Source organism: Falsibacillus pallidus (genome assembly GCF_003350505.1).
In the GTDB taxonomy this organism is placed as follows: domain Bacteria; phylum Bacillota; class Bacilli; order Bacillales; family DSM-25281; genus Falsibacillus; species Falsibacillus pallidus.
In genome coordinates this window covers 421,619-479,289 of the sequence record NZ_QQAY01000002.1, presented here as the reverse complement: position 1 = coordinate 479,289, position 57,671 = coordinate 421,619, and the positions used below count along the sequence as shown (strand labels likewise).

Genomic DNA, 57,671 nt, shown 5'->3' with positions numbered 1-57,671 from the left:
TTGCAAGATAAATGATTCCCGCAATGATGCAGCCGATTCCAAGTCCTGTAAACAGTGCATTCCCCAAGGAGTGATCCAGCAAATATCCAGATATCAACGGTCCTATGGCGCCGCCCAGGATCCATTGAAGTCCTGATGCCCCCATATAGGTTCCTCTTAAATGTTCAGGTGCAATATTGGAAATGAAAGTCATTTGAACCGGAGACATCAGCATCTCTCCAAGGGTATACACCGCATAAACGATTAGAAGCACAATCAATATCACGGAAAAACTGGAATGATGTTGATAAAAGTATCTTGGCAGCCATGCAAGTGCAACCATTCCAAGTCCAAAAAATATGGTGCCGGAAAGCATGACAGATCCAATTTTCTTCTTGCCTGCCCATGATGCAATCGGCAGCTGGAACAGGACAACGAGTAAACCATTCATTGCCATTAAGTAAGGGAACGGATTTTGTGATTCTGTCAGGTGCTTTAGTTCCAGATCGAAATGAAGTGGAAGCATCCCCTCTGTCTGGGAGAAACTCATGGAAATGACAATCCCGGTCAGAATGAAGGCCAAAAGCAGTTTGTCATCCAAAAGTACTTTAAAAGGGGAAGGCAAGGAATCTTTTTTGCCCCCTTGCTTTGTTTTTCCTGATTGCTGGGATTGTGACGACGGCAGACTTTCATGAATCCAGACAGCGACGATTATGGCATAGAGAAAAACGGATGAAGCTGTAATGAAAAAGATGATTGATTTTGAAACGAGAATGATCGATGCCCCAATCAATGGTCCTGTTGCAGCGCCTATATTGTGTCCAAGCCTTAATAGACCAAATGCTTCAGTCCGCTGCTCAGGCGGCGTGACATCTGCTACCATGGCTGATGCAGCAGGATGGAATAATGAATTTAAAAATCCCATGAAAGCAGAAAGGATGACAAATGCGATAAAACTGTCAAAATAGATAAATCCCAGCATGACAAACCCATTCCCTGCCATTGAAGCAATCATGACGGGTTTGCGCCCATATTGATCCGCAAGCCTTCCGCCAAGCATCGTTCCGACAACAGAAGTTACGGGACCAACTGCCATAACAACTCCTACAAGCCATAAAGAATCGATTTTATCTTTTAAATAGAGAGCGAGGAAAGGCATCAGCATCATAAAGGCAATGCCGTTCATGGCTTCTCCCGCAAAGCGGATCCAGACATTTCGGTCAAGCCCTCTTAAATTTTTAAACGAGTTCATTTCTTCACCAACCTAATTGACAAAATATACTATCCTCATCATAACCTGAATTTTCGCTCACTTCATAAATTTAGAAATTTCAATCAATTAAAGGCCAGGGATTTTCCGAATGGATTGACGCTTGTGTCAATTTTGGGTATGTTTAGGAATAATGAGTTGGTTTGGAGGGATGGTTCGATGTCGCCAAGGACTTCTGAACAAAATGAAAAAATACGGATAGAGCGGATCGGACAGATTCAGAGGGCTGCCATGGAAGTGTATGTAGAGAAAGGACTCCTTGCCTCTGAAATCGGTGACATTGCAAAGAAAGCAGGAATCGCAAGAGGGCTCGTTTACTACTATTATAAGGATAAAATGGACCTTTACCGCGAATTGTTCTCGCTTTACTTGGATGCCGCCAGTGTGTTCATCCGCAATCAGCTGACAAAAGAGGGAGAACCGTTTGAAAGGTTGAAAAATTATACAATGTTTTACCTTGATATGGCGTATAAACAGCCTGTTTTATCCAAGTTCTATGGCAAAATGGAGAAGGATCTCGAAATAGTATTTTCCTCAGAAAAAGACAGCATCAGTGAAAAATATATTCAGCCGAGTCATGATTATTTATTAAGAGCATTTGAAAATGCAATTGAAAATGGCCATTTGAAATCATATGATCCAAAGCTGATGGTGAACCTCTATTGGGGTGCGCTGAATGGCGTGCTGGATTTATTTGCGGATGGTTATATTGCTGCTGAGGAGATGGAAGAAAAGAAAAATGAAGTAGTTGAATTGATATTTGAAGGGCTGAAATAAAAAGAGATCATCTTTTTTGATGATCTCTTCATTATTCCGCTGGCTCGAGCAGGACTTCATTTTTATCATCGTAAACACGCTCAATATGCTGCTCGCCCCAAGCACATAAGCTGTCTAAAATGCCTTTTAAGGACCATCCATACTCAGTCAGTGAGTATTCAACCTTTGGAGGAACCTGATTATAGATTTCGCGATGGATCACTCCGTCGTCTTCCAATTCACGCAGCTGCTGTGTCAGCATTTTTTGTGTGATCCCCGGCATCAGTTTCTTCAATTCGCTAGTCCTTTTTGTGCCTTTTATCAAGTGGCATAGTATGACGACCTTCCACTTACCGCCAATGACTTCCAATGCGGCTTCGACCGGTATATTATATTTTTTCATTAAGGCTGTCACTCCTTTTTAACAGTACGATTGTTACATCATAACACTTACATCCGCAGTTCACCAGTACGTTACTTAAAAGTACCTATGGATCAAAAATGACACCATAAAATAGGACACTAACTAGTTGACACTTCATCAGTTTAGTTATAAACTGATAACAAGATCAGAAAGCGAGGTGGCAGAATGGAGAAACCATTTAAGAATAAAGCAGGCAGAAAAGCAGGAGAACGCCTGGGGTTATTAATATGGTTCCGTTTATCAAGGGTTTTTAACCAGAGCGTTAAAGAATCCAACCAGCATCTGAAAGAATGGAATTTAACAACCGCCCAATTTGATGTATTGGTCCAGGTGGGAAGCCATAATCGATTATCACAGCAGGAACTGGCTGCTAAGCTGCTCGTTTCAAAAGGAAATATTACTCAGCTTTTAAGCAAAATGGAATCTCTTGGCTACATTAAACGGGAGCAGGAATGGAAAACAAAATATCTGTCTCTTACAGAAAAGGGTCAAGAGCTTTTTAACCAGGCAGTCCCGAGTCAGGAACAGTTCCAAGCTGCCCAATTCGATGTATTGACAAGGGATGAGAAAAAACAGCTGCTAAATTTACTGAAAAAGATACAAAAAGGATGAATGGAGGAATTAATGATGGAATTAAAGGGAATTCACCACGTTTCAGCTATTACAGCCAAAGCAGGAGAGAATTTTTCATTTTATACAAAAGTACTGGGGCTTCGTCTCATTAAGAAAACGGTCAATCAAGATGACACTTCCGTCTATCATTTATTTTATGGTGATGAAGTGGGAAATCCGGGCACCGAATTGACCTTTTTCGAAATCCCGATGGCTGCCCGCAATCATGATGGGAATAACAGCATCTCTTCCCTCTCTTTAAGAGTTCCAGATGACGCTGCATTGGAATACTGGAAAAAACGTTTTACAGAGTTCAATGTGGAACAAGAAGAAATCAAAGAAAGAGCCGGACGACAAACATTGGCTTTCAGAGATTTTGAGGGCCAGCGCTTCCAGTTGGTTTCTGATGAAAATGATCATGGTGTCAAAGGCGGCACTCCATGGGAGAAAAGCCCGATTCCAATGGAATATGCCATTCGCGGATTGGGTCCAGTCAAATTGACCGTTCCTTTTGGGGAACCTACTGCAGGAGTCCTCACCGAGATTATGGGGTTCCGTTTTAAAGGATCATATTCTGCTGAAGTTGAAGGACAGATGGATATTCAAGTATTTGAGACAGGAAAAGGCGAAAGCGGCGCTGAAATCCATATCGAAGTCCGCAACGATCTTCCACATGAAAGACAAGGCAGAGGCGGGGTCCACCATGTAGCATTCCGGGTTGAAGATGAAGAGGAGCTCCGTAAATGGATTGAACATATCCGCAGCTCTCGTTTCCCTAACTCTGGTTTCGTCGACCGCTTTTACTTCAAATCCCTTTATTTCAGGGAACCGAATGGCATTCTATTTGAACTGGCAACTGATGGACCGGGATTTGCAACAGATGAGGATTTGGAACATCTAGGTGAATCGTTGGCACTGCCGCCATTTTTAGAACCGCACCGTGAAAGTATTGAAGCAAAATTAAAACCGCTTGATACAATATCAGAATAGGAGGGATCTCAAGTGAAGCATCTATTTAAACAAGGTACGAATCCTGATGCTCCGGTCTTGCTGCTGCTCCATGGGACAGGAGGAACAGAGCATGATCTTCTGACGATTGGAAGTATGATTTCTGAGGGATCCTCCATTTTGAGCGTCCGAGGGAACGTGTCAGAAAATGGTATGCCCCGCTTTTTCCGACGTCTGTCGGAAGGCGTATTCGATGAGGAAGACTTGATTTTTCGTACAAAAGAGCTGAATGAATTTCTGGATGAAAGTTCAAAAACATATGCATTTGATCGGAAAAATGTGATTGCTGTTGGCTACTCCAACGGTGCCAACATTGCCGGAAGCCTGCATTTTCATTTCAAAGATGCACTTAAAGGATCCATCCTTTTTCATCCGATGGTTCCAAGAAGGGGAATTGAACTCCCGGATCTGAAGGGAACACCTATATTCATCGGGGCAGGAACGAATGATCCTTTGATCCCGGCAGCAGAAACGGAAGAACTGGCAAAGTTCTTAACAGATGCCGGAGCTAATGTGAAAACTCATTGGGAACAACAGGGTCATCAACTGACTGGCGGCGAGGTTCAAGCTGCAAAAGAATGGCTTCGATCTTTATAGAATCATCATGTTCCAGTCAATTTGAAATAAAACCTTCTCAAATGAAATACGCTTGAAAAAGGTCTATACTAAATTCATCTGATGGTGAAGGAGAGTATAGAATTGGAAAATAATATAAAAGTACGTGAAGCAATTTGGGAAACTGTAGATGGACTCGATGAGGAGCAGCTGAATACACGTCCCGAACCTGAGAGCTGGAGCATCATGGAAGTGTTGGAACATCTTTATTTAATGGAGGTAGTCCTGACGAAAGGGATGATGAAGCAGCTGGAAAGCGGGGAGGAGAAGGAAGCGGAAGATAAACCGATTCAACTGACTGTCGATCGAAGCAGAAAAGTGGATGCGCCATCACATGTCCAGCCGACAGGAGAGGTCAAATCGCTTGATGATATGAAAGAAAATTTAGCGTCTTCAAGGGAAATGCTGTTGGATTTTGCGAACAATGCCGACCAAGAAAAATTAAAGCAGAAAGCGATGCCTCATCCCGTCTTTGGCATGATGAGCCTTGACCAGTGGATTCCTTTCATTGGCTACCATGAAGAAAGACATCGTCTTCAAATAGAAGAGATTAAACAAAAATTAGTAGTAAAATAATTTAAGAAAAGACGCAGCCGGAATATTCGACTGCGTCTTTTACTATTTGCTATAAAAGTTTTCGGTGTAATATGGCTGGGATTGATCTCCGAAAGCCACTCCGACACCGAGATATTCGAAATCCTTCTGCAGGATGTTTTTCCTGTGGCCAAGGGAGTTCATCAGACCTTCATGTGCGAAGATGCTGCTGTTCTGGCCATAGGCAAGGTTCTCCCCGGCAGCAAGAAAGTAGATATCGTCTTCATGCATGCGGTCAAATGGGGACTGCCCCTTTGGATTGGTGTGGTCGAAGTATTGATTTTCTGCCATATCTTCACTATGTTTCAGTGCTGTCTTTTGAACATGTTCATCCCAGGTCAAGTATGGGAGACCATGTTCCACCCTTGCAGCATTTGTAAGGTCGAATAGCTGGTACTCAAACCCTTTTTCAAGTGAGCTGCTTGGTGTGGTATAATACTGATTTTTGTCCTGCTCCAGTTTTTGATCGATGATTTGAATAGCAGTCACGGTATTCTGTTCATGTTTATCATAAAAAATGGTTACATAGCTGTTATCCATATGGTAAACATCATATTCCCCGTTTGATTCAATTTTGTAGAATACGAGTCCTTTCCTCATTTCGGACATCGGCTTCCCTAATTTCTCCCTTACCGAATCCCTCGGACTGCCGATTTTGATTCCAGTCTTTGATGAAAGAAGGTCCTGATCGGTATAAAGTGCATTTACTTTTCCGCCAGAATCATAGGATATCATCATGAAATTCTGGTAATTTTGATGATAGGCATTCCAATGAGTGCCATATTCGTTTTCGGTGCTGCGCTTAGGTGCGCCAACTGTTTGTTCCACATTTTGTTTCGTATCGCCAAGTTCTATATTATAGACGGAGAATGTCTGATTTTCTGGTTTTGCTAAATCAGGCTTCTCTGCTTTCGCCGTATCCTGATTCTGAACATCCGCATTCATTAAATCTTTTATTTCAAGCGTCAGCTGCTTCCATTGCACCTTAGCATTTTCCAATGCTTCTGCTGTGGCCGGATCATTTTTAATGGCATCGAAACGTGAAGTGATCGGCTCTAATTCCTTTGAATGAAGAAGCTGCTCCATCTTGCCTTCCCACATGGGCTTTGTCATAAATAGTACAACAATTACTACAAGTGCTGAAAAAAATCTGCGCAAATAATCTACCTCCAATCTATCCATCATTGTAACCCAATTTTTTTTGTCAGATAAGGATACAGGAGCCTTATTCTAAAAAAGATTGCTGGGTTCTTTTCCTTTTCCCGGGAAGGGAAACTCTAAACAGCTTGTCGTTAGCAACATTCAATCAGCCAGGGAATATGATGGGAGGAAAGAAGGTGGAGGTGACGTCATGGCAGTGGTTAAAGCAAAGCCAGCTGACATCAATTTATTGGCAAGGCTGTTGAGGGCAGAAGCCGAAGGGGAAGGAAGAAAAGGAATGCTTCTCGTCGGAAATGTAGGGATCAACAGGGTAAGGGCAAATTGCTCCGATTTCAAAGGGCTGAGGACAATTCCACAGATGGTCTATCAGCCGCACGCATTTGAGGCGGTTCAAAAAGGCTATTTTTATCAAAGGGCAAGGGAAAGCGAAAAAACGTTGGCGAGACGTGTGGTGAAAGGCGAAAGTTTTTGGCCGGCTAAATACAGTCTCTGGTACTTCAGACCGCCAGGAAATTGTCCTTCGACATGGTATGATCAGCCTTACGTTTCCAGATACAAGCTTCACTGCTTCTACGAACCGACAGCAGGAACATGCCAGAATGTCTACAATACATTTTAAAATATCTTTTCAATTTCTTGGAAATGCTTTACAATTAAGGTCGAAAATCGATTAATTTGGGGGCATTGGATTGGAAGGAAAAAATACTATTCATCAAACTCCCTATTCTAATACGGGCTTTTTTTCAGCAAAAACAATGGAGCTCCTTCAAGCGAAAATGAAGCGTAAATCATTCAAAAAGGACGCTTATTTGTTTTTAGAACATGATGAATCACATGAATTGTTCTATGTTCTTGATGGAGGTGTGAAAATTACAAAAACCACTGAAGATGGAAAGGAACTGGTACTCTATACGCTGCATAAAGGAGATCTATTCGGCGAGCTTGGATTGGATGGAGAAACGAAACATCGATTCCAATCAAAAACAACAGCTGATAGTGTGATCGGCGTCATTCCTACTTCTGATATGGAACAAATCATCATCCATAATGGAGAAGCTGCCCTCGAACTTATTAAATGGATGGGGAGGATGAATCAGTTCATCCATTCGAAGCTGCGCGATTTAATGCTCTACGGTAAAAATGGCGCCCTTTCTTCCACCCTTATCAGGCTATCGCATTCTTACGGAAAAATCGTGCCTGAGGGGATCCTGATTAATAAAAAATTAAAGAATAACGAATTGGCCGAAATGATTGGTACATCGAGGGAAACCATTAACCGTATGCTGAACGGCTTGAAGAAAATCCATGTCATAGACTATTGCGGGACAGGGGAAATCATCATTCTGGATATGGAATATTTAAAGCTTCAATGCCATTGTGAAGGGTGCCCCATCGATATTTGCAGAATATAGTATTCGAAAAAACTCGCCGGTGATTACGGCGAGTTTTTTGTTCAGCCTATTAATCTTCTTCAGCAGTATTTATTTCTACCACGATTGTGGTAATGAGTACAATACCCAGTATTGAGACCAGTGTCACCGTAAACATATTCTCATCTCCTACCAAGTTTTATAGCCGATGGACCCCGGAGGTGCATGCTCGATCATATGCATGATTGGAATCGTATAGGCCACAAAAATAAGCGCGAACGAAATGCCGATCCAGATCCACCAGTTTTCGAGAAATCGGGGAGTTCCTGACTGATCGCTTTCTGCCAACGGAAACTCCACTTGATCTTCTCTGTCCAATGCTTTCGGGGAAACGAACATGGACATGGCCACAATATAAATGAGAAGCATGGCAGAAAGGAACAAAATCGATCCGCCGATGGCCATTGTTACATGGTTGGCAACAATACCGTTGAACCATTCAAGTGCTGTTTTTTTTCCATTGTAGCCTGCATAGGACGTTCTCCTTGGAGCACCCATCAGTCCAAGGATATGCTGGGAAGTTGACATGAGAAGCATACCGATCGCCCAAGTGATGATTTGTATGAATGCAAGCTTCTTCAAGGAGTTCGTGAACTTGCGGCCGGTCAGATACGGAACGAGCCAGAATGTCAATCCCATGAATGTCATTGCTACCGGGGTGCCGACCGTAATATGGAAGTGCCCCACTATCCAAAGGGTATTATGGACGACTTCATCGAGCTGGAAGCTTGCATTAATGATACCGCCTGCTCCGCCGGGGATGAAGAATACCATTGCGATGAAAATGGAAGTAAATCGGATATCCTTCCAAGGAAGTTTGGTGAACCACCCGAATAGTCCTTTTCCGCCTTTTTGCCTTCCAGCTGTTTCAAATGTGGCAAACATCGAAAACGCTGTCATCAACGAAGGGATGATAACCATGAATGTCAGGCACGTCTGAAGGAATTTCCAGAATGCCGGTATTCCCGGTTCTACCATTTGGTGGTGGAAACCGACTGGAATGGAAAACAGAATAAATAAGACAAACGCTAAGCGGGCAAGTGAATCACTGAATACTTTTCCGCCGATGATTTTTGGTACTACGGTATACCATGCCATATAGGCAGGCAGTAGCCAAAAATAAACAAGCGGATGGCCGAAGTACCAAAATAGCGTACGGCTGAGTTCGACATTAATGGTTTCGGTCCATCCGAATGCCCAGGGGATAAATTGAAAAACGACCGTTGCGACTACCCCAAGGCAGGCGATGATCCACAATATGATGGTCGATACTGTCATAAATGCAAATAAGGGACTTAAAACGCCTTTATTCCTGCGCTTCCATGAAGCATAGTGGCCCAGGATGGCAAAACCGGCTATCCATGTGCCGATAATGAAGAGGGCAAGACCTACGTAATACCAGCCGCTTGCCTTTAACGGCGCGTAAAATGTATACAGGACAGAGGCTTTGCCGGATATGATCATGACGGTGGCCATTACAGTTCCGATGGTCATGACGTAAAATCCGAGCCAGGAGACGCTGCGAACCTTTGGGCCAAAATCGCCGAGTGTTTTGCTGACGCCTGTTATAAAGAAAGCAAAGATAAAATAGGTAGTGAAAATAAGGGCAAGCAAGACACCGTGTACGGTGAGGATTTGATAATAATCAAGCCATGCAGGAAGCTTTAGGGCATTGTTCCTTATAAAAACCTGCATTAAGCCGCAAAACGTGCCGATGAGAAATGCGAAATATGCAACATTTATATATGAAAGAGCGAGTCGGCGTTCATTTTTATGAATCATGGCTGGTACACCTCGATTTCTGTCTGCATGAATTGATGGCCTGATCCGCAATACTCATTGCAAAGGATCAAATATTTTCCCGGTTTTTGAAATGTGTAGCTTTTTGTATTGATCTGGCCGGGCACTGCCATCATGTTCACTTTTGTATGAATGATTGTAAAACTGTGCGTCACATCAGCACTGGTTACTTTAAATATGATTTCTTTCCCCGCAGGAACCCTTATTTGTGACGGTTTATATCCGAAAGCCATCCCAACAATCGCGACTTGATACCTATTATCATCAAGCTTCACCACTCCTGGGTGATCGAATGGGGGTGTCTGATCGACTTTCTTCGGATCAATGGTCATCATCCCGCCTGCAGGAGTATGGTTTTGCCCGAAAGCATTGATCCCGATGATGGTCAGGAAAAGTATTAATGATAAAATTCCAAATGAGAGCCAAATTTTTTCGTATCGATGTAAATGCATGATTCCACCTGCTTCCTGAATAAATTACCTTTGAAGATAAAAGGCATATACCGAAAACCACATTAACGTGATGATGCCTCCGATCATAAGAACACTGATCAATGTACCAACTAAAGAAACTTCTTTCTCCCGCTTTTCTTTGGCCATAATTTTCACCTCGCTAAACTCTATGCATCAAGCATAATGCTGTACAATGTCTCCATACTGTGACTTTCATCACACTTTTAGAGGTTTATTGGCAGCTGTTAAAAATTTGTCAAATATATTGGATGGCAGAGAAACGCAAAAAATCCCGGATGGGAATCCATCCGGGATGATATGAACTATTATTTTTTTCGTTTTTGGATTTCTTCAGTGACTACAATGGCGAGGTCGTCATTGCCGAAAAGAGAGAGGACGTTCAGCAAGGTTTGATCAGCAATTTCTCCTGCCTCTTCTTTTGGAACAGTGAGTGCCAATGCCTCTTTTAAAGCGGGATTTGCCGCCTGATCCGGGTAGGCTTTCAAGTATAGTTCCTCAGGGGTGAGATCCTGATTGATGCACCACTGGGCAAAAACGAGAATCATCATGTTTTCTTCCCGCTGGTAATTTTGGATGATTTGTTCTTCTAGTTCTTTTTTATTCATTGAATTATTTCTCCTTTTTCGCTGCTATCGTTATCGTATCAGCAAAAAGTTGTGATGACCAGCCTTCTTTCGTTTATTATTCTTTCAGAGGTGTGTATAATAATGAAAGGTAATGTTACAGGAAAGGACGTGGGTTGCATGGAAATCAAAGACCATACAGCAGAGAAATTGAACGATCCAACAGGCATTTTAGTTGGGGATCGTTACGAATACATATTGAATATCGAAGTGGATGAAGAGGATGAACTTTATTCTGAGCACGGCTTGGGTGTAAAGCTCATTTTGGCTGTGGATGAAAATGGTTCACGCATTGCACAATACCAGCTTTATGAGCAGGTAACAAATAAGTTCTTTGATTTTGGCCTCGAAGAAGACGAGGAAAAAATGTTGAAGGAATACTGCATGGAACACTTACCAGAATGAAGAAATGAAGAAGGTGAACGGATGTTTAAGTCATTCGTTCATCTTCTTTTTTATTTTATTTTAATCCCTTCGGAGGAATAGATGGTGATCACCACTTGTCCCCCTGTAACTTTTGATCGGATGAGAATCGGTTGATTATGCGGGTTTTTGAACGTAAAATCAGGGCCATACCAACTGACGGTTGCATCCCTTTTCGGAGGTACATAAGGAACCTTCCTGCTATGAGAATAACGTTCGAGTATTGTTACGCCTGCCTTATCAACGGCATTGAAAAGTGTCGAGGAAACTTGGCAGATGCCACCTCCGACACCCTCTGAAAGTTCGCCTCGAATAATGATGGGAACCGGCAGATACCCTCTGTCTTTTGTCCGTTTCCCTACAGTTTGATTAAAGGAAAATGTTTCATTCGGAAAGATGACGGTATTGTTGATGGCTGCAGCAGCCAGTTGGATATTATTCGATCTCTCTGCGTTTCCCGGATTGAAGTAGGTAATATAGCGGCCGATCACTTTCGTTTTTATTTGTGAAAGCAGTTCACTGTCCACTTTCGGATATACGGGCTTCAAAGGAATTTCGAATTGCTTCGCACCTTTTTGAAAGTAACTCATAAAGTAGGCTTTCTTGAATTTTCCTGGATCCAAACGATGGCCATTATGTTCGCCCACAAGATTGCCGGAAGCATCAATAAATGCGTTTTGCGGCGGGGTATACACCTTCTTTTCGAGCGTATGAATGTAAAGATTTAATTCATCGTGGTTAATCACTGCGCTATCGAACGGTGCCAGCTGAAAATCTTCCCTTGTGGTTGTGCTTATCGGAAATCCGTCGTGAAGAAGGGTGATCTCTCCGTTATTAACAGGAGCGGATGCGATCGTCAGGGCAAGCGTGAACAACATTTTCATCATTTATCACTCTCCTTGTCGGACTCTTACCCTGCCACTTGTTCAAGCAATGGATCAATATTCACTTTCCATGGCGAAATGGGGGAAGTCCTGATAAGAGTAAAGGAAATGACAGTTGAAGATGATCCGTTTTCTTCACTCAAAATTTTCACTTTCACCGGGACGGATGCATAGAGGGCAGTCTCACTGGCTTTCGCATGGGATAGAACCTCCCATTGAATGTTTTCAAGCTTTTTGAATTCATTCAATTTCTTATTTAAATCCTTTTTATTAGATACAGCGATTTTCCTGGTCAATCCTTTGTCTGCATTTTTGATTGCCACCATGAAGACATTCATCAACTCAGATGGTGGGAGAGATGCGATAAATTCATCGAATCTTCCTGCAGCCTTTAAAATCATCACTTGATGGGCGAGATCAGAACGTTCAGTACTATGCGTTGTACTTCCGGTAAAGTGGATGCAGAAGTGGCCGGGGAAATTATTGGGCAAAGCACCTGCTCCGTGCGGCATTCCGTGCATGGAACCGGCAATCAAGCGGCTAGGAGTCATGATCAGGATGGCCCGTCTTCTCCAGCTCCACTTTCCGCCATAAATGTCCTTCATAATAGCTGTATCCTTGACGGTCAACGGCTGTACATCTGCATGATGAGAACCCGCTCTCCTCTGAACGACAAAACTTTTCCCGCTCTCAATATCAATGACGGTAAAGATGGATTTCCGCGGGAGTGCCTTTTCAACTTCCTCCCAGTGGGGAGCCTCAACTTGAAAGTCGATGGGAGGCGCCTCAGATGCATTTACAGCTTGCGGTATTGTAATGGAAATAAAAATGCAAAAAGCTAAGAACGTATTTTTCATTGATTCATTCAACTCCAACTCATATTCACAAGGATTAGTTTTTACTAAAAATGAAACGGGATAGCATTAAATATTTGGAAAAATCATTCATGAGTATTTGATTGGGAAAAGGAATCATGTTGACTCCCGTCGAATAGGTACATTAACACAGCATTTATCTATCTATCAGGGGGACTCCATGAAAAATAAACCTAACTTTTTAATTGTCATATCATTTGATTGTTTATCAGGTCTGGATTTTCCCGTCTTGGAACAACTGCCGAATTTTAAGGAATTTCTACATAAAGCTTCTTATTCCAAAAATGTTGAATCCATTTATCCTTCTGTCACTTATCCATGCCACGCAACGATAGTGACAGGCAAGCTTCCTAAGAATCATGGGATCATCAATAATACGTTCATACAGCCAGGATGGGAATCTCCGGACTGGTATTGGGAGCGAAAATATATCAAGGGAACAACGCTTTACGATGAAGCAAAAAAAGCAGGGATGAAAACGGCGGCGCTTCTATGGCCAGTCACAGCAAAAGCGGATATCGACTATAACATGCCTGAAATCTTTGCCAATCGGCGCTGGCATAATCAAATACTTGTTTCGTTAATGAATGGCACTCCAATGTATCAGCTTGAGATGAACAAAAAGTTCGGCCATATCCGAAAGGGGCTCAATCAGCCTGCTCTGGATGATTTTGTACTGGAGTCGACTGTCCAGACGATAAAAGACAAAAAGCCAAACCTGCTGCTTGTCCATTTCACCGATTTGGACACACAGCGGCACTATCATGGATTTTCATCTAAAGAGGCTATGGACGCCATAAAACGCCATGATGACCGTCTTGGCCGGATCATCTCCGCATTGAAGGAAGCGGGTATCTTTGAAGAGTCAGCTGTCATTGCTCTGGGGGACCATAGTGCACTCGATGAGTCGAAAGCAATCAAATTGAATGTGCTGCTTCAGAAGAGGGGCTTGCTTACAGCTGATGAAAAAGGAAATGTAAAGGATTGGCGGGTATATTGCAAAAGCTGCGACGGCTCAGCATATATTTATGTAAAAGATGAAAGAGATGATGAAGCGAAAGCCGCTGTAAAACAATTGCTGGACGAGCTGATGAAGGAAAGAGAGAACGGAATCGAAAATGTCCTTACAGGTGAAGAAGCCGCAAAGACAGGAGCAGATGACAATTGTGTTTTCATGATTGAGGCTTTGAAGGGATATTATTTTTCAGAAGCGATTACGGGCCATTATCTTGAAGATATCCGGGAACAGGATGTAAAAGAAAAAATATATACGTATGCCTGCCACGGTTATTCACCATGGAAACCCGATTATCAAACGATTTTCATGGCTTCAGGTAAAGGAATCAAACCGAACAAGGTAATTGATCATATGAGGCTGATCGATGAGGGGCCAACATTAGCCCGCCTGCTGGGATTGGAGATTGGGGAGGTGGACGGCAGGCCAATAGAGGAGCTTCTAGATCTGGAATGAACGGATGGGGAATAGACTACGGTTAATACTAAGGGGGATCATTCCATGAAGAAGTATACAAAAGCAGAAAATAGCTGGGTTATGTATGACTGGGCTAACTCTGCCTATTCAATCATCATCTCCACTGCTGTTTTTCCGCTTTATTACAAGGCTTCGGCAACAAGCGGAGGGGTCAGCGGTTCAAACTCTACTGCCTACTTGGGCTACACAATCGCCATTGCAACTTTTATTTTGGCGATGATTGGGCCCATTCTCGGGACCATTGCCGACTACAAGGGATTAAAAAAGAAATTTTTCATTTTTTTCTTTGCCCTTGGTACGATTTCCACTGCGCTCCTCGCCTTCATACCGGGGGACCACTGGCTGCTGCTTTTAGGGATATACACGCTGACCGTATTAGGTTCTTCAGGTTCAAATGTCTTTTATGATGCCTTCCTTGTCGATGTAGCACCTGAAGAAAAAATGAATCAAGTATCATCCAGAGGGTATGGACTTGGCTATATTGGAAGCACTATTCCATTCTTGCTATCGATTGTCATTATCCTTTTGGCCCAAAAAGAAGTGATTGGCATTACAGCAGGCACTGCAAGCAAAATCGCCTTTTTGATTACGGCTGTCTGGTGGGGTGTCTTCTCCATACCAATACTGAGAAATGTTAAACAAAAATATTATATTGAACGGGAAAAGAATCCTGTTGGCCAAAGCTTCAGAAGGCTCGGCAAAACCTTAAAAGAAATAAGGAAATATAAAGCTTTATTTTTATTCTTGCTCGCTTACTTTTTTTATATTGACGGGGTTGGCACCATCATTACAATGTCCACAGCCTACGGGACAGATCTCGGGATCAGTGCCACCAATCTTCTGATTATTTTGTTTGCCACTCAAGTTGTGGCAGCACCGTTCGCCTTTCTCTATGGCCGCCTGGCAAAAAAATATACCGGCAAAAAAATGCTCTATGTGGGCATAAGCGTATATATCATTGTATGTACGTATGCCTACTTCATGAAAACGACGACAGATTTTTGGATCATCGCCATGCTGGTCGCATCATCCCAAGGCGGAATACAGGCACTCAGCCGGGCGTATTTCGCTAAACTGGTGCCAAAGGAAAATGCCAATGAATTTTTTGGCTTCTATAATATCTTCGGCAAATTTGCTTCAATCATGGGTCCGCTGCTTGTTGGAGCAACGGCACAGATCACAGGGAATTCCAGCAGCGGCGTGTTCAGCTTGATTATTCTATTTATCATAGGAATCACACTCCTGCGTTTCGTGCCGGAAACAAAAGTAGAAGCCCCGCCGGTCGGGGAAATCAAAACAGTATAAAGTACGCCAGACTCCTTATTTAGGGGTCTTTTTTGTTTAAAGCAGACACATGAGCATTAGGGTTGAAATATTATAAAAAACAGTTATACTTAAATCCGACTAAAAAGATAAGAAAAGGAGAGATTTTAGTGAGTGATACAGCGTTGAAAGAAACTTGGAATCAAAAATCAACCACTGTTCTCTCAGACTTGAATCCAATACAAAAACCACATTTGATCATCGGCTTAGCTGCTGCCATCATCTTATTTATTTCTATTGTCGCGGCTGCCGGATGGACGCAGGGGATTATTTTTGTCATCGGCCTTGCACTTGGAGTCACGCTGCTTCATGCACGATTTGGGTTCACTTCTGCATTCCGCCGTCTGATGTCTGTCGGAAATGTACAGGGACTGCAGGCCCACATGGTCATGCTTGCCGTCGCATCAACCCTATTTGCTATCATTTTAGCCACTGGGTTCAGCTTCACCGGAGTAAAGCCTGCAGGATATGTGAGTCCGGTAGGGGTTAGCGTGCTATTTGGTGCATTCTTGTTCGGAATCGGGATGCAGCTTGGAAACGGCTGTGCCTCAGGTACGCTTTACTCGCTTGGAGGAGGATCATCTTCGATGATTTTAACGCTGATTGCGTTTGTTGCAGGTTCTGTTCTTGGAGCCTACAATCTTCCATTCTGGACACAGGAGATGCCTTCGCTTCCAGCGATTTCTCTTGCGACTTCCACTGGATTGGGCTATTTTGGCGCATGGGTCTTGCAAATGGTCGTTTTTGCCCTTATTTATTGGATATGTGTAGCTATTGCCAGAAAGAAAAACCCGCCAATGATGAAGCCACTTCCTACGATCCCAGGCTGGAAAAAGGTATTCCGCGGATCATGGCCATTGATGGCTGCAGGAATTGTCCTTGCTTTGTTGAATGCTTTGACCTTGACTGTACGCGGCAATCCTTGGGGAATCACTTCAGCATTTGCCTTATGGGGTGCGAAAGCGCTAATGGGCATGGGCGTCGATGTCCAAAGCTGGGGCTACTTTGCTGGTGAAAAAGGCGCTGCACTTCATCAGACAGTATTAGCTGACTCTACAAGTGTGTTGAACATTGGGGTCATCCTTGGAGCATTTATCTCAGCATCTCTTCAAGGGACATTTAAGCCAGGGAAAATCAAAGCTGGAGTTGCGGGAGCATCCATCATCGGAGGCATCCTAATGGGATACGGTGCACGTCTTGCATTCGGATGCAACATCGGCGCATACTTCGGCGGCATTGCATCCTTCAGCTTGCATGGCTGGGTATGGATGGTCATGGCGATGCTCGGAACATTCTTTGCCTTGTTCCTTCGTCCATTATTCGGGCTTAAAAATCCCAAGCCAAATGATTCTATTTGTTAAAGAAAGTAATAAAAAAGCGGCGATTGCCGCTTTTTTATTTTGGTATTTAACTTATGTAAAATAAATTACTTTATAGAGTAAAAAAACTATTGCTTTTTAACGTATAATCATTTACTCTAAGAAGTAACAGGAGGTGTAAAATTTGGAAAATCTGAGATTGAATGTTGCTTTGCTGAGAAGAAGAGTTCCGAATCTAACGAGTGCTGCGAAGTCAGTCGGCCTTCGTCCCGCAACCGTTTCGAATCTTTGTACGGGGAAAATCCCTTTAGGAAGGTCTGAAGTCAAAACGTTGGTTGCTCTTGCGGATTTAGCAGAATGTACGTTGGATGAATTGATCATTAGAGGGGAGAAAGTGGAGATGATTGAGACAAAGATCAAGGCGTTGGATTTATTTGCACCTGTAGCAAAAGGGGGAACAATTGGGTTGGTGGCGCGGCCTGGAATGGGCCAGCTGGTCATTTTGCTGGAATTATTCCATCGTTTAAAGAGTGAGGGCTACAAGGCTGTATTTTTAATGCCGGAAGGGAACTATCCGGAATTAGATGACGTGAAAGACTTTGCTGATGTGATTGCCACTTCCATCGATCAAGCATATGAAGAATTGGCACAGCTTGGGAAATCAAATGATGTGTTGTTTGCGGCAGATCGTTCTAATGTGGTGTCTGGCGAAATTTATGACTTGCAGTATCGCCTTCAAGCGATTGGAGTTGATTCCATTACGACGTTCCTGCTCGATCTTACAGGGCAGGCGGTGGATGAAGACTTGCCATATGGTCCTTTGGAAACTTTGCTTCAGTTTGATGCAGATCTCACTGCCCGCCATTTGTTTCCGGCCATCAACCCGATTCAATCGACCTCTTCTGTATTAGAAGGAGCGTTTTTAGACCAGAATCATCTGCTTCTGCAGCAGCGCGCGCAAAAATTGCTTAGACGCTATAGGGAGCTCCGTTCTCTGGTGCAGGTCAGCGGGATGGATCGGCTGCCTGCATCTGAAGTTCAGACTTATAAACGGGGAGAAAGACTTGAAGCGTATTTGACGCAGCCATTTTATACGGCTGAGGCATTTACCGGTCAAAAAGGGGAGTCTGTCAGCATCCAGGAGACATTGGAGGATGTAAGGAAAATCATTGACGGTGCAGCTGATTCGAGGGAATTAGATGAGCTGCAGTATATCGGAAAATTGAATTAAGAGATAGTTAAGGAACAAACGCCATCCGCTCTACTGGATGGCTTTTTTTATGAAGGGAATAAGATTCCGGTGTTCCTTGACAACCAATCTTATGTACGACAGAATTAGTACTATTGGGTCAATTGCTGTTCTAATTGGAAAGTGGATTGACTAAGCTATTTTAATCGGCAACAAAGGTGGATATAGTATGGACACTATGGAATCTAAGAAGTCTTCTTTTTGGCTAATTATGTTAGCTATTTTTTTCGGCAATTTTATGGCGATTTTAAGTACGACAACGATCAATGTTGCATTTCCTATTTTTATCACAGAGTTTCATGCAAACCTTGGATCTGTCCAGTGGATGATGGCCGGTTTTATGCTGGCGACTGGGGTGATCGCTCCAACGGTAGGATTCTTTGGAGATCTATTAAGCTATAAAAGGCTTTATATCATCGCTTTATCAGGATTTACGCTGTTTTCCGGCATGTGCATCATTGCCTGGAATATTGAATCTCTTGTTACATTTAGGATACTTCAAGGTGTATTCAGCGGCGCCATCATCCCAACCACGATGACGATGATTTATCAATTAGTGGAGAAAGAAAGGCAGGCATTCGCGATGAGCCTCTGGAGTTTATCTTCCATGCTGGCACCTGCATTCGGACCGACACTTGGGGGATGGCTGACTGAGTATTTCGGTTGGGAATCCCTGTTTATGCTGAATCTGCCGATCGGAATCGCAGCGATTGTTGCTGCCAGTTTATTTGTTCCTTATTATCGTTTGAATAAAAAAGCTTCGTTTGATTTATTCGGTTTTATCACCGTTATCGCAAGCAGTACTCTGCTCCTGCTTGCATTCAGCGAAGGAAACGCGTGGGGATGGACATCTGTTAAGACTCTTTCCTGCATTGGAATTGGAACAATCTCATTGATTTTATTTATCAGACGGGAACTGACGGTGAGTGAGCCTTTATTGAATTTAAGGGTCTTTAAGTTTAATAGATTCACATACAGTTTGATCATCAACTGTATCATTACGGCATCTCTCTATTCAGGATCCTTCCTGATTCCTATTTTCCTGCAAAACATTCAGCACGAATCGGCTCTTGATACAGCGCTGGTCCTCTTGCCGGGATCTGTTGTGATGGCATTTTCCACACCGATTGTGGGGAAATTGTATTCCAAGATTGGACCTTTTCCATTGATCATGAGCGGAATTATTCTTGTTGGCTTCTCAACATGGGAGCTCAGCCATCTGACACTTCAATCGACTAATCTCTATGTGGCTGGTTGGATGACGCTGCGCTATGTGGGTATTGCATTTGCTTTCATGCCTGTTACAAATGCTGGAATGACAGCCATCCCGAAAGAAAATGCGGGACATGGTTCAGCTGTTACGAATTGGATCAGACAAGCTACCGGAGCCCTTTCCATTGGGGTTTTCAGCTCCATCCTGGCGGCGCGTTCGCTTACACATGGAATGGAACTAAAAGAAAATAACCTGACAGCCCGCTTAGCAGAGCATGCAAAAGCCATGGCAACGAATGATGTCTTTTTAACGGCTTCCATTATATGCGCGCTCGGAGTGCCGATTGTATTCCTCTTGAGAAAGAAGCCGCGTGCACTCAGCACAGGAATGAAATAATTTTCGAAACGTCTGGCCAATGGCCGGGCGTTTTTTCATTAAAGTAAAATATGTCATTTTAAGTCTTGTCTGATTGATTTGGACATATAGTGAAAATAGGAAAATCAGCTTAGAACATAAAAGGAGGATGCTGGCTGTGAATGTTTTTCATTACATTATGGACGAGGCTTTGATTCTGATTCCGGTATTAATGGTGATTGGGAAAATCATCAAAAACACGCCTAAAATCAAAAACTGGGTGATCCCTTATATTTTATTGGTTTTAGGAGTGGTTTTCGCTGGATTGATCATGGGGTTCAGCATGGATTCATTCTTCCAAGGGGTTTTGGTTGCAGGTACGTCCGTTTTTGGCCATCAAATTGTAAAACAGACAATCGAAAAGGTAAATTAATAGATTCGCCAGACTTTTCAAAATTCCCCCTATGTTGGATAATAGAATGAAATGGTTAAGATAGGGGAGTTTTGAATGAACGTAAAAGAAGGATTTGTAGAAGTCACTGGAGGAAAAGTATGGTATCAGCAGAATGAGTCTGCAATGGGAGGTACGCCTGTCATCGTCCTACATGGAGGTCCGGGCTCTTCCCATTACTCGCTGCAAGGATTAAGGGTTCTTGCAGAGGATAGGCCGGTTATTTTTTATGATCAACTTGGATGCGGGAGATCAGATCGACCTGCAAATAATGCTCTATGGACTTTAGATCGTTTTGTGGAAGAATTGGGCCAGCTGAGGGCTGCGTTAAATTTAGAAGAAGTACATATTTTAGGTCACTCTTGGGGGACTACTTTGGCTGCAGCCTATATGCTGACAAAGCCAAAAGGTGTGAAGAGTGTCATTTTTTCCAGTCCATGTTTAAGTGCTCCTTTGTGGGCTGAAGATCAAATGCGAAACAGGGAGCTCTTGCCGGAAGATATTCAGGCTGTGTTGCTGGAATGCGAAAAGAATGGAACAACGGACTCGAAAGCTTATGAGGATGCGACCATTGAATTCAATAAGAGATTTGTATGCCGTCTGGATCCGTTCCCGGAATTTTTGAAAGAGGGAGCCAAATATAAAAATCCGGAAGTCTACAATATCATGTGGGGCCCATCTGAATTTACGGTGACAGGCAATTTGAAAGACTTCGATTGCACTCACAGATTGAAGGAAATCGATGTACCGACGCTCTATACGTGCGGCCGATTCGATGAAGCCACACCTTCTTCTACGGAATACTTCAGCTCCTTGACGCCTGGAGGGAAATTCCATGTGTTTGAAGAAAGTGCACACATGCCTTATTTAGAGGAACAAGAAGAATACATCAAAGTAGTCAGTGAATTTTTGAATAGCATCAACTAATGCCATCCGATTTTGGATGGCCTTTTTCTTGTTGGGCGCTTCCGCATTTTTTGAAACAAACAATTTGCGGGCGGCTCTTCGAAGTGCTATCATTTCGATACAAAACATTAAAGGAGTCCTGAAAAATGTCAAAAGAAGTGGTGCTGAATGACCGCGTATTTCAAGCAAAGGATTTTTCGCATGAAGAGAAGGAAGGAGCTCATCAAATTTCATTCCTTTTTGATGTAACAAGTGAGGAATATCATGATGTGGCGACTTTGCTTTATGAAGGGGCATTTAATGTGGCAGTCCCGGAAAATGGATTATCCTTCAGAGGGTCCATTCAGGAATATTCGACTTCTGTCACGAACTTATACGAAAAAGATCAGGTGGGGGAATATTCATTGACGCTTCTTCAAGTGGAGGGGCAATGAAATTAAGCATCCTGGACCAATCGCCCATTTCATCAAATCAAAGTGCTCAAGATGCCTTGATCGAGTCGATGAAGCTGGCGCAAGCAGGTGAACGGCTTGGGTATAACCGATATTGGATGGCTGAACACCATGATCTTCCCGGTCTCGCCTGCTCTGCACCGGAAGTGGTTCTTGGTTTTATTGGAGCCCATACAAGCCGCATCAGACTTGGGACGGGAGCGGTCCTGCTTCCCTATTATAAGCCGTTCAAGGTCGCGGAGATCCATCATACTTTGGGTACGTTATTTCCAGGAAGGATCGATGTCGGAATTGGACGTGCTCCTGGTGGATCTGCAGAAGCCTCAAATGCCCTCTCTTCCAATTTTCTTGAGGGGGTCTGGAATATGCCGAAAGCCGTCAAAGACCTTGTGGCATTTCTAGATGATGCCTACCAAACGGAAAATGAACATGCTTCACTTTCAGCGTCGCCTGTCCCGCTAGAGGCACCTGTTCCATGGCTGCTGGGAACTTCGAAGAAAAGTGCAGCTCTTGCAGCCGAAAATGGTTTGGCTTATGCCTTCGGTCATTTTATGACAGATGAGGACGGACCGGCCATTGTCAAGAGCTATCGGAAAGCATTCAAGGAGAGGGAGAAGGGACATCAGGCTCAAAGCTTGGCTGCTGTTTCAGCTGTATGTGCAGAAACCGATGAAGAAGCGGAAGACCTTGCATTGAGCAGTATAATTTGGGCAATCCAAAAAAATAAAGGCCGTTTGCCTTCTGTGGAAGAAGCGAAGTCTTATCCACTAAGCAAGGAAGATGAGTTCGCAATCGAGAAAATGAAAACGAAGATGATTATCGGCAATCCAGGAAAAGTAAAAGCACAGTTGGAGGACTTGAAGAGAAATTACCAAACAGATGAAATCATGATTGTGACCAATGTATATTCTCCTGAAGACCGCAGGAAATCATATGAACTGATTGCAAAAGAAGTGCTGCCTGCGAATAGAAAGAACGCCTGAACCAACCACGGATTCAGGCGTTTTTTTATATTTTATCTAAGCTAACCTTCCCTGAGAAGAAAACGGCTCCACCGCCCATGTCCGAAAGGCGGTCGGGGGTCAGAAAGTTGACAAGTTGTTTTTTGCCCGGGGCGTCTGCCCATAATCCTTGTGAGACAACAACGCCTGGCAGAACATTTTCCCCGACGTTTGCTTTCAGATGACACTCTCCCCGGTCATTCCAAAGCTTCACCATTTCCCCATGCTGAATGCCAAGTGCATCGGCATCTTTTTTGTTCAAATGAACACTTGGTTCCTTTTCCAATTCGATATGCTTTTCGTTGTTAGAGAAAGTCGAGTTCAAGAAGTTATGGTTAGGACCCGGCACGAAAAGAAATGGATGATTTTCTTCCACTAATGGGATATATGTGGGAAGGGGTTCATACCCATCCTTTTTCATCGTTTCTGAATAAAGTTCGATTTTCCCGCTTGGGGTTGGCAAATTCCCAGGGAACAGCGGTTTATTATTCGATTTAAGATATTGATGATCTCTAAGTTTTTCAAGACTGATGTCTTCCATATACGAGTTGATTGGTTCGTTCAGGGCATCTTGAATCATTTCTTCATCTGATGCCTTTAATTCTGATTCCTCAAATCCCATCCCTTCAGCCAAGAGCCTGAAGACTTCGGTATTTGATTTGGATTCTCCATAGGCTTCAATGACCGGCTGCTGAATTTGGATGTAATGGTGCCAGTAAGATGTATAGAAATCCGTATTCTCAAAGGATGATGTGGCAGGGAGGACGATGTCTGCATATTTGGCTGTTTCTGTCAGGAACAAATCATGTACAACTGTAAATAAGTCTTCCCGCAGCAATCCTTTACGTACTTTGTTTAATTCCGGAGCCACCACCGCAGGATTTGATCCGTATACATATAGTGACTTCACCGGCGTGTCGAGTTCTGAATCAAGAAGGACTTCCCCAAGGTGATTCATATTGATTTTTCTTGTGTTTTTATCGACAAGCAGATCAGGACGCTGCAATTTGGAAGAATTAAAAGATAAAAAGCCGGAATTTCCTTTTGTTGCTCCGCCTCCTCTATGAAGCCACTGGCCTGTCAAAGCAGGAAGGCAGGAAATGGTGCGAATGCACATGCCGCCGTTATCATGGTGCTGTGGCCCGTTTCCGATCCTGATGAAGGAAGGGGACGTCTCTCCATAAAGCCGCGCAAGTTTCTGGATATCTTCTGCAGGCACCCCTGTGATGGCTGACACTTTTTGGGCATCGTACTGCTCCACATGTTTCCTCAGTTTGTCATGTCCCACTGTATAATTGGCTAAAAAGTCTTCATCAACCATACTTTCATTGAACAAAATATGCATCATACCCAATGCCAATGCGGCATCCGTACCCGGTTTAATAGGGATAAACCAATCAGCGAATCGCCCTGTCTGATTTTTGTGGACATCGATGACGACAATTTTTGCTCCGTTCTTCCTCGCTTTTTGAGCCAAGGAAATCTGATGCATATTTGTGCTGACGGCATTGATTCCCCAAAATATGATCAGCTTAGAGTGAACTGTATCTTCAGGGTCAATCCCAAAACTTCCGCCCATTGTGTATCTGTAGCCTGCAGAACCTGCTGAATTGCAGATCGTGCGGTCCAAAAGGGAGGCACCAAGACGGTGAAAGAATCGACGGTCCATTCCTTCCGCATTGATGTTCCCCATATTCCCGTAAAAGCTGTAAGGAAGGATGCTCTCGGGGCCTTCTTCCTTTATGATTTCTTTCCATCGGTTCGATATGGCATCGATTGCATCCGGCCAGCTGATGCGTTCAAATAATCCTTCGCCTTTTTTACCGATTCGTCTTAGCGGATATTTCAACCGTTTTTCGTCATAAATCCGATGGGTCATGTTCCGCACTTTATTGCAAATATTCCCCTTTGTGACGGGATGATCGGGATCGCCGCTCACCTTTGTGATTTTGCCATCTTCCTTATGGAGAAGGAGGCCGCATTGATCAGGACAGTCCAAAGGACATACAGAAGGGAAAACACCAGTTTTTTCATTTATAAAAGATTTCATACTGTTCCTCCATTTAGGTACAGGAATTTAGGAATATTATTAGAACTATTATAAGAATCATAAAATAATTCGAATAGTGTTGCAATAATGCAATGGTAATAATGAGTGTTTGTAAAGCCAATTTTATGGATTTGGATGGAAAGCGGCAAGAAAGCATCTTTTTGCTTTCCATATTTGTTTAATGAATGTATAATGTTTGTATAATATATCTGACGAGTTGATTAAGAGAGGAGCACTCCATATGCCAAAGCGAATCAACATCATCGGAGCTGGACCAGGCGGCCTTGCTGCAGGAATGATGCTTGCAGGTAAGGGTTATGATGTCCATGTTTTCGAAAAGCATGGCACTGTTGGTGGACGAAATTCGGAACTGCGCCTTGGTGATTATACATTTGATAAAGGCCCGACATTTCTTAGTATGATTCATATAGTGGAAGAATTGTTCCAAGCCTCAGGCAGAAATGTGCATGATTACATGAAGCTTGTGAATCTTGATCCTATGTATGAATTGATTTTTGAAGAAAAAACAATCAGGATGACACGTGACCGTCAAGAGATGAAGCAGCAGATTGAAACCCTTTACCCCGGGAATGGAGAAGGGTACGAGCGCTTTATGGAAGAAACAGCTCGCAAGATGAAGGCACTGACGCCCATTCTCCAAGACAAAATGGACCGCTTCATGCATTATGTTAGGCCGAAAGTCATTAAAGCCGTTCCTGAGCTTGAACTCGGGAAAACCCTCTACGAAGTTCTATCCCGATACTTTACTGCAGAGGAATTAAAACTCGCATTTACTTTCCAATCTAAATATTTGGGGATGTCCCCATGGGAATGTCCCGGTGCATTTTCCATCCTCTCATACATGGAGCATGCCTATGGTGTCTATCATCCAATCGGCGGTGTCAATATGCTGTCCAAGGCCATGGCCAAGGTGCTTCAGGAGCATGGTGGTAAAATTCATTTACATTCAGGAGTCAAGCAGATCTGGACGGAAGGCAGGAGCGTAAAAGGTGTGATTTTAGAAACGGGGGAAAAAGTTGAAGGGGATGAACTGATCATCAACGGAGACTTTTCCCATATAATGACGAAATTGGTGGAGCCGGGATTATTAAGGAAGTATTCAGTAAAGAAACTCCAAAAGAAAAAATACTCCTGTTCTACATTCATGATTTATTTAGGGGTCAATAAAACGTATGAACTCCCCCATCATTCCATTGTTTTTTCAAAGGACTACCAAAAGAATGTCGAGGAAATCACCAAGTCGAAAATCTTATCTATGGATCCCTCAATCTATATTCAAAATGCAAGTGTGACAGATCACACCCTGGCGCCAAAAGGTAAATCCGCCCTTTATATTCTTGCCCCGGTGCCGAATAATTTCAGCCGAATTGATTGGAAAAAAGATAAAGAGAAATTTAGAAAGATTGTACTGGATGCCATTGAAGAGAAAACAGACTTTAAAGGCATCAGAGACCATATCGAAGTGGAACATATCGTTACCCCGGATGATTGGGAACATGATGCAAATGTATATAAAGGGGCCGTTTTTAATCTGGGGCACCAGTTATCCCAAATGATGGTATTCAGGCCGCATAACAAGTTTGAAGAATTAGACCATTGCTGGCTCGTTGGAGGAGGCACCCATCCCGGCAGCGGACTTCCGACCATTTTGGAATCTGCCAGGATTACAGCCAACGGCATCTTGGAAGAAGAGGGAATGGGGCGCATTCCGGTCATGCCTCTTCCTAAAGTGGAGGGAATACTATGAAAACTGCGATCATCGGCGGGGGAATCGGGGGACTGATGTCCGCTCTTATCCTATCCAAAAGAGGGATTGAGGTAGAAATCTTCGAAAAGGACTCCAGACTTGGGGGCAGGCTTCGATTTGTGGAAAGAGATGGGTTCAAAATCGATCAAGGTCCGACGATTGTCCTGCTGCCTGAAATGTTTCAGAATCTATTAGAAGAAGCTGGCATAGATATGAAGAGCTACGAGCTTCTGTTATGCGACCCGCTCTATACCATTCATTTTCCGGATGGTGTTTCTTATACGAAGTATCCGGATGAAGAAAGGCAACTTGAAGAACTGCGCCGGGTGTTCCCGGAAGATGCAGAAAAGTTTCCGGAGTTCATTCGTGATGGGAAAGAGAGGTTCACAGTAGGCAATGAGGCGTTCCTTAGCAAATCTTTTTCCAATCCAAAAAGCTTTTGGACAAAAAGCAATGTCAAAAAGCTTATGAAACTGAAACCCCATCAATCTGTTAACCGTTTGATGGCCAAGTACTTCCAGGATGAAAGATTAAGGATGGCCTATTCCCTTCAGACTTTATATATAGGCGGGGACCCTTTTCATGCTCCTGCCATGTATTCTTTGATTCCGTACAGTGAACACGCTCACGGAATCTACTATCTAAAAGGCGGCTATGCCAACCTGGTTGATATTTTTAAAAAAGAAATTGAAAAACGGAATATTCCCGTCCACTTAAACTGTCCAGTCACTTCCATTCTTTTAGACAAACAGGAAGTGAAAGGGATTGAAACGAAATTCGGCCAAAAAACATATGATGCCGTCATTTATAACGGAGATTTTCCGAACCTAGAAGAATTAATGGATGTTCCCGGCAAGAGAGCTTATACACCATCTTCCGGATGTGTCCTTCTATATTTTGGCCTTAATAGAATATACAAACAGGCCAATGTGCATCAATTTTTTATCGGGCAGTCCTTCGACAGTCATATGAAAGCTGTTTTTGAACAAAAATCAATTCCGGAAGATCCGGCTTTTTATACTTTTCACCCTTCTATCATCGATGATTCGCTGGCTCCGGAAGGAAAAGGCGTCCTTTATACTTTGATACCTGTTCCGTCAGACACCGAAATCGATTGGAAGAATCAGAAGGAATGGATTGATCAAATCATTGATCGCTTGGAGAAGGGAGTATTTCCCGGTCTACGGAATGCCATTGAGTGGATGGAGATGTATACGCCAAAAGAGGCAGAAGCATTCGGTTTGTATAAAGGAGGAAGCTTTGGGATTGCGCCATCCTTGTTCCAGTCAGGAGTCTTCAGGCCTCAGGTGAAAAGTAAGACCTATAACAACCTTTATGCTGTAGGGGCATCCATTCACCCGGGAGGCGGCATTCCCATTGTCATGCAAGGAGCAAAATTGTTGGCAGATGAGCTGATAAAAGATCAAGTTCAAAGAGGAGGTCGAAGGAACCATGCATAGAATAGATGAAGCGTATGACTATTGTGAAAAAGTGATTGCCAGGCATTCCAAAACGTTCTATAAAGCATTTTCATTATTACCGAAAGAAGATCGGAAAGCTGTTTGGGCAGTTTACGCTTTTTGCCGCACGGCGGATGATATTGTCGATGAAGGAAAAAGCCCTGTTTTGGAATTGAATGCGTTCGCTTTTGAATTCGAAAGGTTCCTAAAAAGTGAATTTGATCCTGCTAACGGCATGTGGCTGGCATTGTCCGATGTGTTTTCACGCTATGAAATGGATGTACAGGCTTTTCGGGATATGCTTGAAGGCCAAAAGATGGATTTGACCATCAACCGCTATCAAACGATGGACCAATTATTGAACTATTCCTACCATGTAGCCGGCACAGTTGGATTGATGCTTCTGCCGATCCTTGCTCCGAAAAAAGCAAAGGATCTCAAGAAAGACGCCATAGCACTGGGCCTTGCCATGCAGGTGACAAACATTCTTCGAGATGTAGGGGAAGATCTTGAAAGGGACCGCATCTATCTACCACAGGACATCATGGATTTTTATAGTGTGAAGGAAGAGGACTTAATGGAAGGAATAGTGAACAAAGGTTTCATCGAGTTATGGGAGCATTTAGCGGAAGAAGCAGAGAGACTTTACCAGCAAGCTTTTTCCACAATGAATGAATATCCGCTTCATTCACGTATTCCGGTTTATGGGGCTGGTAAACTGTATAGGGAAATTCTCTCTACTGTAAGGTCGAAGCAGTATCAGGTATTTGGTGAAAAGCATTATGTATCGGATGATAAGAAGAAAGCGATATTAGCAAGTATTTGACGGACATTTTTATGTATGGAGCTTATCAAATGATAAAACGCCGCTGAAAAATGCGGCGTTTTTTTGATAAAGGGCAGTCGCCTTTTTCAAATAGAAAATTCAATGTATAATGGAATCTATCATATGAGGAAAAGTACGGAGTATTCTCGATTCCCGCCGGAAGGAGAAAAAGCATTGAAAATCAGACTAAATGAGAAAATCATCAAAGAAAGATGCGGAACGGTCTCCTTCAAGAGGGGGGAGGCTTTTTATCGTTCGAATAAAGTAACCATGACAAATGTTTCACCTCAATCCTGTGAAGCGGTTGTATCAGGAGGGGAAGATTTTTTGGTCAAAGTGGAAAGGGAGCCGAAAGGGGATTTCAGAGCGGAGTGCAGCTGTCCATCACTTGCTTCCTTTGACCGGGACTGCCAGCACATAGCTGCGGTCCTTTTGTCGATTTTTCATCAAAATAAAAAGAATGCCCCCGTTGCTGGTGCACCTGCCGAATTTTTGAGGAATGACATGGCCGATCAGTGGATCAGTTTATTTGATAATAAACCAAGACGGACTAGTGGCCGGCAGAATCACTTTGAAGATCGAGCGGTTCTTGACATCGAGTTTACTTGCAGAGTGCTGCCTGTAGAGGGAGAGTCCCCTCTTTTAGGCATCAGCTTGAATATTGAAGGGATGCCTGTTAGGGAGATCCGTTCTTTATTGAGCGCTATTCAACGTTTGCAGCCTGCACAAATAAGCGAATCATTCATATACACCCCTGATCTGCATTGTTTTTCAAATGAGGACGATTCGGTCATACAATTGCTGATCCAATGTGCGTCAGACAATCATGCATCAAAACAAGCGAGAGAGGATAGAGATCTTTCCATCCTCATGCTCACTCCATCCATATGGAGTCAGCTGCTTCCTAAGCTTATTCATGTACCTAGCGCTGCAGTTGAGTATGATGGTGTACGGTTTAATGAGTTGACTATTTCCGATGAACCTCCGTCCTTACGATTTGTCCTATCTCCTCGCGGGAACAGTGGTTTTGAATTGAACGTATACGGTCTGTCTCGTTTGATCCTATTGCCTGCGTATCAAACCGTTATTTTTGAAGGTGTTCTGTTCCTGTTTGAAAAGGAGGAGGGCACAAGACTTCATTATTTGAAGCAAATGCTTGAAAAGACTCAATCCAATACCTTGCCGATTGCAAACGAACAGGTTGGATTTTTCATGGAAAAAGTACTCCCAGGTCTGAAAAAATGGGGACGCGTGGATATTGATGAATCGATTGCAGGCAAGTGGAAAAAAGCCTCTTTGTTGGCAAAACTGTATTTGGATCGTGTCGGAGGAAGACTGTTGGCCGGACTGGAATTCCATTATGAAAATGTGATCATCAATCCGCTGGAAAATAAAGAAACAAAAGCCTCTTCATGGCTTATTAGGGATGCTGAAAAAGAAGAAGTCATCATGAGCCTTATGGATGAATTTTTCGGTAAGACAGAAGAAGGCTACTTCCTACATAATGAAGAAATTGAATATGAATTTTTGACCTACATCGTTCCCAAGCTTCAAAAAATGGCTTCTGTTTATGCGACTACAGCCGTACGCACCCGTTTATTCAGAGGAAATGCCAAGCCGCGTATCAGGATAAAAGCACAAAAAGACAGAATCAATTGGCTTGATTTTAAATTTGAAATGGATGGGTTCTCTGATCAAAACATTAAAGAGCTGCTTTCAGCTCTTGAAGAAAAAAGGAAATACTACCGCCTTCCAAATGGATCATTGTTTTCTTTGGAAACAAGGGAAATGCAGGAGATCAATCGTTTCTTGAACTATCTACCTGATGAGGCAGGGGATTTAAGTGATGGGTTTGAGTTGCCGCTGACCCGCAGTCTTGGTCTGTTGGATACGGTGGATGAAGAAGGGCTATTCCGTTTCGATGATTCCTTTAAAGAGTTTTTAGAAAATCTGAAGAATCCAGGAAGTATTGCGTTTGAGGTACCTGGGGCTCTTCAGAATGTATTAAGAGATTATCAAACTAAGGGATATCATTGGATGAAAACCCTAGCTTTCTATGGCTTTGGGGGAATTTTAGCAGATGATATGGGGCTCGGAAAAACTATTCAAACCATCGCCTATCTCTTATCCGAAGTAGAGATCATCCGTGGAAAACAATTGCCGGCATTGATTGTGTGTCCATCGTCGGTTACGTACAATTGGCTGAGCGAACTGACGAGATTTGCACCAGATCTAGAAGCAATTGTCTTGGATGGGTCTAAAAAAGATCGTGTAAATTTGCAGAAAGATCTTAAAGGAATAGATATCATCATCACTTCCTATCCATTGTTAAGGAGCGATGTGAAATGGTATGAACAGCAAACATTTCATTCAGTCTTTTTCGATGAAGCCCAAGCATTTAAGAATCCCGGGACTCAAACGGCTCGCACCGTAAAGAAAATTCAAGCCAATCATCGCTTTGCTCTTACAGGGACACCGATTGAAAATGCTGCTGAGGAGCTTTGGTCGATTTTTTACGTCGTGTTTCCGGAGCTATTGGGGGATTTGAAGGAATTCAGCAATCTTCCCAGGAAGTCCATAGCGAAGCGGATCCGTCCATTTGTCTTAAGGAGACTGAAAGAAGATGTGCTTGCTGAGCTTCCTGAGAAAGTGGAGATGGAGGATTCCATCGAACTTTTAGAAGATCAAAAGAAGCTTTATGCTGCATATTTGGCAAAGCTGCGCCATGATGCCTTGAAGCACCTTGATAAGAATACCCTCCGTAAAAATAAAATAAAAATTCTAGCAGGTTTGACGAGGCTGAGGCAGATCTGCTGCCATCCTGCCCTTTTTGTGGATGGATACAACGGAAGGTCTGGGAAGTTTGACCATCTGATGAAAGTAGTAGAAGAGTCGAGGCATGCAGGCCGGAGGGTTCTGGTTTTTTCACAGTTTACGAAAATGCTGAATTTGATAGGCAGTGAACTAACGGAGAGAGGATTGGATTATTTCTATCTTGATGGGCAGACCCCACCTGGTGAGAGAGTGGAGCGCTGCAGCCGTTTCAATCAAGGGGAAAGGGACTTCTTCTTGATTTCCATGAAAGCGGGAGGAACAGGCCTGAATTTAACCGGGGCTGACACGGTCATCCTTTATGACACCTGGTGGAATCCTGCCGTCGAGGAACAAGCAGCTGACAGGGCCCACCGAATGGGTCAGAAGAATACGGTACAAGTGATCAAATTGGTCGCAAGAGGAACCATCGAGGAAAAAATGAACGAACTTCAGGAGAAAAAGAAAAACATCATTGAAGAAATCATTGAACAAAACGGGGAATCCTCAGGGACATTGACCGAAAAGGATATTCGGGAGATTTTGAATATATGATTTTATTAGAACGCTCTAAGTATGGGGTGTTCTTTTTTTTATATTTCAATATTGTTTCAAGAGAATATTTTTATTTTTTATTATTCGGTGAAACTCGTGGTATGTAACGGTTAAAGTGCTAACACAATATTACAGTTAAGTTAAAAGGAACTTTTCCTGTTTGATGGATCCAGTGAGTGGTAAACACGTTATTGTAGCACAATCACAAAGGAGGAATTCATAATGGCAAACAACAATGAAAACAACAATTCTAACAATCAGAATGGTACGATGAGCAGGGAAGAAGCCGGCAGAAAAGGCGGCGAAGCCACTGCAAAAAACCATGACAAAGAATTTTTCCAAGAGATTGGCGAAAAGGGCGGAAGAAACTCCGGGGGCAGCACTACCTCGAATAATAGCTCAAACAGCAATAACTCTAGCAGCAGCTCTAACAGCAATTCAAATAATAACTCTAATAACAGCAATTCAAACAGCAATTCCGGCAACAGCTCAAGCAATAACTCAAACAGTAATTCCAATAATTCCAACAATAACTCAAATAACAGCTCTAACAGCAATTCCAACAATAACTCGGGCAACAGTTCAAATAGCAACTCAAGCAGCGGCTCAAGCAATAGTTCCAACAGTAACTCAAGCAACAATTCAAATAATAATAGCTCGAATAGCTCAAATAATTCGAGCAACGGCTCCAACAGCAATTCGAACAGCAACTAAATGAAGCAAATAATAAGGAAGGATCCAGTATTGAGGATCCTTCCTTATTTGTGTATAAAAAATGCCCAAAATAGGGGTTGGGAACATTTGTTCTGCATCGGTAAATTGCTGAAAAATATTACTTAATAAAAAATTCTCTTTAATATATAAGTAAATAGTTATATAATGATATCGAAATGAGGAGGTGCCCATTATGAGTGTGAAGAATCTGATTGAAATCGATAAAGCATCACAAGTACTGAAACTGCTTGGGGATAAAACGCGGTTATCGATGATGAAATTGCTGCAGAATAATGAGTGCTGTGTATGCGAACTGGTTGAAATTTATCAAATGAGTCAACCAGCCATCAGCCAGCACTTAAGAAAATTAAAAGATATTGAATTGGTACGGGAAAAGAGGAAAGGTCAATGGATTTTTTATTCCCTGAATTCAAATAGTGTCTACTATGAATTTGTAGAGGATCTATTAAATTCCTTGCCAAATCAAGATGAACGAATTACCGAATTAGAAAAACAAGGCTTACGCATTCTATGCTGTGAGTGAAGGAGGTGGAATGATTGACTTCAATTGTATTAGCATCAGGGATCTTTCTGCTCACTCTCATTTTTGTCATTTGGCAGCCAAAAAATTTATCAATCGGCTGGTCTGCCTGTGGGGGAGCAGTCTTGGCACTGCTTGCAGGAGTAGTCGATTTTACAGATGTATGGGATGTTACTCAAATCGTGTGGAATGCAACCCTCACGTTCATAGCAGTCATCATTATTTCATTAATTTTAGATGAAATCGGCTTCTTTGAATGGGCGGCTTTACATATGGCAAGAGCCGCCGGTGGAAACGGTGTAAAAATGTTTGTCTATGTCGCTTTCTTAGGCGCGTTGGTGGCTGCGTTCTTCGCCAATGATGGAGCCGCGCTGATTTTGACTCCAATCGTCTTAGCGATGGTTCGCGCATTAAAGTTTGAAGACAAAATGGTTTTTCCGTTTATTATTGTCAGTGGGTTCATTGCCGATACGACATCGCTGCCATTAGCTGTCAGCAACTTGGTGAATATCGTTTCGGCAGATTTTTTCGGCATTCACTTTGCCCAATATGCATCCAGGATGATCATTCCGGACCTCTTTTCACTAGCTGCGAGCATATTGGTCCTATATCTGTATTTTCGAAGGAGCATTCCTAAAAATTATGATTTGGCAGACTTGAAACAGCCGTCAGAAGCGATAAAAGACCAAAAAATGTTTAAGCTCTCATGGATTGTTTTAAGTATTCTTTTAATCGGCTATTTCGCTGGAGAAGCAATTCATGTCCCAGTTTCCATCATTGCTTTGATTGTGGCGTTCTTTTTCTTATTAATGGCCCGAAGAAGCTCTGTGGTTGAAACGAAAAAAGTAGTAAAAGGTGCACCTTGGGCCATCGTCTTTTTCTCCATCGGGATGTATGTCGTTGTCTATGGACTGAGAAACGCCGGTCTGACGAATGTGCTGGCAGATGTCATCCAGACGACAGCTGACCAAGGCTTGTTTGTTGGAACTATTGGAATGGGCTTCATTGCAGCCATACTTTCTTCAATCATGAACAATATGCCGACCGTCATGATCGATGCATTAGCCATTCATGCGACGAACACAACCGATACCATGAGAGAAGCACTCATTTATGCAAACGTAATTGGTTCAGATCTCGGACCAAAAATAACCCCAATTGGATCTCTTGCCACACTATTATGGCTGCATGTATTATCCACAAAAGGTGTCAAGATATCATGGGGAACTTATTTCAAGACAGGAATTATCCTGACGATTCCGACGTTGTTCATTACACTAGCAGGACTATATCTATGGCTGCTGCTTATTTCTTAATAAATCATAAAGGAGAGGATTTACATGTCTAAAAAAACCATCTATTTCTTATGCACAGGAAACTCATGCCGAAGCCAAATGGCTGAAGGATGGGCTAAAAAATATCTTAATAGTGAAGAGTGGAATGTATACAGTGCCGGAATTGAAGCCCATGGGTTAAATCCGAATGCTGTTAAAGCCATGAATGAAGCAGGTATTGATATTATGAACCAAACATCGGATATCATTGACCCTGAAATTTTAAACAACGCAGATCTAGTAGTGACATTATGCGGGGATGCTGCTGATAAATGTCCAATGACGCCGCCAAATGTCAAACGTGAGCATTGGGGCTTCGACGACCCGGCAAAAGCTGAAGGAACAGACGAAGAAAAATGGGCGTTTTTCCAGTGTGTACGCGATGAAATCGGTGAACGCATTAAGCGATTTGCTGAAACTGGTGAATGATTTATAAATATTGGATAGTTAAATGAAATAAAGATAGCTAAACGCCTGATTCTTAGTGATTATAAAAATACTGCGAGTCAGGCGTTTTTTATATTGCTTGATAGTGCTAAAGAAGGAAAATGATTAACTTATCTCGAAGAGGACTATTAGGGAATATACATATTTTAAATCCGAGGATGATGGATGAAGTGGAATTAGTGAGACCGAACCAACGGTTTAAAGAACAAATAATGGATTATCGAAAAGCATTTTTACTATCTGGAGAACAGCCATATGGAGGTTCTTCCTTACAGAATTTTGATGACTTTGATGAATGGCTGAAAAAAGTGGAAAATCAAGAAAAGGAAGATAATTTGCCGCAGCACCGGGTGCCTTCCACACAATTTATGAGTATTGTAGAGGGGAAATTAATCGGACTTATTAATATTCGTCATCGATTAACTCCAGAGTTATTAAAGGAGAACGGACATATCGGCTATAGCATCCATCCGGATGAACGTCAAAAGGGATACGCCACTGAGCAGCTGAGCCTTTGCTTAGAAGAAGCCCGGAAGTTAGGTTTGGAAAAAGTATTGGTCAGCTGTGATAAACCAAATATCGCTTCTGCTAAAACCATCCAAAAAGTTGGCGGGATCTTTGAAAATGAAGTGAAGTCATTATACTCAGATGAAATCGTTCAACGGTATTGGATTGAATTATAAAACCCATCGGTTCTTCACCGATGGGTTTGTTTTTATCTTGAGAGATTCTGTTCTCTTTTAGGTACAAGCGGCACTCGATTGTAAATGCTGATAATGAGTTTTGAAAGCGGCTTGAAGACAGCTTGGAACTTATAAACGACGCCACTTGTTATGAATGCTACCAACACACTTCCTAAGACATCAAATGGGTAATGATGTCCCACATAAACACGAGAAAATCCTGTTAAGATTGGGATTACTAGCATGATAGAGCCAATTTTCCCGTGTTTGCGCCATAATACAGCCAGGGCTAGTGCAAATGCACCTGTTGTATGATCACTTGGGAATGAAGAGTCCTTCACATGAGGCAGCAATAAATGGACATGATGAGTTATGAATGGCCGGGATTCATAAAAAATATGGCCAAGGATAAAATTGATGAAAAGACCGATAGCCCCAGTTAGTGCAGCAAGCACAACCGTTTGCTTATAGTTGTCTTTACCTAAAAACCACATCAGAAGTAATATCAAGGCGTAAACGATCATGGCCTCTTTTGTAAAGAAAACCATTAACCCATCAAGAACAGGATGATGGCCGGCATTGTGATTGATTAGCTGAAATAATTTGTAGTTCATTAAAATCACTCATTTCTCTCATTTTCATGTGTTGTTCTATATATGCGGGTATAGCAGATCGTTAGGGGATGGACTCAGTTTATCCAACCTACCTTTTTAATTGGTTAAAATAAGATTAATTCATCATTAAAATTCTAATTTCTGATTTTTTTTGTGATAGATTTGATTCAGGTTCCATTTGAGAGTGAATCTCCCAAATAGTATTTGTGAATGGGACTCGGAGGCCATCATGTCACACCTAATCACCTTATTTGAACATTATCCATATGTCATGTTATTTCTTGGAACATTTTTAGAATTGTTGGCACTTCCGATTTCTGCGGAGTTGTTAATGAGTTATGCGGGATACTTAGTGTATCTTGAAAAGATGAACTATATATTTGCACTGCTGACTGCTTATACGGCTGCTGGAGCAGGGATCACCAGCACTTTTTGGATAGGAAAATCCGGGGGCTATAAACTTATCGAGAAATATGGCCGCTTATTGCACTTTGGTCCTCAAAAATAGCAAAAAACAGCTGACTGGCTGGAACGTTCCGGCAGTAAATTATTGGTGTTCGCTTATTTCATACCTGGTGTGAGGCATATTACCGGCTATGTTTCAGGGATATCAAGAATGAGGAACCGAACATTTTTTATTCCTGCATACATAGGGGTTTGGATTTGGGGAACTTGTTTCATATCGATCGGAAAAGTGTTAGGACCGCAATGGGATAGGTTTCATCATGTTATTAGCCATTACATATCTGAAGCATTGATCGTTGGTATTGTTGTGGCGGCAGTTTATTTCATCTTTCGTTTTTATAAGAGGAAAATCACTGTCTTCTTATCCATAGCTTTATTAGGAATTGCTATTACGTTATTAGTCATATTTCAAACAGTTTAGGAAATTGAAATTTAGGGTTTTTTAAGAATAGGAAACTAACCACTTTTTAAAGGGAGTATTATATGCTGCATCAATTGATGAATTCGTTAGAAAGTTTCGTTCTGGACGCAATATCCTCACTGGGAATATGGGGGATTTTTGGTGGCATGCTGCTGGAGAGTGCTTGTATACCCCTTCCGAGTGAAGTCATTATGCTGTTTGGAGGGTTTTTAGTAGGAAATGGGGATTATTCCTTTTGGAGCGTAGTATTGGCCGGAGTATCAGGTAACCTTATTGGATCAATCTTAATTTATCTAGTAGGGAAATACGGAGGCAGACCGTTTATTGAAAAATACGGTAAATATGTTTTGTTAAATCAGAAACATGTAAAACAGGCGGAAATGTGGTTCGAGAAATATGGAAGTGCGGCTGCATTTTTCGGAAGGATTTTGCCTATTGTGCGTACCTTTATTTCTCTTCCGGCAGGAATGGCGAACATGAAGATGAGTAAATTCATCACTTTTACATTCCTTGGCTGCATCCCTTGGAATATTGTCCTTGTTTATTTGGGAGTCAAACTCGGAGAGAATTGGGAGACAGGACAAATGTATATGAAACCTGTTACGTATGGAATTGTGGCTATTGTCTTTATTATCGTTATTTGGATGATGGTAAAGCGCTTGAAATCAAAATATAAAGCATCATAAAAAAAGAGGAATCGCCTGTTGCATAGGCAATTCCTCTTTTTATTAGGCTCTTTTCTCAATGATTGTTGCTTTATGGTTTAAAACAGTATTTCTTATGAAATCTTTGCTGAAGATTTAGCTCGAAAAGAGCCTGGATATTTCATCTCAACGAAACAGACAGCTAGTTTTACGTTAAAATCGGCACTAAGATTTTAACAACATTGTTTACGAAAACAGCCTTTTATTAATTTTGCTGCGTCCGTTTATATAGGCGCTCCTTATACCTTTGATAAAAGCCAATTGCAAATGTAAGCCAAAATGCGCTGATAAAATAGCCGGCAAGGATATCACTCGGATAATGAACACCAAGATAAATCCGACTGATCCCGATGGCAAAAATCATAATGGCACTTATGATGATTAATATCGTTCGCTTCAATCTTGTGCCGGTATGCTTCCATAGTAGAAAAGTGAGCGAACCGTATAAAGCAAATGCCATTGTCGCATGCCCGCTCGGGAAACTATAATTCGTCACAACTGCTAAGCGGTGCAAGTCGGGGCGTGCACGGTGAAAAATCTGCTTTAGGGTAAGAAACAAGACATTCGCACCTAAAATAACCGTAACGAAAAATACAAGTTCAGAGCGGTGCTTAAAAACGGTATACAGGATAAACACAGCCAGAAGGGACAGTACTATTACAGGTATCATGCCCCCTATAAATGTGAAAATTCGCATGATCTCCGTCAGCCACGGAGCTTCAAAACCTTGTACAAAATTAATAATGGGTCTATCGAATGCTTTAATCGAATGCTCATTGACTAGAAAAGCCATGAAAGTAAATCCTAACAATGAGATGAAACTTATGATAAAAGCAAGTAATAGATGCTTCTTTAAATTCATTATCGAACCTCCGTCAGTTATTAAGAATCATTCCTCTCTTGGTTTTACCCTTAATATAGATTTAGAAAACGACAGACTTATCATACCCCGCTAACCTCTATTTCCCCTGAACAAAACATTAAAATTTTATTAAAAATCTAAAATAGTGACTAAATAATGGTACCTTTGTTAGTAGAGATTCAATCCATATCACACGGTTTGAAAGATATAGGGAGTGATTTAGGTGAATGAAAGAATATTAGTCGTAGAAGATGAAAATAGCATCGCCAAAATATTGAAGATCGAATTGGAATATGAAGGATACGAGGTTATTGCGGCCAATGATGGGAGAACCGGCTTTCAATTGGCACTCGAGGGGAATTTTGACTTGATATTACTTGATGTCATGCTCCCTGAATTGAATGGCATGGAGGTCTTAAGGAAAATCAGGAAAGAAAACGATATGATTCCGATTATCCTATTGACGGCAAGGAATATGACGATGGATAAAGTAGCGGGCCTGGATCTTGGGGCAAATGACTATATTACCAAGCCGTTTGAAATGGAAGAGCTGCTGGCCAGAGTGCGCTCGTCATTGCGGCAGTCAGCAGTTTCCACCAGTGCTTTAAAAGCAGAAGAAGAGATTTTAACGATAAATGATATCATGGTTAATCCTCAGACGAGAGAAGTGGAAAGAGGAGGGAAGCCCATCACATTGACACCAAAGGAATTTGATTTTTTAGTCTACCTGTTAGCAAATAAGAACCGGATCGTCACAAGGGACAACATCATTAATAATGTGTGGGGTTATGAATATGAAGGAGAAACGAATGTTATTGACGTTTATATTCGACATTTAAGAAAAAAACTGGAAGAAGATTTTTCTGATTCTCAAATTATTCATACCGTAAGAGGAGTGGGATATATCATAAAGGAGTCGTAGAAAAGTATGAAAATCACAACGAAAATCAATTTGATGACAACGGCATGGATCCTTTTTGTATTAATTGCCATCAATTCAATTGTCTTTTTTTCATTTATGACCATCACATTTAACTTAGTTCAGGACGAAGTGCATCAAAAGGCTTCGGATATTATGAATGAGATAAAACCTGACGAATTATCCAATGTGTCCCAAACAAAATTCATTCCGTATTTATCCAGCCATTCTTTTATCAGATTTGTCAATAAAGATTCTACTATCATTAATGAAGTGACAAATGATAAATACTTATCAAAGAAAATTAAGCCTAAATTCACGAGCCACCCGACTACAGATCGGCGGATTATCCACGATGAGGGCGGAGAAGAGCAAATCATCATCTATAAAGAGCCAATCAAAGTGAATGGCCAGGTTAAATACACTTTAGAATTAAGTGAAAGAGTGATCGGATTGGAGCTGGGGAAGGATGTCCTGCTCATCATACTTGGTACATGTACTTTAATAGGAGCTTTATTTTCCCTACTTGGCGGCAGGTGGCTGTCTAATATCATCATCCGTCCTATTTCAAATATGATCAGATCGATGGAAGACATCGAAAAGAGCGGAATTCCTAAAAAGATATCCATACAGCGCGAAACAAAAGATGAACTGAATCAAATGGCGGTTACGTTTAATCGGATGATCGACAGATTGGATGAGAATCTGGAGCGGCAGAAACAATTTATATCCGATGCCTCCCATGAATTGAGGACACCGCTTACGGTTATCAAGAGCTATGCAGATTTACTGAGGCGGCGTGGGATTGAAAATGTTGAAATGACATTGGAAGCGATTGATTCCATTCATTCAGAAGCAACCAGGATTCAAAAGATGACGGAGCGATTCTTGGATCTTGCCAATACAGAGCTCGCTAACCAATTAGAACTCAAACCGATTCAATTAACATCCTTTTGCCAGGAAATCATTAACCAGCTGAAGGTTGCCTATAAGAGGAATATTGTACTTCATGCGAATACAGATTCACTATCTATCAGTGCAGACGAATTCAAATTAAAACAGGTCATCATTATAGCGATTGATAATGCCATAAAGTATAGCAAGGCAAAAGTGGATGTTTATCTTGAGGAGTATGATAAACATGTACTGATTAGAATCGTCGACTACGGCATTGGAATTCCGGAAGGTGAAATCAATCAGATCTTTGAACGTTTCTACCGGGTGGATAAAGCAAGAAGCAGACAAACTGGAGGAATGGGGCTCGGCCTTCCAATTGCTAAGAATATCATGAAGCAGCATCATGGCGAGATCAAAATCAATAGTGTAGAAGGGGAAGGAACAGAGGTTCAGCTAATGCTGCCAAAAATAAAAAATAAAAATATGATTGAGTAATTTAAAATTGATTGTGAAAACCAATCCCTTGTCATGTGGGGATTGGTTTTTTTAATGATTTGTTAATTTTGCATTAAGTGGGCGTTCAGCTGGAAGGTTTATAGTAGAGGTAACAAAAGCCGAGATTATTGAAATTAATATCTCTTGCTGGAAGTCATATATAGAGCGGGAAATATAAAAATGGGGTGGAAATCAATGATGAAATTCACAGACTCAGAGAGAATTTTAATCCTTTCAGCATCTGTTGGCGACGGCCATAATCAAGTAGCAAAAGCATTAAGTGAAGCTGTAGTGGACAGACATCCAGCTGTTGAACCAGTGGTGATTGATACAATGGAATGGCTGCATCCATATCTTTCTCCTATCAGTACATTACTGTATAAAAAGAGCATCAAAAATTTCCCCCAAGTATATAGCTTCTTATACAGAAAAACGCAGATAAGAAACTCTTTTTCGACAAGGTTAAATTCCATTTTTACAATTGGCATGAATTCAATGTTAAAAATCATTGAGAAGATCAGACCTTCTGCCATTATAAGTACCCATCCATTCGCTGCAGGCATCGTTTCAAAATTAAAGGAACAAAGATGCATTGATATTCCAGCAGTGACTGTCATTACAGATTATGCATACCATTCCTATTGGATCTATCCATTTACGGATCAATATATCGTCGGATCCAGGCAAGTAAAGGATGAATTAATGAATATGGGAGTTGAAGAGTACAAAATCAAAGCGACAGGCATTCCGCTTCGCAGGAGATTTAATGAAATACTCTCAAGAAAAACGTTGTTTGCTAAATACAATCTGCGCCCGGACAAGTTCACTCTGCTTGTGATGGGAGGGGGGGATGGATTTTTCAATAAAGAATCGTTTGAAGCTTTTGAGGATATTCCATACTCTATTCAATTGATTATCATTTGCGGACGCAATGAAAAATTAAGACAGCATCTGGAGAGGGAATTTTCAGGATCGAAACATGATGTGCTGCTAATGGGGTTTACTGAGAACGTCCATGAAATCATGGCCATTTCGGATCTAATGATCACCAAGCCCGGAGGAGTCACTTCATCAGAAGCCATAGCCATGAATCTACCGTTGCTTCTTTTTAACCCACTTCCAGGACAGGAAGAGGATAATGCCCAATTTTTATTGCAATCGGGTTTGGCGCGTCTTGTTCATACCCCTCATGAATTAATCTACAATATAAATAGAATGTTGAATGATCCACGGACTTTAACCTATATGCGTTATAGAGCGAGAAAATATCAAATGAAATCCGCTTCGAATAAAGCGGTGGGAATCATTGAACAGATGACCCAGAAGCTGCATATTCAGGAGATAGTATAATGTATCACATACTTTGAAAGTGCCTGTCACGCCCTGTTTTTGGTCGATTGCAAAACGACGTATTTCGGGGCGCGACAGGCACCTTTTTATTAAGGTAATTTTAATGAAGTGTTCAGAATCTGTACAGGTCTCTTCCCTATAATGAGTAGTACCCATCTTTGCAGTTTTTTACATAACTTCTAAGTTTTAAATGGGTCAAAGTATATTTAGGGGGAATCTTATGAAAAAGCTTGTTGAGGCATCCATGCAGCGTGCCATTTTAATGATTGTGTGTGTTATCATCATTTTGGCATGGGGAGCAATTTCTGCTTACCAGATGCAAAGGGATTATCTGCCGGGCATCAATAATACCACTTTATCCGTAAGTATGAGGGTGCCGGGGTATCTCGCAGATCAAGTGAAGAAGCAAGTCACTGACAACTTAGCAAGTGCAGTGAGAAGTGTCGATGGCCTGGATAACGTTGAAAGCACATCCTATGATGGTGGATTATTCATGAGTTTGTATTTTCCGATGGATACCGATATGAAACTAGCAGAAGATCAGGTCAATAAAGCGTTGGCCAGAGCGGATCTGCCATCTACCATTACCAGCACACCTGCAGTAACCAGGTTAACCACCAGTTCCTTTCCAATCCTGACCTACAGTTTGACCAGCTCCAAGTTAGATGAAGCAACGCTCCGGTCAACTGCAGCCCAAGAAATCACCAGACAATTAAATAGTGTTCCAGGGGTATCTGATGTTTCCGTGTTCGGAGGAGCAAAAGATGGATACGTAATGACGGTCCGAATGAAGGATTTAGCCAAGAATGGATTGACGCTCGATGATGTCAATAAATCCTTTGCATCTATTATTCCAATGATGCCGCAGGGGAATATCGTCAATAATCAGCTCTCCATCCCTGTTTCATTTGAAGGGCTAAAATTGACAGAGAAGCAAATGGAAAATGCAACGATTAAAAATAAAGAGGGCAAAAGCATACCAGTCTCTTCTTTTGCTGCCATTAAGCACTCATTAAATGACTTTAAAACCGTTTCAAGAACGAATGGCGCTCCGAGTGTGGAGCTGAATATCATTAAATCACCTTCAGCAAACATTACGGGCGTAGCCGATCGAGTGAAGGAACGGGTTTCCAACCTGCAGCTTGATACCATCAATCCAAATGACGTACATTTACATTTACTGTTAGATCGTGAAAAAGAACTAAATGATTCCCTATTTGGACTCATTAGAGAAGGATTGTTAGGCTGTTTATTTTCGATGATCTGTGTCTTCTTCTTTTTCAGGAATGTTCGCTCAACACTGTTAATTGCTGTTTCTTTGCCGATTTCTCTTTTAGCAACGACTGCCATCTTGAAGTCTATGGGCATCACACTGAACATCCTGACTGTTTCCGGTTTGATTGTAGCAATGGGGCGTATTGTGGATGATTCTATCGTAATCCTTGATAATATGTATCGAAAACGAGAAGAAGAAAATGGGAAGCCGATTTTATCCCTTCTTGCAGACTCTGTAGTTGAGATGATACCTGCAATTCTAGGCTCTACCTTAACTACTATTGCGGTATATATCCCGATTGCTTTTGTCGGAGGCGTTATCAGCGCTTCTTACAGTGGCTTTGCATGGTCTGTGGTCATAGCCTTAATCATCTCGTTCATCACTGCTATGTTAGTGATTCCGACCTTCGCATTCATGGGGTGGAAGGGAGGCAGGCAGCCTAAAAAAACCATCTCATTAGATAAGAAGATGAGGCCAGTATTAGAGAAGGCATTCAAAAATAAGAAAGCATTGCTGTTTATTTCTCTGGCTGTCTTTTTAGCTGCGGGAGTCTGCTCGACTTTATTGCCGATCAGCTTGCTGCCAAGCGGTAAAATCGGTCAAATTGCCATCAAAGCTGAATTGCCGAAAGGAAGTACACTTCTGCAAGTAGATTCTGAAGTCAAAAAAATTGAACAATCGTTAAAGAGCAATCCAAAAGTAGAGTCCTATTCTTCTCGTTTTGGCTCAACCATGACACCTCAAAGCGACGATGTCTTTGACCAAGGAGGGGGATACATTACGTATCCAAATGTGGCGAATCTTTCTGTCGTGCTAAAAAGGGATAAAGATGCAGACGCTGTTATTACTCAACTGCAAAAAGAACTGCCTAAACTATCAACCAATACGACTTATACTGTAACAAGCCAGAATATATCAGGAGACGATTCTCAGATTCGCATAGTATTTTCGGGAGCAGATCAAGCGACTTTGGATCAAATTGCCCAAAAAGCAAGAGTCAAGCTTGCCGATATTTCAAACCTAAGCGTTGATGGCAAAATGGATCTGACCAATGGGGCTGCAAAATATAAGGTGGTTATTGACCAGGGGAAAATCAACGAACTTGGCGTGAATCCACAAGATATTCTCACTGTCATCAATCGGTATATGGCACAGCCTAAAGACGCTCAGGTGACCGTTGACCATAACGTGCTGCCAATGGATGAGTTTCTTGATCAAATCGCATCTGGAAAAGATGCACCTCTTTCCATTACAGCATCTGCAGATGACGTAATCGCCTCTCTTAAATCAGAATCCTTTAAGGGAGAAAATGGAAAAATTGTTCAATTTGATCAAATAGCTTCTGTCCAAAAAGAAACAGGATCCTCTTCCATAAGCGAAAGGGATGGGCAGCCGTTTTCACTCGTTACGGCTTTGATAACATCCAACGATATTGGAAAGGTATCGAATAAAGTAGATCAAGCATTAAAAGGCATGTCATTGCCGGATGGAATTTCGTATTCGCTGGGAGGCATTTCTGAACAGGTCAAACAAATGATTGTTGACATGGTCATTGCTGTTTCATTTTCAATTCTCCTAGTACTGCTGATAACCTCATCCATATTTAAAGGATGGAGAGCACCATTGTCGGTCCTTTTAAGCATCCCGTTGGCTCTGAGCGGGGTTGTTGTGGCCTTGCTGCTATTCCATGGGGAATGGAACCTTGCAGCATTAATCGGCGTATTGATGCTTACAGGTATTGTAGTCACAAATGGAATTGTACTTGTCGATAAAATTGAACGAAACCGAAAAGAAGGGATGACTTTAAAAGAAGCCGTCCTGCAAGGAAGCCTTTCGAGGATACGACCTATATTAATGACAGCTGCTGCCACTGTTCTTACCTTACTGCCGCTTGCATTCTCTCATAGTGGAGAGACCGTTATCTCTCAAACATTGGGGATTGTGGTGATTGGCGGAATGGTCACTTCGACCATTAACAGCTTTTTTATCATTCCAATTATTTACGAATGGTTCCATAAGAAAGCTGCCAATAAAAAGAGCGCTAAATCTAATGCAATTACTAAATAAGTGATGTGCGAGGATTCCTAGAATAAGATTGTTGTAAATGGAAAGGGAGAAGGGGAATAAAGCCCTTCTCCTTTTTCATTCAATAGGTAACTGGATGCTGATGGTCGTTCCTTTTGAAAGGATGCTCGAAGCATAAATGCTGCCATTATGCAGTTCTATGATTTCCTTCACAATGGCAAGCCCGAGACCGATTCCGCCAGTTGATCGGGTTCGTGATTTGTCTACCCGATAAAACCGATTAAAGATATAGGGGACATCCTCAGGTGGTATTCCTTCTCCTTCATCTTTAACTTCTATTTGAATGAAGTTGGAAAGGGGCTGTATGATTACAGATATCGTTGAACCTTCATACGCATGGCGATAAGAGTTGTTTAAAAGATTGATAAGGACCTGCTCAAATCGTTGTTGATCAATTTGCGCAAACAGATTTTTAGGGCATGTAAAAGATAATTTTATGTTTTTATTCTTGTATGCCGGTCTAAGTCTGTCAATGGTTTTAGCACTCAGATCATAAAGATTACATCTTAATTTCGTAATTTGAAAGGAGTGTTTTTCCATTTGCGCGAGGTCAAATAAATTCTTCACAAGATCTGTTATATGCTCGCTTTCTTCTTTAATTATTGATAAATAGTTATTTCTCTCTTCTACAGTAATGGACTCTCTCATTGCGATGTCTGCATATCCTTTTACAAATGTTAATGGTGTTCTTAATTCATGCGCAACGCTCGCTAAGAATTCACTTCTTTCGTTTTTCATGAACTTCAAATCGTTTGCCAATTGTTGAATAGCATTTGACAACTCACCAATTTCATCATAACCTTTGACATTTAGTGAAACGGTCAAATCCCCGCTGCTCATTTTTTGGGCCGCTTCCTTCATGTGGACTAATGGTGTGGCAATCAGCTTGGACAAACCAATCATGGTAATAATGGTCACAGCTAGAATAATGGCGCCTGAAATCAGAAATTGGTGAGTTAGATGGTTTATGAGGGATTTAATAGAACCAGTCCCTAAAAACATATAGACATAGCCTTTTACTTGATTATTTATTTTAATAGGGCTGACAGTACATATATATTCAGATGTTTTCCAATGTTTTTCAATGACGGATCCTTTATGTGGTATAGGCATCTCATGCAGCAAATGATTCTTCATTCCATCGGTCACTTTTTTTGATTGGGCTATTGTTTCTCTTGTTGACGAGGTTATTATTACACTAGTTGACCCCTCAGATTCCATTAATGCCACATGTTTTACAGTTGTGGAATCAAAATTCTTCTGCAATACGTCCCTATGGCTGTTTCCCCTGGCCAGAAGGGCATTGATTTCTTCATTGACACGTGATTGAACTAAATTGGTATATAGAGAGAAGAATAAAATTCCTTCTATCAGCAAAGTGGCGATTAAAAAATATAAGCTGATTTTAATCGATATTTTCTTTATTCTCATCGCATAGATCTCCATTGATATCCAATGCCATATAAAGTGGCCAAGTGCTCATCAATTTGAAAACCAACTTTTCTTAATTTTTCTCTGATATTTCGAATATGAGAGTCTACTGTACGATCCTCTATTTCTGAATCAAATCCCCATATATTATTTATAAGCTGGTCTCTGCTAAGGACAATATCTTGATTACCTAAAAATAATCCGAGCAGAGAAAATTCAATAGGGGTAAAAGTGAGGTCTTTGCCGTTTACCAAAACAGTATGTTTAGCCTCATTCCATATCAGTTCATTGAAAATAATCTCATTTGCTGAATGAGTCCGCCTAAGAACGGCATTCAAACGAGCAATCAAAATGTCTTCATCAAAAGGTTTCGTAATATAATCATCTGATCCAGAATTCAACCCATAAATCATATCTGCTTTATTGTCCCTTGCGGTTACCATAATAATAGGAATATCACTGAATTTCCTAATTTCTTCACAGGTTTCCCATCCGTCCATTCCCTGCATCATGATATCCAGCAGGACTGCATCAACTTGCTTCTCTGTTAGATATTCAATGGCTTGAGAGCCAGAATTTGCTTTTAAACAATTAAATCCATTAGGGGTTAAATATAATTCAAGCAGATTCAGCATCTTGACTTCGTCATCTACTAATAAAATATTTTTCATTGTATTAAGTCTCCTAAATCAATTTCAATTATTATTTTAACTTACAATAAAAATGTCGAGAATCTATGCAGTACCTTCATAATTTCTTCAAATTCTTTTGATAAGATCCAACTATTCAATTAACACTTTAAATGGAGGTTAGGTGAAAATCAAAAGGATTGAATGAGAGATTGTTCATAAGCACAAAATAAAAGGCATGTTAAACCAATAAAAACCAGATTAAGAGGTGTAAAAATGAGAGGGAAAAAATTCGTTGCAGTATTGATTACTTTAATTACCGCTATCGCTCTTGCTGCATGTTCCAGCAGCGACAACAGTTCTCCAAAGAAAGAGAGCGGTGATCAGCAGAAGAAAAATAGTGAGCAAATGAATATGGACCACTCCAAAATGGATATGTCAGGTTCAGATGAAGTTCCAAAAGGGTTAAAAGATGCTATAGATCCTACTTATAAAGTGGGCAGTAAAGCGATTGTAACAGCTGATCATATGAAGGGAATGAAGGGAGCAGAAGCTAAGATTGTGGGGGCGTATGAAACGATTGCGTATGCGATTTCGTATAACCCTACAAATGGCGGTAAAAGGGTGACCAATCATAAATGGGTCATTCAGGAAGAAATTCAGGGTGCTGGTGATGAAGAGTTGAAAAAGGGCACCGAGGCAACAGTTAATGCCGATCATATGGAAGGGATGAATGGGGCTAAGGCAACCATTGATTCCGCGGAAAAAACGACAGTCTATATGATTGATTACAAACCAACCAATGGTGGTAAGACAGTTAAAAATCATAAATGGGTTACAGAAAGCGAATTAAAACCAGCAAAATAGTAATTTAATCGATTTTTTGTTTATAGGGCCACTAGGTAGGATAAACACCTTATGTACCCAAAATAATAGGAGGCGATTTAGTGTCACATGAAAAGTACAAATCTTTAATTGAAACCTTGCATGAATGTATGGAAGCGTGCAACCATTGCTATGATGCATGCTTGAATGAAGACAATGTAAAAATGATGACTGAGTGCATTCGGTTGGATCGTGAATGTGCGGATATTTGCTCTTATTTAGAACAAGCCCTGGTCAGAGGAACTCCTTTTGATGGAGAATTAGCTTCAATTTGTGCAACAATTTGCGAAGCTTGTGGAAATGAGTGTAAAAAGCATGATCATGACCACTGTCAAAAATGTGCAGATGCATGTTTGAAATGCGCTGAAGAATGTAAAAAGGTTGCAGCATAATTAAATTTGCAGTGAGATAAGTTTTAAGATTGAGTCCGCCGGAAAACGTGCGGATTCTTTTTATGCTTAAATGCTGGCATAATCGTAGATAAATACAAAGTTTTATGATTTTATGCTAATTTATTATCTACTACAAAGGGAAGGGAGTGTAATGGTTGATGATGGATGGCGATCTATTTTCTAGTTTACATAATATAAATTATAGATAGTTGAGTTTTAAAAAGAAAAAATGTCTCATATCAAAAGTATACTCTTAATAGTGAGACAGAATAGAAATTTTATGAGATTTGTGATGGTTTAAATTTTATTTTTTTTTTTACGATTTAATTTTACTTTTAATGCATCTGGAGTTTTCAATATATTTTTTCTCCTGAATTTCTATACGTAAATAATCAGTTGCAATTCTAACTGGCTATTTATTGATTTTTTACGTTTGCAGTGAATTTTGTTTCATTTGGATATTCTTATCCAGAAAATCTGTCTGCTGTATTTCTGAATCATTGTCTATCCTATAATATGTAAATCACCTTACTAGTTAACATAATATTATTATGTTTTCTACTATTCATTAAAATGAAATCATAGCGCCTCTTTCATCGAATTTGGAAGTTGGATTCCAGGCAATTTCCCATATATTCTTCTCTGGATCTGCAAAATAGGCAGTCCTTCCTCCCCATTCAGCATTTGTCGGCTCTTTAAGCAGGCTGCCGCCAATTTGTTTAATGATTTCATATGTGGAATCTACTTCATCAGGTGTATCAACGTTGATTGCAATGGTCATTTTGCTGTATTCAGGTGTGTCGGGAAGCTTAACACTTGAATCTTTTTCTATATTTTCCTTCGGATATAACGATATCAGTACACCTGCTGTTTTAAATACAGCGTAGGCATCTGAACTGATTTCGGTTTCCTCCCAGCCCAATTTTTGATAAAAGGCTCTTAGCTTCGGTAGATTGTATGCTGCTATAGTTAATAGACTTACACGCTGATGGATCATTTAACACACTCCAATTCCAAACATCAATTTTAATACATTTTATCAAGATTAATGCAATAAAGCTAAATGTAAAAGACAGCCCGCGCTAACAAACGCAGACTGTTCATTTCGGACAGATATGGATGCCGTTCGTTGGTTCCCAATCGGCAAAGAATATGTCTTTTTCACTGGTGTAACCCTTGATGTTCAGCTGGGTCCTTAACCAGGCATCGGTGCAGCCAATCTGTTTCAGGTTGTCTTCCAGGATGTCCCCGTCAATGATTAAGGCAATGGGAAGAGTTTCTTCTTTTGCAGGAAGATTTAAATCTTCTTTAATGGGATTTTGAAATTGAGATTTCAGCAAAAGGCTGATCTGACCGTTTGCTTCAAGGATTCCGTATTTCACCTCTCTTACCGAAAACACACTGTTCTGACGCAAGAGGCTTTGAACTTGATTGATATCCACTTTGTTCTTTTTCATCATTTGTCTATCAAAGGAGCCGTTTCTTATAATGATTGCCGGATCACCAATCAAAAAGGATCGAGTGAAATTCCACTTTTGGGTTATGTACTCCATTGCCAGCATCAACAGCAGCCACAGTCCGGTTCCATATAAAAATTGGAGGGTGTGGACATCGTTTTCATATAAGGCGTTTCCCAGAAATTCGCCGAGCACCAGGACAAAAACCAAATGAAACAGTGTGAGCTGGTAGATTGAGGTGCGTCCTGTCCAAATCACTATCATAAATAACGCAGCAAACCCGATAATGATTTTTGTCGTCATCAGCCCCATATCCAATTCTTCCATTCTAATGATGTCCCCCTCTCGAGTTATATGGCAAGTCCTAATGAAAACCGTTAAAAAGCACAAGACTGTTTATCTTGTGCCTATGTGGCAGCTAAATACTGCCTTATGGTGCCGAAATACTGGATTTGCTGAAAAGCAGGATAGATTGATTCAAATTCCACATAGATCGGCATATCCAACAGCCAAGGAAAGTATGTGTAAAAAAGTCTGTCACCGTTTGCTATCGCTTTTAATGCGATAGACAGTTCTTTCTGAAAGATCATATAGCGGACCGATGCGTGATTCTCATCGTACTCTCCACTTGAAATGTGGACTTTTGCCTGCAGGAAATGCTGCCCCATATGCAGCACCCACTCTGCAAGGACTTCATCTCTCATGAGCATATTTACTTTTTCAAAATCAAATTGGCAGCCTGCGCTTAAGAACATATCCCCCGTCAAATCTGAATGAGTCAAGGTATATTTTCTGCCCTCGACTGGGAAAAACGGGGTAGCAGGCGGAAGCAATAATACGGAAAGTTTTTCAGGATGGAATTCTCGCATGTCTTTCCCCTCCCGGCATATCGTACAAATGGTTTACCATAATGTATGATATTTGCCCAGGAAAGGTGAATTTGTATTTGATTAATAGGTGATCCATTTGGCATGGACCATCTGCCATTTACCGTTTTCGTAATACCAATAAGACTCTACGGTTCCGATTCCGTCTGCGTGGTAGGCACCGCTGACACGTTGATAGCCGATCAACCCCCAACCTTTTTTTCCTGCTATTTTTGAAGGTTTAAAATAGGCGATCGGGTCGACCATCAATTCTGTCGGTTCATTTAACTTTCCATTTTTGTAGATTCCAAGCCTTAAATAATCGTCTTTTCTGGCAGATAGATCGACTGTATACGTCTTTCCTATCTCGGGAATCGTGACAATTGCTTTGTACCCATCGGCAAATTGGCCCTGAACTTGTAGTGAGGGCGGCATCGGGATATCCGTTTCGACGCCTTCTTTCAGCGTAGTCAGTTTATAGCTGTAGAAGCCGCCACTTCCTCCGGTAACACTTGATTGAAGCATATCTTTAACCCTGTCATGGTTGAAATCCTTAAACGTAATGGAAGGTTCATAACCAGGTTCATAGTTAATTCTTATTTTATTTTGATTATCGAGCAGTACATCTGCCCAAATTGCCTTTAGATAGTTGCTTTCTTGATCAAAGGGAATTCCTTTCAAAGTAATATCAGACTTCTTACCGGTCCCTGTCACGTCCTCATGATAGACCGCCTCCACACGTGGTTCCAATGCCTTCTGTTCCGCATTGGTAAAAGCACCGGCAGCTGCATGCAGTGACATAAAGAAAAACGCAGAAAACGCAAATAACAATTCTTTTTTCATGAGACCCTCTCCTCCTGATGATTGTTACTCTTATCATCACCAGGAAAGTCATAATTATGTAATTAACCCATGGGGTTCCACATTTTTCTCAATTAAAAAGACACCATACCGTCACAAACTTGGTAGGTGTCTTTTAATGATCAATTTATTGTGCTTTTCTTACAGATTGCGGTTTTTTATCCCATGCATCTGCTCCAGTAACTCCAGGCAAGGAGTCTGAGTAGAATACAGGATCTTTTCCGGCTTTTCTCTGTGCTTTATAATCCTTTAATGCTGCCAGTGCAACCTTGGCAAGCATCGTAACGGCTATCAGGTTGATGATGGCCATGATGCCCATGAATAAGTCTGCAAGGCTCCAAACGACGCCAAATTCCACGATGGAACCAAAGATGACCATTGCGATGACAGCAAGGCGATAAATGAATAATGCCACTTTGCTGTTTTTGATGAATTCAATATTCGTTTCGCCATAATAATAGTTCCCAATGACGGAACTGAATGCAAACAGGAATATGGCAATTGCTACGAATAATGCTGCCCAGCTGCCGACATGTGTTTCCAAAGCAGCCTGTGTCAATGAAATTCCTTCAGGGCCATTCGGACCCTTTGTATATGTTCCGGACAAGAGAATCATGAAAGCCGTAGCAGTACAGATCATCATTGTATCCGTAAAAACACCAAGAGTCTGAATCAATCCTTGTTTAACCGGATGCGTGACGGCTGCAGTAGCAGCTGCATTCGGTGCACTACCCATACCAGCTTCATTTGAGAATAATCCACGTTTGATACCCATCATGATTGCGGCTCCGACACCGCCTCCCACAAATTGGCGGACGCCGAACGCATGGTCAAAAATAAGCTTGAACATAGACGGGATCTCCGGGATGTGTTGAAGCAATACAAAGATTGCCAAAATGATGTATAGAACCGCCATGACCGGCACAAGGATCTGAGTCACGTTTGCGATGCGCTTCAATCCGCCAAATATGATGATTGCGGTCAAAACTGCCAAGATGATTCCAACTACTGTCCGGCTGGCACCAAATCCTTCTTCCATGGCAATGGATATGGTATTGGCCTGTACAGAATTAAAGATAAGACCATAGCAGAATGTGATGACGATGGCGAAAAGAATTCCCATCCATCTTTTGTTCAGCCCTTTTTCCATATAGTAGGCAGGGCCGCCTCTGTAGCCGTCTTTGTCTTTGACTTTAAAAATCTGTGCAAGTGTACTTTCCATGAAGCTTGATGCACCGCCTAATAGCGCTATCAGCCACATCCAGAATACGGCTCCGGGACCACCGGCTGCGATTGCGGATGCTACACCTGCCAAATTCCCCGTTCCAACACGGGATGCTGTACTGATGGTAAAGGCCTGGAAGGATGAAATCCCTCTTTTACCATCGGCAGAAATGGTTGATTTGTCCGTTAGTACGCGGAACATCTCTCCGAAATATCGGAATTGTACAAATTTCGTTCTTATAGAAAAATAAAGTCCTAATCCGATAAGTAAAACGATGAGGATGTACCCCCACATGTAGTCGTTTAAAAAATTGACTACATTTGTCAACATATTCATTGATTCGCCTCCTGAAAAAAATTAGCAAAAAAATTTGTTCAACAATTAGTGCCAACTTACATTTTCCCTTCATTCGCTTTCCATAAACATAACAATAAAAAACCGCCATCCCATAAGGATAGCGGTCTATTGTTGTCTAGGAAATTATAAGATATTACCTTGTGGATAGTTCATACAAGGTAGTCGACGTCCAGCTCCAGCGCCTAGCCCCTCGAGTCATAAGCCGCACCTCTACGGAAATCAGGATTTCCTTCGAATTCCGTCTTATGCTGGTCGGGGCTGATCGAGGCGCTTGCGCTTTTGTTCTTCAATCAGCTTGATGACTCAGATGGTTCAATATCTTTTTCAAGGTCTTTCCATGTCTTGATGACTGGACCTGATTCTGATTCATCGATCACGAATGAGCCATTTGAATAGCGGTCGCTGTTTCTGATTGCATCTGCTTGAATGGTTTCAATGCTGCCTTTTTCACACAATACATAGACAATATCATTTTTTGAAACGAGTTCGATTCCTGACACTCGGTGAGGGTTGGACTTTAATTCACGGAGCATGACAACGCCTCGTTTAGCCCTGGTCGTTTTTTCGAACTCTGCCAATTTCATCTTTTTCACAGCACCGCGGTGTGTGACGAGAAGGATGGAAGTTTCGTCTGCAGGGTTGAAGGCTTTGCCTCCCACAACGTAGTCCCCATCTTTTAAATTGATTCCCTTGACTCCGGCTGCTCTTGCACCAACAATGCTTACTTCCTCTTCGCTGAACCACAGTCCATAGCCAAGGTTGGTAGCAAGGAAGAGATCCATTGCTCCGTTTGTCTTATGGACATCAATAACCTCGTCATTCCCTTTTACATTCACCCCAACGAGCGGACGTGAATAGCGCTGGGCTTTGTAGTTGGAAAGCTCGGTTTTTTTGACCATCCCGTTCTTGGTTATGAACAAGAGATAGGCATCTTCTGTGAAATCCTTGATCGGCATGGCCTTGATGATATCCTCGTCCCGGTCGATTGGAATGAGATTGGAAATATGCTGGCCAAGGTCTTTCCAACGGATATCAGGGAGCTCATGAACCGGCATATATAAGTAATTCCCTTTGTTCGTGAACAGAAGGAGTACATCCGTCGTATTAAGTTCAATCTGTGCCAGGAGTCTATCCGATTCCTTCATGGCAAGGTCCTGACCGTTTGATGCAGAATAAGACCGGAGTGAAGTACGTTTGATATAGCCGTCATTTGTGACGGTCACCATCACCTCTTCACTTGCAATAAGAACTTCGAGGTTGATCTTGATTTCTTCAATCTCATCTTCGATTTTTGTTCTTCTGGCATCTGCATATTTCTTTTTGATTTCCTTCAGTTCTTTTTTCAGAACCGAGATCAATCGTTTTTCGCTATTCAGGATTTCACTGAGTTCATCGACTTTCTTAGCCAATTCCTCTGCTTCTGCCCGAAGCGCTGTTATATCGGTGTTCGTCAATCTGTATAGCTGCAAGGAAACGATCGCTTCGGATTGAGTTTCGGTGAATTGGAATTTCGCGATTAAATTATCCTTTGCATCCCGCTTATCTTTTGAAGCTCTGATGGTTGAAATGACTTCGTCAAGGATGGAGAGTGCCTTCATCAAGCCTTCTACGATATGCTGCCTTTCGCGTGCCTTGCCTAAGTCATATTCAGAACGTCTGGTGATGACTTCTTTCTGATGATCGATGTAGGCATCAAGCATCTGGCGGATGCCCATCAGCTTCGGACGCTGATTATGTATGGCAACCATATTAAAGTTATAAGTGACTTGGAGGTCGCTGTTTTTATAAAGGTAATTTAATACCCCGGCAGAATCTGCATCCTTTTTTAGTTCGATGACGATGCGAAGTCCCTGGCGATCGGTTTCATCGCGAACTTCTGATATGCCTTCGACTTTTTTGTCGACGCGGAGTTCATCCATTTTTTTGACAAGATTGGCTTTATTGACTTCATAAGGGATTTCAGTGACGACGATCTGCTGTCTGCCGCCCCTTTGGTCTTCGATTTCCGCTTTGCCCCGGATTACGATTTTGCCTTTCCCTGTTTCATACGCTTTTTTAATGCCGTCTTTCCCTTGGATTATGCCTCCAGTGGGGAAGTCTGGGCCTTTGATGAGCGTCATGATGTCGTCTACTGTACATTCTGGATCATCAAGCCTCATGATAACTCCATCAATGACTTCATCAAGGTGATGCGGTGGTATTTCTGTCGCATACCCAGCAGAAATACCTGTCGATCCATTGACGAGCAAGCTTGGGAAGCGTGCCGGCAAGACAGTTGGTTCATTGGACGTATCGTCAAAGTTCGGAATGAATTCGACTGTCCGTTTATCAATATCCCTTAATAATTCGGATGAAATGGATGAAAGCCTTGCTTCTGTGTAACGCATTGCAGCCGGTGGATCGCCGTCGATGGAGCCGTTGTTTCCATGCATTTCAACCAATAGATTGCGAAGCTTCCATTCCTGGCTCATCCGCACCATCGCGTCATAGACGGAAGTATCACCATGCGGATGATAATTGCCGATGACGTTTCCGACGGTCTTGGCTGATTTACGGAAACCTTTATCTGCTGTATTGCCCTCTACATGCATTGCATAGAGGATGCGGCGCTGCACCGGTTTCAGTCCGTCGCGGGCATCCGGCAGCGCACGTTCTTGAATAATATATTTACTGTACCGTCCAAAACGGTCGCCTAGTACATCCTCTAGTGGAAGGTCTTGAAATTTCTCAACTGTTGACATGATCGATTATACCTCCTCAGCGACCAAGATATTTTCATTTTCAAGGATATTCTGATCTTCTTCGAGTCCAAACGCCACATTGCTCTCGATCCATTTGCGGCGCGGCTCCACTTTGTCGCCCATCAATGTTGTGACACGTCGTTCCGCCCGGGCAGCATCGTCGATCCTGACGCGGATCAATGTCCTGGATTCAGGGTTCATTGTCGTATCCCAAAGCTGGTCAGCGTTCATTTCTCCAAGTCCTTTATAACGCTGGATCATGTAGCCTTTTCCAACTTTCTTGATGGCACCCTGCAATTCATCATCTGTCCAAGCATATTCGATGACTTCCTTCTTGCCTGTCCCTCTGCTGACTTTATAAAGCGGCGGAAGAGCAATGTAAATCTTCCCTGCTTCGATCAAAGGCTTCATATAGCGGTAGAAGAATGTCAGCAGCAATACTTGGATATGAGCACCATCCGTATCGGCATCTGTCATGATGACCACTTTATCGTAATTGATATCTTCAATATTGAACTCAGGCCCAACACCGCCGCCGATAGCGTGGATGATGGTGTTGATCTCTTCATTTTTAAAAATATCAGCAAGCTTGGCTTTTTCTGTATTGATAACTTTACCACGGAGCGGCAAGATCGCCTGGAAACGACGGTCCCGTCCTTGTTTAGCCGATCCACCCGCTGAATCTCCCTCGACGAGATACAATTCATTCTTTTGCGGATTGCGCGATTGTGCAGGGGTCAGCTTACCGGATAGAACCGTGTCGGAACGCTTCTTTTTCTTTCCGTTGCGGGCTTCTTCCCTTGCTTTTCTCGCTGCTTCCCTCGCTTGGGCCGCTTTGATGGCTTTTTTAATCAGGAGGGTGC

Annotated in this window: 55 protein-coding genes and 1 pseudogene (2 of these 56 running past the window's edge); 35 read left to right on the top strand and 21 right to left on the bottom strand. The window is 41.9% G+C overall.

Going from position 1 to position 57,671, the window contains the following annotated elements:
• Nucleotides 1-1,231, bottom strand: partial view of an MDR family MFS transporter gene (locus tag DFR59_RS06110; RefSeq protein WP_114744708.1) — the 5' portion only. Its footprint begins 56 nt before the window's first position; 1,231 of the gene's 1,287 nt are visible here — the first part of the coding sequence; the start codon lies at nucleotides 1,229-1,231; the stop codon falls past the left edge of the window.
• A gap of 177 nt (nucleotides 1,232-1,408) precedes the next feature.
• On the opposite strand from DFR59_RS06110, the gene DFR59_RS06105 reads away from it, so the two are divergent.
• Nucleotides 1,409-2,026, top strand: coding sequence for a TetR/AcrR family transcriptional regulator (locus DFR59_RS06105; RefSeq protein ID WP_158538330.1), 618 nt, complete (start codon nucleotides 1,409-1,411; stop codon nucleotides 2,024-2,026).
• 31 nt (nucleotides 2,027-2,057) lie between these two features.
• Here the strand turns inward: DFR59_RS06105 and DFR59_RS06100 are convergent, their stop codons facing one another.
• A complete protein-coding gene (locus DFR59_RS06100) occupies nucleotides 2,058-2,408 on the bottom strand; it encodes a winged helix-turn-helix transcriptional regulator (protein WP_114744706.1) in 351 nt (116 codons plus the stop codon).
• 186 nt (nucleotides 2,409-2,594) lie between these two features.
• On the opposite strand from DFR59_RS06100, the gene DFR59_RS06095 reads away from it, so the two are divergent.
• The 4 genes from DFR59_RS06095 (at nucleotide 2,595) to DFR59_RS06080 (ending at nucleotide 5,240) form a co-directional block, all read left to right on the top strand.
• Nucleotides 2,595-3,041 carry a MarR family winged helix-turn-helix transcriptional regulator gene (locus tag DFR59_RS06095; protein ID WP_114744705.1) on the top strand — a complete coding sequence of 149 codons (447 nt, stop codon included), beginning with the start codon at nucleotides 2,595-2,597 and terminating at the stop codon, nucleotides 3,039-3,041.
• A 15-nt stretch (nucleotides 3,042-3,056) separates the two neighbouring features.
• On the top strand, nucleotides 3,057-4,031 hold the full coding sequence (locus tag DFR59_RS06090; protein WP_114744704.1) for a ring-cleaving dioxygenase: 975 nt from the start codon (nucleotides 3,057-3,059) through the stop codon (nucleotides 4,029-4,031).
• Between the two features lie 12 nt (nucleotides 4,032-4,043).
• A complete protein-coding gene (locus DFR59_RS06085; RefSeq protein ID WP_114744703.1) occupies nucleotides 4,044-4,646 on the top strand; it encodes an alpha/beta hydrolase in 603 nt (200 codons plus the stop codon).
• 102 nt (nucleotides 4,647-4,748) lie between these two features.
• Nucleotides 4,749-5,240 (top strand): DinB family protein, encoded by a 492-nt coding sequence (locus DFR59_RS06080; protein ID WP_245948392.1) that lies wholly within the window; start codon nucleotides 4,749-4,751, stop codon nucleotides 5,238-5,240.
• Nucleotides 5,241-5,282: 42 nt separating this feature from the next.
• Here the strand turns inward: DFR59_RS06080 and DFR59_RS06075 are convergent, their stop codons facing one another.
• Nucleotides 5,283-6,416 carry a CAP domain-containing protein gene (locus DFR59_RS06075; protein ID WP_245948391.1) on the bottom strand — a complete coding sequence of 378 codons (1,134 nt, stop codon included), beginning with the start codon at nucleotides 6,414-6,416 and terminating at the stop codon, nucleotides 5,283-5,285.
• 193 nt (nucleotides 6,417-6,609) lie between these two features.
• Here DFR59_RS06075 and DFR59_RS06070 point away from each other — a divergent pair, with 193 nt between their 5' ends.
• Both DFR59_RS06070 and DFR59_RS06065 read left to right on the top strand, forming a co-directional pair.
• Nucleotides 6,610-7,038, top strand: coding sequence for a cell wall hydrolase (locus DFR59_RS06070; protein WP_114744837.1), 429 nt, complete (start codon nucleotides 6,610-6,612; stop codon nucleotides 7,036-7,038).
• A gap of 70 nt (nucleotides 7,039-7,108) precedes the next feature.
• Nucleotides 7,109-7,831 (top strand): Crp/Fnr family transcriptional regulator, encoded by a 723-nt coding sequence (locus DFR59_RS06065; RefSeq protein ID WP_114744700.1) that lies wholly within the window; start codon nucleotides 7,109-7,111, stop codon nucleotides 7,829-7,831.
• A 147-nt stretch (nucleotides 7,832-7,978) separates the two neighbouring features.
• On the opposite strand, the gene DFR59_RS06060 is transcribed toward DFR59_RS06065, so the two are convergent.
• The 4 genes from DFR59_RS06060 to DFR59_RS06045 all read right to left on the bottom strand — a co-directional run bounded on the left by DFR59_RS06060 (nucleotide 7,979) and on the right by DFR59_RS06045 (nucleotide 10,727).
• Nucleotides 7,979-9,631 carry a b(o/a)3-type cytochrome-c oxidase subunit 1 gene (locus DFR59_RS06060; protein WP_114744699.1) on the bottom strand — a complete coding sequence of 551 codons (1,653 nt, stop codon included), beginning with the start codon at nucleotides 9,629-9,631 and terminating at the stop codon, nucleotides 7,979-7,981.
• Nucleotides 9,628-10,101 (bottom strand): cytochrome c oxidase subunit II, encoded by a 474-nt coding sequence (locus tag DFR59_RS06055; protein ID WP_114744698.1) that lies wholly within the window; start codon nucleotides 10,099-10,101, stop codon nucleotides 9,628-9,630. Before DFR59_RS06055 ends, DFR59_RS06060 begins: the two co-directional genes overlap by 4 nt.
• 24 nt (nucleotides 10,102-10,125) lie before the next feature.
• Nucleotides 10,126-10,248: a cytochrome C oxidase subunit II gene (locus tag DFR59_RS06050; protein WP_114744697.1), complete on the bottom strand. Its 123-nt coding sequence runs from the start codon at nucleotides 10,246-10,248 to the stop codon at nucleotides 10,126-10,128.
• Nucleotides 10,249-10,427: 179 nt separating this feature from the next.
• Entirely contained in the window at nucleotides 10,428-10,727 is a 300-nt protein-coding gene (locus tag DFR59_RS06045) for a hypothetical protein (protein WP_114744696.1), read from the bottom strand.
• Nucleotides 10,728-10,829: 102 nt separating this feature from the next.
• Here DFR59_RS06045 and DFR59_RS06040 point away from each other — a divergent pair, with 102 nt between their 5' ends.
• Complete coding sequence (locus DFR59_RS06040; protein ID WP_342768310.1) at nucleotides 10,830-11,150, top strand: DUF6509 family protein; 321 nt, start codon at nucleotides 10,830-10,832, stop codon at nucleotides 11,148-11,150.
• 50 nt (nucleotides 11,151-11,200) lie between these two features.
• Here the strand turns inward: DFR59_RS06040 and DFR59_RS06035 are convergent, their stop codons facing one another.
• Both DFR59_RS06035 and DFR59_RS20320 read right to left on the bottom strand, forming a co-directional pair.
• The gene (locus DFR59_RS06035) at nucleotides 11,201-12,055 is read right to left on the bottom strand and encodes a VanW family protein (RefSeq protein ID WP_114744695.1); all 855 of its coding nucleotides are present in this window, start codon (nucleotides 12,053-12,055) and stop codon (nucleotides 11,201-11,203) included.
• Nucleotides 12,056-12,078: 23 nt separating this feature from the next.
• Nucleotides 12,079-12,909 (bottom strand): hypothetical protein, encoded by an 831-nt coding sequence (locus DFR59_RS20320; RefSeq protein ID WP_211318525.1) that lies wholly within the window; start codon nucleotides 12,907-12,909, stop codon nucleotides 12,079-12,081.
• A 178-nt stretch (nucleotides 12,910-13,087) separates the two neighbouring features.
• Here DFR59_RS20320 and DFR59_RS06025 point away from each other — a divergent pair, with 178 nt between their 5' ends.
• From DFR59_RS06025 to DFR59_RS05985, 9 genes are all read left to right on the top strand, one after another.
• Nucleotides 13,088-14,398: an alkaline phosphatase family protein gene (locus tag DFR59_RS06025; RefSeq protein WP_114744694.1), complete on the top strand. Its 1,311-nt coding sequence runs from the start codon at nucleotides 13,088-13,090 to the stop codon at nucleotides 14,396-14,398.
• A gap of 45 nt (nucleotides 14,399-14,443) precedes the next feature.
• Nucleotides 14,444-15,724: an MFS transporter gene (locus tag DFR59_RS06020; RefSeq protein ID WP_114744693.1), complete on the top strand. Its 1,281-nt coding sequence runs from the start codon at nucleotides 14,444-14,446 to the stop codon at nucleotides 15,722-15,724.
• Nucleotides 15,725-15,852: 128 nt separating this feature from the next.
• Nucleotides 15,853-17,103 carry a YeeE/YedE family protein gene (locus tag DFR59_RS06015; protein WP_170137264.1) on the top strand — a complete coding sequence of 417 codons (1,251 nt, stop codon included), beginning with the start codon at nucleotides 15,853-15,855 and terminating at the stop codon, nucleotides 17,101-17,103.
• Nucleotides 17,104-17,245: 142 nt separating this feature from the next.
• Nucleotides 17,246-18,292, top strand: coding sequence for an ATP synthase beta subunit C-terminal domain-containing protein (locus DFR59_RS06010; protein WP_114744692.1), 1,047 nt, complete (start codon nucleotides 17,246-17,248; stop codon nucleotides 18,290-18,292).
• A 187-nt stretch (nucleotides 18,293-18,479) separates the two neighbouring features.
• Entirely contained in the window at nucleotides 18,480-19,919 is a 1,440-nt protein-coding gene (locus DFR59_RS06005; protein ID WP_114744691.1) for an MDR family MFS transporter, read from the top strand.
• Between the two features lie 136 nt (nucleotides 19,920-20,055).
• The gene (locus tag DFR59_RS06000; protein ID WP_245948390.1) at nucleotides 20,056-20,310 is read left to right on the top strand and encodes a phage holin family protein; all 255 of its coding nucleotides are present in this window, start codon (nucleotides 20,056-20,058) and stop codon (nucleotides 20,308-20,310) included.
• Nucleotides 20,311-20,385: 75 nt separating this feature from the next.
• Nucleotides 20,386-21,255 (top strand): proline iminopeptidase-family hydrolase, encoded by an 870-nt coding sequence (locus DFR59_RS05995; RefSeq protein ID WP_114744689.1) that lies wholly within the window; start codon nucleotides 20,386-20,388, stop codon nucleotides 21,253-21,255.
• Nucleotides 21,256-21,380: 125 nt separating this feature from the next.
• A complete protein-coding gene (locus DFR59_RS05990; RefSeq protein WP_114744688.1) occupies nucleotides 21,381-21,668 on the top strand; it encodes a DUF3219 family protein in 288 nt (95 codons plus the stop codon).
• Nucleotides 21,665-22,669, top strand: a complete 1,005-nt coding sequence (locus DFR59_RS05985) for an LLM class flavin-dependent oxidoreductase (RefSeq protein WP_114744687.1) — start codon at nucleotides 21,665-21,667, stop codon at nucleotides 22,667-22,669. The genes DFR59_RS05990 and DFR59_RS05985 overlap by 4 nt, the downstream gene beginning before the upstream one ends.
• A 25-nt stretch (nucleotides 22,670-22,694) precedes the next feature.
• Here the strand turns inward: DFR59_RS05985 and DFR59_RS05980 are convergent, their stop codons facing one another.
• Nucleotides 22,695-24,737: a molybdopterin oxidoreductase family protein gene (locus DFR59_RS05980; protein ID WP_114744686.1), complete on the bottom strand. Its 2,043-nt coding sequence runs from the start codon at nucleotides 24,735-24,737 to the stop codon at nucleotides 22,695-22,697.
• A 241-nt stretch (nucleotides 24,738-24,978) separates the two neighbouring features.
• Here DFR59_RS05980 and DFR59_RS05975 point away from each other — a divergent pair, with 241 nt between their 5' ends.
• From DFR59_RS05975 to DFR59_RS05935, 9 genes and pseudogenes are all read left to right on the top strand, one after another.
• The gene (locus DFR59_RS05975; RefSeq protein ID WP_114744685.1) at nucleotides 24,979-26,505 is read left to right on the top strand and encodes a phytoene desaturase family protein; all 1,527 of its coding nucleotides are present in this window, start codon (nucleotides 24,979-24,981) and stop codon (nucleotides 26,503-26,505) included.
• A complete protein-coding gene (locus DFR59_RS05970; protein ID WP_114744684.1) occupies nucleotides 26,502-27,965 on the top strand; it encodes a phytoene desaturase family protein in 1,464 nt (487 codons plus the stop codon). Before DFR59_RS05975 ends, DFR59_RS05970 begins: the two co-directional genes overlap by 4 nt.
• Nucleotides 27,958-28,791, top strand: a complete 834-nt coding sequence (locus DFR59_RS05965; RefSeq protein ID WP_114744683.1) for a phytoene/squalene synthase family protein — start codon at nucleotides 27,958-27,960, stop codon at nucleotides 28,789-28,791. The genes DFR59_RS05970 and DFR59_RS05965 overlap by 8 nt, the downstream gene beginning before the upstream one ends.
• 174 nt (nucleotides 28,792-28,965) lie before the next feature.
• Entirely contained in the window at nucleotides 28,966-32,157 is a 3,192-nt protein-coding gene (locus tag DFR59_RS05960) for a DEAD/DEAH box helicase (RefSeq protein ID WP_114744834.1), read from the top strand.
• A 222-nt stretch (nucleotides 32,158-32,379) separates the two neighbouring features.
• Nucleotides 32,380-32,517 (top strand): annotated as a pseudogene (locus tag DFR59_RS20315) (stress-induced protein, KGG, repeat-containing protein); the annotation flags it as partial.
• Nucleotides 32,518-33,064: 547 nt separating this feature from the next.
• Nucleotides 33,065-33,415 (top strand): ArsR/SmtB family transcription factor, encoded by a 351-nt coding sequence (locus DFR59_RS05950; RefSeq protein WP_114744681.1) that lies wholly within the window; start codon nucleotides 33,065-33,067, stop codon nucleotides 33,413-33,415.
• Between the two features lie 14 nt (nucleotides 33,416-33,429).
• Nucleotides 33,430-34,728, top strand: coding sequence for an arsenic transporter (locus DFR59_RS05945; RefSeq protein WP_114744680.1), 1,299 nt, complete (start codon nucleotides 33,430-33,432; stop codon nucleotides 34,726-34,728).
• Nucleotides 34,729-34,752: 24 nt separating this feature from the next.
• Nucleotides 34,753-35,175: an arsenate reductase (thioredoxin) gene (gene arsC / locus DFR59_RS05940; protein WP_114744679.1), complete on the top strand. Its 423-nt coding sequence runs from the start codon at nucleotides 34,753-34,755 to the stop codon at nucleotides 35,173-35,175.
• Nucleotides 35,176-35,363: 188 nt separating this feature from the next.
• Nucleotides 35,364-35,876 carry a GNAT family N-acetyltransferase gene (locus tag DFR59_RS05935; protein ID WP_342768309.1) on the top strand — a complete coding sequence of 171 codons (513 nt, stop codon included), beginning with the start codon at nucleotides 35,364-35,366 and terminating at the stop codon, nucleotides 35,874-35,876.
• 32 nt (nucleotides 35,877-35,908) lie between these two features.
• Here the strand turns inward: DFR59_RS05935 and DFR59_RS05930 are convergent, their stop codons facing one another.
• Nucleotides 35,909-36,490, bottom strand: coding sequence for an undecaprenyl-diphosphatase (locus DFR59_RS05930; protein ID WP_114744678.1), 582 nt, complete (start codon nucleotides 36,488-36,490; stop codon nucleotides 35,909-35,911).
• 229 nt (nucleotides 36,491-36,719) lie between these two features.
• Here DFR59_RS05930 and DFR59_RS20395 point away from each other — a divergent pair, with 229 nt between their 5' ends.
• The 3 genes from DFR59_RS20395 (at nucleotide 36,720) to DFR59_RS05920 (ending at nucleotide 38,062) form a co-directional block, all read left to right on the top strand.
• Nucleotides 36,720-36,998, top strand: a complete 279-nt coding sequence (locus DFR59_RS20395; RefSeq protein WP_245948389.1) for a DedA family protein — start codon at nucleotides 36,720-36,722, stop codon at nucleotides 36,996-36,998.
• A gap of 18 nt (nucleotides 36,999-37,016) precedes the next feature.
• On the top strand, nucleotides 37,017-37,376 hold the full coding sequence (locus DFR59_RS20390) for a DedA family protein (protein WP_281269340.1): 360 nt from the start codon (nucleotides 37,017-37,019) through the stop codon (nucleotides 37,374-37,376).
• 62 nt (nucleotides 37,377-37,438) lie between these two features.
• A complete protein-coding gene (locus tag DFR59_RS05920) occupies nucleotides 37,439-38,062 on the top strand; it encodes a DedA family protein (protein ID WP_114744677.1) in 624 nt (207 codons plus the stop codon).
• 223 nt (nucleotides 38,063-38,285) lie between these two features.
• On the opposite strand, the gene DFR59_RS05915 is transcribed toward DFR59_RS05920, so the two are convergent.
• Entirely contained in the window at nucleotides 38,286-38,942 is a 657-nt protein-coding gene (locus DFR59_RS05915; protein ID WP_114744676.1) for a phosphatase PAP2 family protein, read from the bottom strand.
• Nucleotides 38,943-39,165: 223 nt separating this feature from the next.
• On the opposite strand from DFR59_RS05915, the gene DFR59_RS05910 reads away from it, so the two are divergent.
• The 4 genes from DFR59_RS05910 (at nucleotide 39,166) to DFR59_RS05895 (ending at nucleotide 45,946) form a co-directional block, all read left to right on the top strand.
• A complete protein-coding gene (locus DFR59_RS05910; RefSeq protein WP_114744675.1) occupies nucleotides 39,166-39,864 on the top strand; it encodes a response regulator transcription factor in 699 nt (232 codons plus the stop codon).
• Nucleotides 39,865-39,870: 6 nt separating this feature from the next.
• Nucleotides 39,871-41,253, top strand: a complete 1,383-nt coding sequence (locus DFR59_RS05905) for a sensor histidine kinase (RefSeq protein ID WP_114744674.1) — start codon at nucleotides 39,871-39,873, stop codon at nucleotides 41,251-41,253.
• A gap of 195 nt (nucleotides 41,254-41,448) precedes the next feature.
• Nucleotides 41,449-42,603: an MGDG synthase family glycosyltransferase gene (locus DFR59_RS05900; protein ID WP_114744673.1), complete on the top strand. Its 1,155-nt coding sequence runs from the start codon at nucleotides 41,449-41,451 to the stop codon at nucleotides 42,601-42,603.
• Nucleotides 42,604-42,823: 220 nt separating this feature from the next.
• Complete coding sequence (locus DFR59_RS05895) at nucleotides 42,824-45,946, top strand: efflux RND transporter permease subunit (RefSeq protein WP_114744672.1); 3,123 nt, start codon at nucleotides 42,824-42,826, stop codon at nucleotides 45,944-45,946.
• Between the two features lie 75 nt (nucleotides 45,947-46,021).
• Here the strand turns inward: DFR59_RS05895 and DFR59_RS05890 are convergent, their stop codons facing one another.
• A complete protein-coding gene (locus tag DFR59_RS05890) occupies nucleotides 46,022-47,389 on the bottom strand; it encodes a sensor histidine kinase (protein ID WP_114744832.1) in 1,368 nt (455 codons plus the stop codon).
• A 2-nt stretch (nucleotides 47,390-47,391) separates the two neighbouring features.
• Complete coding sequence (locus tag DFR59_RS05885; protein WP_114744671.1) at nucleotides 47,392-48,066, bottom strand: response regulator transcription factor; 675 nt, start codon at nucleotides 48,064-48,066, stop codon at nucleotides 47,392-47,394.
• A 234-nt stretch (nucleotides 48,067-48,300) separates the two neighbouring features.
• Between DFR59_RS05885 and DFR59_RS05880 the strand changes: the two genes are divergently transcribed.
• The gene (locus DFR59_RS05880; RefSeq protein ID WP_114744670.1) at nucleotides 48,301-48,891 is read left to right on the top strand and encodes a YdhK family protein; all 591 of its coding nucleotides are present in this window, start codon (nucleotides 48,301-48,303) and stop codon (nucleotides 48,889-48,891) included.
• Between the two features lie 80 nt (nucleotides 48,892-48,971).
• Nucleotides 48,972-49,301: a four-helix bundle copper-binding protein gene (locus DFR59_RS05875; RefSeq protein ID WP_114744669.1), complete on the top strand. Its 330-nt coding sequence runs from the start codon at nucleotides 48,972-48,974 to the stop codon at nucleotides 49,299-49,301.
• Nucleotides 49,302-49,869: 568 nt separating this feature from the next.
• Here the strand turns inward: DFR59_RS05875 and DFR59_RS05870 are convergent.
• The 7 genes from DFR59_RS05870 to parE form a co-directional block, all read right to left on the bottom strand.
• Nucleotides 49,870-50,298, bottom strand: coding sequence for a VOC family protein (locus tag DFR59_RS05870; RefSeq protein WP_114744668.1), 429 nt, complete (start codon nucleotides 50,296-50,298; stop codon nucleotides 49,870-49,872).
• A 103-nt stretch (nucleotides 50,299-50,401) separates the two neighbouring features.
• Nucleotides 50,402-51,085 carry a YetF domain-containing protein gene (locus DFR59_RS05865; RefSeq protein ID WP_114744667.1) on the bottom strand — a complete coding sequence of 228 codons (684 nt, stop codon included), beginning with the start codon at nucleotides 51,083-51,085 and terminating at the stop codon, nucleotides 50,402-50,404.
• An 80-nt stretch (nucleotides 51,086-51,165) separates the two neighbouring features.
• The gene (locus tag DFR59_RS05860) at nucleotides 51,166-51,627 is read right to left on the bottom strand and encodes a staygreen family protein (RefSeq protein ID WP_114744666.1); all 462 of its coding nucleotides are present in this window, start codon (nucleotides 51,625-51,627) and stop codon (nucleotides 51,166-51,168) included.
• Between the two features lie 81 nt (nucleotides 51,628-51,708).
• Nucleotides 51,709-52,467, bottom strand: coding sequence for a hypothetical protein (locus DFR59_RS05855; RefSeq protein WP_114744665.1), 759 nt, complete (start codon nucleotides 52,465-52,467; stop codon nucleotides 51,709-51,711).
• A 145-nt stretch (nucleotides 52,468-52,612) separates the two neighbouring features.
• Nucleotides 52,613-54,046, bottom strand: a complete 1,434-nt coding sequence (locus DFR59_RS05850; RefSeq protein WP_114744664.1) for an alanine/glycine:cation symporter family protein — start codon at nucleotides 54,044-54,046, stop codon at nucleotides 52,613-52,615.
• Nucleotides 54,047-54,357: 311 nt separating this feature from the next.
• Nucleotides 54,358-56,808 (bottom strand): DNA topoisomerase IV subunit A, encoded by a 2,451-nt coding sequence (gene parC / locus DFR59_RS05845; protein WP_114744663.1) that lies wholly within the window; start codon nucleotides 56,806-56,808, stop codon nucleotides 54,358-54,360.
• A gap of 6 nt (nucleotides 56,809-56,814) precedes the next feature.
• Nucleotides 56,815-57,671, bottom strand: the final stretch of a protein-coding gene (gene parE, locus DFR59_RS05840; protein WP_114744662.1) for a DNA topoisomerase IV subunit B. It continues 1,114 nt past the right edge of the window; 857 of the gene's 1,971 nt are visible here — the last part of the coding sequence; its start codon lies beyond the right edge, outside the window; it ends in the stop codon at nucleotides 56,815-56,817.

Coding starts and splice junctions, on each gene's coding strand:
- DFR59_RS06105 (WP_158538330.1), top strand. CDS start 1,409: ATGTCGCCAAGGACTTCTGAACAAAATGAAAAAATACGGATAGAGCGG.
- DFR59_RS06100 (WP_114744706.1), bottom strand. CDS start 2,408: ATGAAAAAATATAATATACCGGTCGAAGCCGCATTGGAAGTCATTGGC.
- DFR59_RS06095 (WP_114744705.1), top strand. CDS start 2,595: ATGGAGAAACCATTTAAGAATAAAGCAGGCAGAAAAGCAGGAGAACGC.
- DFR59_RS06090 (WP_114744704.1), top strand. CDS start 3,057: ATGGAATTAAAGGGAATTCACCACGTTTCAGCTATTACAGCCAAAGCA.
- DFR59_RS06070 (WP_114744837.1), top strand. CDS start 6,610: ATGGCAGTGGTTAAAGCAAAGCCAGCTGACATCAATTTATTGGCAAGG.
- DFR59_RS06060 (WP_114744699.1), bottom strand. CDS start 9,631: ATGATTCATAAAAATGAACGCCGACTCGCTCTTTCATATATAAATGTT.
- DFR59_RS06055 (WP_114744698.1), bottom strand. CDS start 10,101: ATGCATTTACATCGATACGAAAAAATTTGGCTCTCATTTGGAATTTTA.
- DFR59_RS06050 (WP_114744697.1), bottom strand. CDS start 10,248: ATGGCCAAAGAAAAGCGGGAGAAAGAAGTTTCTTTAGTTGGTACATTG.
- DFR59_RS06045 (WP_114744696.1), bottom strand. CDS start 10,727: ATGAATAAAAAAGAACTAGAAGAACAAATCATCCAAAATTACCAGCGG.
- DFR59_RS06040 (WP_342768310.1), top strand. CDS start 10,830: ATGAAAGGTAATGTTACAGGAAAGGACGTGGGTTGCATGGAAATCAAA.
- DFR59_RS06035 (WP_114744695.1), bottom strand. CDS start 12,055: ATGATGAAAATGTTGTTCACGCTTGCCCTGACGATCGCATCCGCTCCT.
- DFR59_RS20320 (WP_211318525.1), bottom strand. CDS start 12,909: ATGAAAAATACGTTCTTAGCTTTTTGCATTTTTATTTCCATTACAATA.
- DFR59_RS06025 (WP_114744694.1), top strand. CDS start 13,088: ATGAAAAATAAACCTAACTTTTTAATTGTCATATCATTTGATTGTTTA.
- DFR59_RS06020 (WP_114744693.1), top strand. CDS start 14,444: ATGAAGAAGTATACAAAAGCAGAAAATAGCTGGGTTATGTATGACTGG.
- DFR59_RS06005 (WP_114744691.1), top strand. CDS start 18,480: ATGGACACTATGGAATCTAAGAAGTCTTCTTTTTGGCTAATTATGTTA.
- DFR59_RS05995 (WP_114744689.1), top strand. CDS start 20,386: ATGAACGTAAAAGAAGGATTTGTAGAAGTCACTGGAGGAAAAGTATGG.
- DFR59_RS05990 (WP_114744688.1), top strand. CDS start 21,381: ATGTCAAAAGAAGTGGTGCTGAATGACCGCGTATTTCAAGCAAAGGAT.
- DFR59_RS05985 (WP_114744687.1), top strand. CDS start 21,665: ATGAAATTAAGCATCCTGGACCAATCGCCCATTTCATCAAATCAAAGT.
- DFR59_RS05980 (WP_114744686.1), bottom strand. CDS start 24,737: ATGAAATCTTTTATAAATGAAAAAACTGGTGTTTTCCCTTCTGTATGT.
- DFR59_RS05975 (WP_114744685.1), top strand. CDS start 24,979: ATGCCAAAGCGAATCAACATCATCGGAGCTGGACCAGGCGGCCTTGCT.
- DFR59_RS05970 (WP_114744684.1), top strand. CDS start 26,502: ATGAAAACTGCGATCATCGGCGGGGGAATCGGGGGACTGATGTCCGCT.
- DFR59_RS05965 (WP_114744683.1), top strand. CDS start 27,958: ATGCATAGAATAGATGAAGCGTATGACTATTGTGAAAAAGTGATTGCC.
- DFR59_RS05950 (WP_114744681.1), top strand. CDS start 33,065: ATGAGTGTGAAGAATCTGATTGAAATCGATAAAGCATCACAAGTACTG.
- arsC (WP_114744679.1), top strand. CDS start 34,753: ATGTCTAAAAAAACCATCTATTTCTTATGCACAGGAAACTCATGCCGA.
- DFR59_RS05930 (WP_114744678.1), bottom strand. CDS start 36,490: ATGAACTACAAATTATTTCAGCTAATCAATCACAATGCCGGCCATCAT.
- DFR59_RS20395 (WP_245948389.1), top strand. CDS start 36,720: ATGTCACACCTAATCACCTTATTTGAACATTATCCATATGTCATGTTA.
- DFR59_RS05920 (WP_114744677.1), top strand. CDS start 37,439: ATGCTGCATCAATTGATGAATTCGTTAGAAAGTTTCGTTCTGGACGCA.
- DFR59_RS05915 (WP_114744676.1), bottom strand. CDS start 38,942: ATGAATTTAAAGAAGCATCTATTACTTGCTTTTATCATAAGTTTCATC.
- DFR59_RS05905 (WP_114744674.1), top strand. CDS start 39,871: ATGAAAATCACAACGAAAATCAATTTGATGACAACGGCATGGATCCTT.
- DFR59_RS05900 (WP_114744673.1), top strand. CDS start 41,449: ATGATGAAATTCACAGACTCAGAGAGAATTTTAATCCTTTCAGCATCT.
- DFR59_RS05895 (WP_114744672.1), top strand. CDS start 42,824: ATGAAAAAGCTTGTTGAGGCATCCATGCAGCGTGCCATTTTAATGATT.
- DFR59_RS05885 (WP_114744671.1), bottom strand. CDS start 48,066: ATGAAAAATATTTTATTAGTAGATGACGAAGTCAAGATGCTGAATCTG.
- DFR59_RS05880 (WP_114744670.1), top strand. CDS start 48,301: ATGAGAGGGAAAAAATTCGTTGCAGTATTGATTACTTTAATTACCGCT.
- DFR59_RS05870 (WP_114744668.1), bottom strand. CDS start 50,298: ATGATCCATCAGCGTGTAAGTCTATTAACTATAGCAGCATACAATCTA.
- DFR59_RS05865 (WP_114744667.1), bottom strand. CDS start 51,085: ATGGAAGAATTGGATATGGGGCTGATGACGACAAAAATCATTATCGGG.
- DFR59_RS05860 (WP_114744666.1), bottom strand. CDS start 51,627: ATGCGAGAATTCCATCCTGAAAAACTTTCCGTATTATTGCTTCCGCCT.
- DFR59_RS05855 (WP_114744665.1), bottom strand. CDS start 52,467: ATGAAAAAAGAATTGTTATTTGCGTTTTCTGCGTTTTTCTTTATGTCA.
- DFR59_RS05850 (WP_114744664.1), bottom strand. CDS start 54,046: ATGAATATGTTGACAAATGTAGTCAATTTTTTAAACGACTACATGTGG.
- parC (WP_114744663.1), bottom strand. CDS start 56,808: ATGTCAACAGTTGAGAAATTTCAAGACCTTCCACTAGAGGATGTACTA.